Here is a 42693-nt window from a genome sequence, read left to right on the forward strand (position 1 = left end):
GCTTCCGCCAGTGCGGAAGCGCTTGTGGGGCCGTATGAATAAAGCCAACGGACAAGATGGAAAGCCGCAGGCTGCAGGGAAGGATCAAACCGTGCGGCTATTTTTACATTTAGCGCATGCATGGAAGTGATCAGGGCATTGAGTTGTTCTCCCAGCTCCAGCTCCAAATTTGTTCTCCGCGTATTTTTATGCTGTTTGTCATTCATCTTCTTCACCTAACCTTTGTAATGTGCAGCTAAGTAGTTGACATATATCAATTAAATGAATATAGTTGATTTATGTCAATTATATAAGGATGTCCGACACAAGTCAAAGCTGAAGGCTAGGTTATAGGAAGGAGCAGACAAATGACGACAATACCGATTATTGTAATAACGGGAGCCACAAGTGGTCTGGGGCAGCTAGTTGCGATTGAAATGGCCAAGCGTGGGGGCCATCTTGTTTTGACAGCCAGAAGCAGAGAACGGGCTGAAGCCGCCATGAAAATAATAAATAAACAAATGCCTTCCGCTTCAGTAGATTTTTTTTACGGAGATTTGTCCTTGATGAAGGATGTCAAACGAATGGGGCAGGAGATATCAGCTGCATACCCGAGAATAGACGTGCTGGTGAACAATGCAGGAGTGCATGCGTTCGAGCAGCGGATAACGACCGAAGGGTTCCCTGAGATGATCGCCGTGAACTATTTAGCACCTTGGCTGTTGACGCACACTCTATACCGTTCATTATGTAATGCGGGAAATGCCAGAGTTGTCAATGTGGCTTCCGAGGCTTCACGGAATCATGGGGAATTCAAAATTCCTGAGGATTTAACGGATGTTTCTCCTTTTACCGCTAGAGGTTCATCTGCAATTTATGGCAAAACGAAGCTGCTAAATATTATGTTTAACGGTGAACTGGCACGCCAATGGGAAGGAACGGGGATAGTCGTAAATGCGCTCAATCCCGGGTTTAACGTTACAGGGCTTGGACGTGAGCTGTGGTTTGCATCCATGCTTGAGAGAGTATTGAAGTTACTGCATATTGGTGATCCGCGGCGAGGGGCTGACATCATTAGCCGATTAATCGCTGATCCGGAGTTTCAGAGCGTGACAGGGGGATACTTTAATGTCGGGTCCGGAAATCCTATCGTGCCTGTGCATCCCGGTGGAGATATGTCGATGCAAAATAAATTGTGGGATGCGACCAAGGAGTTACTGCAGCAACGGGGATTTCTTGAACCAGTGAATTAACTTGAGGCTCCTCTTAAGCAATAACAGTGAAGATCATCAAGGCTTGGCAGAATACAGTTCACGATGATTGTGTTTATATCTTGGTATCTACTAAATTCCACTATTTTACTAGAATATTTGTCCAAGCCTCCCTTGTCCAACTGCATAGAATACAGTATCTCAAACAAAGGGAGGCAACAATACGATGGCAAAAAAAATGCGTGTCAAAAACTATAGTGAAATTGTGAGAAAGGCTCCTAAGAAAGTGAAGGCCAAAGGCAGAGTTAAAATCAAGTGTTTTGGCAGCACTCCTTACTACAATAATAATAATAATAGCTTCTATAGTCCTGCTCCACAGCAGTATGGTTCTTCTCGTCCTTTTGCAGGCCCGTCGTTTCAACAACGCTTGTATGCGTGGGCCCTCGCAAGCATACCTGTAACCGTTAATCTGGGCAGCACCTCTTTTCAAGGGCGTATCATCAGTGTTGATGGCAATGGATTTGAAGCTTCAGTAGTCACACCACTTTCCTCAGGCCTTACAGCAGGATCTATCGTTTATGTTAACTTCGCTCAGGTTAGCGCAGTGTCTGCCTCTTAATACGATATATCAAAAACCAGGAAAGCTCGTTTCTTGAGCTTCCCTGGTTTTTTACATATCATTTCATATTGTATTCCCTCGATTTTTCCAGTAAAATTTATTGATGTAATTCTGCATTGCGTTAATGTGTATAGTATCATGGAGAGAAAAGAGGAAGCGGTTTGGAAACAGAGCAATTAAAAAGAGGATTGAAGCCCAGGCACATTGAACTGATTGCACTTGGGGGCACCATTGGGGTCGGGCTGTTCATGGGATCGGCCAGCACGATCAAGTGGGCGGGCCCATCTGTATTACTGGCGTATCTGCTTGCTGGTATCATCATTTTTTTCATTATGCGCATCATGGGAGAAATGCTGATTGTGGAGCCGGTGGCGGGTTCTTTTGCTACCTTTGCCCATAAATATATCAGTCCGCTCGCCGGTTTTGTTACGGCTTGGAGCTACTGGTTCCTGTGGGTGACGGTCGGCATGGCCGAGGTTACGGCCATTGGCATCTATGTGGGCTACTGGTTCCCGGATATTCCGCAGTGGATCCCGGCGCTGGCAGGTGTCCTGATCATCGCTGCAGCCAACCTGGCGGCGGTGAGATTTTACGGGGAGTTTGAATTCTGGTTTTCAATTATTAAAATTGCGGCCATTGTGTTCATGATTGTGATCGGGACAGGCATGATCTTTTTTGGGCTGGGTAATGGAGGACAGCCGTTCGGGTTGTCCAACCTGTACAGCCATGGCGGCTTTTTCCCTGGTGGGCTCAAAGGATTTCTGTTTGCGCTTTGCATTGTAACAGGAGCTTACCAGGGGGTAGAGATGGTCGGCATTACCGCAGGAGAGGCGGAAAATCCGAAGTTCACCCTGCGCAAAGCGATCAAAAATATCGTATGGCGCATTCTGATCTTCTATGTAGGCGCGATCTTCGTCATTGTCACGCTGTTTCCATGGAATGAAGTGGGCGAGACAGGCAGCCCGTTCGTATTGACCTTTGCCAAGGTCGGGATCGTGGCGGCCGCGGGCATCATTAATTTTGTCGTGCTTACGGCGGCCATGTCGGGCTGCAACAGTGGCATCTACAGTGCGGGGCGAATGCTGTATACGCTGGCCCGGAACGGACAGGCGCCCGCGTTTTTCGGCAAATTGTCCAAGGGAGGCGTGCCGCGCAACAGCATTGTCACGACGATTTCGCTGCTGCTGATCGGGGTGGCTTTGAATTATCTGATGCCGGAGTCCAAGCTGTTCCTGTACATTTACAGCGCAAGCGTGCTGCCTGGCATGATGCCGTGGTTTGCGCTGGCGATCAGCCAGTTCCGCTTCAGACAGCGCTGGAGCAAGGAGATGGCGGAGCATAACTTTAAATCCAAATGGTTTCCGGTCAGCAACATCCTGATTATCTTGTTCCTGCTGTTTGTCATTGCCGGCATGTGGTTCAATCCGGACACCCGGACCTCCCTGATCGTCGGGGCTGCCTTTATTGCCCTTGTTGTGATTGGTTATATCGTCTTCGGAATCGGCAAGCGTCAGCGTATTGATGAGCTGGAGTAATTCATAGTATTGGAAGGGGACTTCCCAAAAGTCATTAGATATGACTCAGGGACTGTCCCCTTTTTGTATAGCCGTTAGCACTAAGCCCAATGGCCCGATTTTACATGCATTAAACAATTTGTAAGACACAAGAGAGGGGGAGGTACACAGGATGCATAATTATAATAAGGTGGTATGGAAAGATAAAACAGGGAAGGATGGTTCGGATGGCAGCACCCACTTTTCTGGAGACTGGTCATATGCCGGAGGGTTTTCCTATTCATGTTATTCATACAGGCGAGGAATTTAACTTTGCTGCACACTGGCATGAAGAGGTTGAAATGGTGTTTGTACACGGTAAAAGGGGGCGTATCGGCGTTTACAACCAGGTTTACGAGCTGGAGCAGGGAGACGGGCTTATCATCAGGCCAGGGGATGTGCATTATTTTCTGCCTGGAACGGGGAAGTTGACCATTATCCTGTTTCGGATGGAACTGATATCCGGCAGCTTTATTGCGGAAAATGACCTGCTGCATACGAAAAAGCTGTTTAATAAAACTGCGGTCATACCAGCATGCCTAAGCAGGGAAAGGGAATTGGTCCGCTGTGTCGATGCGCTTGTTGCTGAGGCAAAGATCCGGGAAACCGGATACAGGTGGGCTATGGTTGCAAGATTGTATGATCTGATCGTGTGTCTGCTGAGAGCGAAAGCGCCTCGTGATGAAGAACCAATTGACGGCTGGCAGATTACGCCTTCCAAAAAGTTTGAGTTTATCGAAGCCGTGTGCAGCTATCTTGAGGAGCATTATGCGGAGAATATTAAGCTGGAGCAGATCGCAGAGCATATCAAATTCAGCAAATTTTATATTTGCAAGCTGTTCAAGGAAATCAAGGGAGTTACATTAATGGAGTACCTTAATCATTTTCGGATCATTAAATCGGAGTGGGCGCTGTTGTTCAGCGAGTCCTCCATACTCGACATTGCCGTAAACCACGGATTCAACAACATGAACTCCTATAACCGTCTTTTTAAAAAATATAATGGCTGCACACCCACCGAATTTCGAAAGAAGCATAAGACGATGAGCGCAAAATTTGAAGAATGAATAACAATATATGTGGAGAAAGCCCACCTCCAAATCAATATAATCGAATAAAATGAAAGCGTTTTCCAACAAGGAGGGGCTTATGAAGAAGTTTAAGCTGAACTATTCTCCGCTTGCGCTGCTTTTATGTTTGGCTATCGTATTATCCGGTTGTCAGCCTCAAGCCATGGCCGATGATGCAGACAACGAGATTACCGTCTGGAGTTTTACTGATGAGGCCGGTTATGCCATTGAGAAGTTTGAGCAAAAATATCCGGATATCAAGGTGAATTTCGTGAATATTCCGGGCAATTTTTATATCACCAAATTAAAATCCGCCCTGCAGACCCGTTCCAAAGCGCCTGACGTGTTCATGATCGAGAACGCGAACATCAGGGAAATGATCGATGTTCCTTATTTGCAGAATCTGTCAGAGGCCCCGTACAATGCGGACGATTTGCTGCCTGAGCAATATCCGTTTGTGCAGGGGAATGAGAAGGACAGCGAGGGCAATGTAAAAGCCATCGGTTATCAGGCCACCCCGGGCGCCATTTATTACCGGCGCGATCTGGCCAAACAGTATTTGGGGACCGATGATCCTGAAAAGGTCAGCGCCCAAATTGACACCTGGGACAAAATATTTGAGATCGGCGAACGTGTGCAGCAGGAAAGCGGGAATAAGGTCCATGCACTGGCCAACTGGAATGCGATTTTGAATTCATATGACGGAATTCCGTGGGTGAAGGACGGCAAATTTGTGATGAACGAGAAATATTTGCAGGTGCTCGACCTCGTACGGGAAGCAAGGCAGCGGAAGGTGCTGGCCGAATTTGAGGATGGCAGCGCAGGTGTGGCCGCTTCCATGCAAAATGGCGGAGTGATGTTCTATCCCGGCGCCACCTGGGCACTTCAGTATACGTTCAAGGCGAATGCGCCGGATACGGCAGGGTTATGGGGACTGGCCCAGGGTCCGACCGGTTTCAGCGCGGGAGGAACCTATATTGCGATGTACAGCAACAGTGACAAAAAGGATCTCGCCTGGAAGTTCATCAAGTTCTATAACTTTGACCATGAATTTCTGTCCGAGCTGGCCAGGGAGCAGGATTACTTTACAAGCAATATGGTTGTCAATGACCAGCTGGCGCAGACGGTAACGTCGGATTACCTGGGAGGCCAGAAGCATTTCGAATTTTTCTCGGAAGCAGCCAGGAAGGTCCCCGTATACGAAAGGACCAAATACGACACGATCATTAATAACGATATATTCAAAATTGTGCTCCAGCTGTATCTCAACAACGACATCCAGACGAAAGAAGAAGCCGTAGAGAGGATCAAGCGTGACGTGAAATTGAGGTTTCCCGAGCTAGAGGTCGAGTAAACGGTAATTCGAATCCGATGACGGGGGTACAAATCCATGTTTGCCAAATCCATACGCAAAGACCATTACGGTTATTACTTTATTGCTCCTTTTTTCATCATCTTTCTCATATTTGGACTCTATCCGATCCTGTATTCCCTTTATATCAGCTTCACCAACTGGGATGGAATCACTTCGCCCCAATTTGTCGGTATCGGCAACTATGTCGCAGTTCTGCAGGACCCCCTGTTTTACAAGACCCTGTTTAACACGCTGTTCATCTGGGGCATTTCCGTTGTTCCGCAGCTTACGGTATCGCTCGTGCTTGCATTTATCCTTAATGACAAGCTCCTGAAGGGCAGGAACTTCTTTAGAGCGGTTTATTTCTTTCCCAACATCGTCACGGCGGCTTCTCTCGGCTTGCTGGTCAGTCTCATTTTTGACTGGCAGTCGGGAGGCTTGAATCATTTTCTCGTACAGTCAGGCCTGATCCATGAACCTATCAATTGGAAAAATGATCCCTGGTTCATGCGGCTTATTGTGTCAGCCATTCTGTTTTTTCAATATTTCGGCTACTCCATGGTTATCTATCTGGCAGGTCTGCAAGGCATCGACCCGGCTCTGCAGGAAGCGGCTGCCATCGATGGTGCGCAGAAAAAGCATATTTTCCTGCACATCATCATTCCCATGCTGCGCCCCATCATCCTGTTTCAGATTATTACCTCCATCATTGGCGGCATTCAGATCTTCGATCAGCCGTTCACTCTGACGAACGGATCGGGAGGGCCGGACCGGGCGGCGATGACAAGCATTATGTATCTGTACAATGTCGCTTTCCAAAGCACGAGATTCGGTTACGGGGCGGCGATTGCATTTTGTCTGTTCATCATCATTATTTTGTTATCCGTCGTGTCTTTTGTCATGACGAACCGGAAGAGCAGATCATAAGGGAGGGGGCAATGTATGCAAACGGCTAAAACATTGGAGCAAAGTCTGGCTTATTCCCGTAAAGCCAGCACAAAAGGGCTGACGGCCGGTAAAGTGATCATATATTTTTTTCTTGTCCTGCTTGCCATCCTGTGTATCATCCCGTTTTATTTAATGATCATTTACGCCACCCATAACAATGCCACGATCGCATCAACATTCACTTTTCTTCCCGGACAGTTTCTCATTGAAAACTATGCCAATATGGCCTCCAAAATCAACATCTGGCGCGGCTTTGCCAACAGCCTGTTTATTGCCGGCGCTTCGACCGTGCTGTCTCTGTATGTCGGCGCGCTGACGGCTTACGGGTTCGCCAAGTATAAATTCAAGGGACGGAACTGGCTGTTCCTGTTCCTCCTTGCGACCATGATGGTGCCGGGGCAGCTGGCCCTCATCGGGATGTATCGGCTCTTCAGCACACTGGGCCTGCTTGACAGCTATGCGGCGCTTATTTTGCCGGCTGCGGCACATGCATTTAATGTCTTTTTTATCAAACAATTTATCGACAGCAGCGTGCCGGACGAAATTGTTGAATCTGCCAGGGTGGACAGCGCAGGGGAGTTCAGAACCTTCAATTACATTGTGCTGCCCATTCTGGGACCGGCCATTGCCGCTCTGGGCATATTTACGTTTATCGGCTCCTGGAACAACTTCCTTACACCGCTGGTACTGTTCTTTTCGCTGGAGAAATACCCGCTCCCCGTGCTGGTCGCGCTTGTTCAAGGATATTACGGGATGGACTATGGCCTGCTCTATTTGGGAGTTGCAATCTCCATCGTGCCGATCATTGTTGTGTTTGCGGTCTTCTCCAGGCAGATTATCGGCAGCGTGGCCTTGGGGGCGGTTAAGGGGTAGCGCACTTTGGCTGTTCTGAGGCGGTCCTGGGGTGCTACTAAGGTGCTCCTGAGGTGCTCCAAGAACAAAGCATTCCTACAATCGCTGTTATCCCCCAATTTCTGTTCATATTTTTAGCGGATGAAATTGGGGGATAAAGGCGAACGCTCCGCTTTTCCGGAATTGCTTCGTCCTTTCCGCTGCTGCGTGCAATCCCCAATTGTGAAATCCGTGCGTACCCCTTACTTTGTTGATTAATAAGAAGAAATCGCCATGCTGCTGCGATTTCTTGTTTGAAAAAGGTGAGGGCGTGGGTGAATTTCCTCTGTTCTTTGCATAAACGAAACAGATTTCAATGAACGAACGTATTGAACAATGTTGAATAAGTGCAAAGTAACATATGACGAGATCGGGGAGGAAATGAAATGGCGGCGCATGAGATTGACTATACGATTATGGGCGAAGAAATGCAGTGTGTGGAGATTCAACTGGATCCAGGTGAAAGTGTCGTGGCCGAGGCGGGCAGCTTCATGATGATGGATCAGGAAATCCGCATGGAAACTGTGTTCGGGGACGGCAGCTCCAGTCAGGGCAGTGGATTGATGGGCAAGCTAATGGGGGCAGGCCGGCGGGTGCTTACCGGGGAAAGCCTGTTCATGACCATATTCACGCATACGGGCGGTTCCGGGCGGCGCTCCGTCACCTTTGCCTCACCTTATCCGGGGAAGATCATTCCGATCGATCTGGTTCAATACGGCGGTAAAATCATCTGCCAGAAGGATTCCTTTCTCTGTGCGGCCAAAGGCGTCTCAGTGGGTATTGAATTCCAGCGGAAGCTGGGAGCGGGCTTCTTCGGTGGTGAAGGGTTTATTATGCAGAAGCTGGAGGGCGACGGTCTTGCTTTTGTACATGCAGGCGGTTATGTGATGGAGAAGACGCTGCAGCCCGGAGAAGTGCTGCGGCTGGATACCGGCTGCCTGGTGGCGATGACTTCCTCTGTGAATTACGATATCGAGATGGTGAAAGGGATCAAGTCGGCGCTCTTTGGCGGCGAGGGGCTGTTCTTCGCCACGCTGCGCGGTCCGGGCAGAGTGTGGGTGCAGTCACTGCCGTTCAGCAGAATGGCGGATCGCATTCTTTCCGCAGCAGGCAGCGGCGGGCGCAAGGAGGAAGGCAGTATCCTCGGAGGCCTGGGCAATTTGCTAGACGGCAGATAAGCTTCATTCAATGCGGGATGCGTAGGTGCGAAGGACAAAGGTCGAGAACAGCGGAATGCTTGCTCCTGTTCTTAGGCTTTTGACCAGATTGGAATTTTTTATGGATATCGACGATTGTATCTTGTGATTTCGTATTATCAGGTCAGCCAGAAACTTCTGGTTGGCCTAATTCTGTAGGTGCTTCAAGGCGTGAGGCAGTCGGGAGAATGCTCCTATTTCAGGGCAAAAACATTATTACTTCACTGTTATCTCACCAAATTCCTTAACCTGGCAGGGGCAATAAAGATCACTCAGCCAGGTTATGGCTTTAAGCAGGGGTATGCACGGGGCAGCGGAGAGGACGAAGCAATTCCGGAAAAGCGGAGCGTTCGCCTTTGGCACCAAATTTCTTCCTCTTAAAGAATAGTTCATTGAAATTTGGGGTCAACAGCGATTGTAGGAATGCTTCGTTCTCGGAGCGCCTCAGAACATACGAAAGGAGGACTTATGTCATTAGGCATTGCTGCCCACTTTTGTGTGTGAAAAATTCATGATCTGACGCCAAGTTCTTGAAGTTTATCATAGCTTCCTCACATTGGAAACGCTATAATTACATATAATTACACGTACCAATGGAGGATCGCAATGAAAAAAGGGGTTATGTTTTACAAAATTTTTATTCCGATTCTGGTTTTGGGCATTGGACTCGTCGCCAGCTTTGAAATATATATTTACTACCATACCATGAATTCCGTTGTTGACCGGTTGGCGGACAGCAAAGAGAGCTACATCAGACAAATCAAAAATAACCTGGAGCAAAAAATCCAAACGATTGAATACGCTTTCAGCACATACAGCACAACCCAATCCTTCAACGAGGTGGTCGAAAACCCCATCACCGAGAAGGATTTTGTCGCCTACCGGAACATCAATACACAGCTCAACTACATCGCTTCGATGGGTATGGAAGGAACGACCTATACGCTGATCAGCCTGAAGCAGAAATGGCAGCTATCGGACGGCAGTCTCTCTCATCTTACACAAGAGGATCTGGACCGTTTATATGATACATACATCAACAATCAGAAGCAGGGCCTATTCTGGCTCAAGACGGATACTGGCATTCGTTTTGTAAATACGCTGCCTGCTTTCTCCACGAAGAAGCAGGCGATCGCATTGTCGGATATTTCTTTGGAGACGCTTGACCGCATGATCAAGACCGGGGACCATCCAGCCGTCTTTATTGCCAACAGGCAGGGCGATCTGATGTATGAAACCGATCCGGGAGCAAACTCGTTAACGGCTGATCAGCTGCGTACGATCTCCAGCACAGCTGCCGCGCAGAAGGACGCGGGGATGCTTTCTCTGGCCCGTTCCAAGGAGGCGCCGTTAAAGGTGCTTTACGCCAAATCCGCTTACAACAATTGGACCTATATCACCCTGCTGGACCAGAAGGAAGTGAACGACGCCTTAAAGATGACCCGTTTCGGTCTCATTACGATGGGGCTGCTGCTGATGCTGTTTATCGCCGCGGTTGCTTATGCGATTTCCGTATATTTTACCAAGCCGATTCTGCGCATCAAACGCAGTCTGCCGGAGGACCCGCAATTTCCGTCCAACAATGAAATCGACTGGATCATTAACTCCATCGATTCGATTATTACGGAGAAGAAAAGCCTTGAAACGCTGGTTCAGTCGGAGCTGCCCCAGCTGGAGACGCAGCTGATCCTCAACCTGTTCCGTAACCGTGTCACCAGGGAGGAGCTGGAGCACAAATTACCGAGATTTGGTTATAACGTGCTGGGCAGCCGGGTGTATGTGACGATGCTTGTCCAGCTCGACAACCTTGGCAAGCGGGAGGCGTCCGACAAGGATGTCCTGCTGCTTGCCGTGAACAAGGTGGTGGAGGAGGTCATTCCGGCGGAACGGAGGCTGCTTCCGATCATCCTGAATGATGACACCCAGGCGACCATTGTGGCCTTTGCGGAAAACAACGAGCAGGAGATTCGGCGGCAGGTGCTGGAATATGCCAGAACGATGATCCGCACAGTGAAGGAGTATTTGCAATGCTCCATCAGCATCGGGATCAGCAAATCGTACGGCAACCTGCTGCAGAGCAAGGAGGCCTGTGAGATGAGCAAGCAGGCTCTGCACCATCGCCTGAATTTGGGCAAGGAGTCGATTATCTTTTATGAAGACATCACCAAGGTCGTCTCCGGTCCGGTGCTGCTGCATTATCCTGTGCAGCTGGAGACGCAGCTGTTTGACGCCATCCGGCTCGGGGATGAGGAGCAGGTGTCCCGTGCGCTGTATCCGCTGCTGGCGGAGCTGATGAAGCATAACAAAAATGCCGTCCATCTGGAGGTCACGCTCGTACGGCTCGTGAACAACCTCATTCAGCTGGAGCAGGTGCTGGGCATTGATGTGCTGATGACCCAGGACAATCACGCCTTGTACCAGCGAGTGCTGAGCATCCGCAATCCCGAAGAGGTGGAGCGCCTGCTTGTGGAGCAGGTGATTTTCCCCATGGTTCGCAGTATGAAGGAGAAGACAAACCAGCAGTTCCGCTCCCTTTCAGAGAAGATTGCCGCTATCGTGCGCGCCGAATACGACCATGAGCTGTCGCTCGAAATGATCGGCGACCGGCTGCATTATAATCCGAACTACCTGAGCAGCATTTTCAAAAAAGAATTCGGCACGACCTTCAGCGACTATCTGATGAATTACCGGCTGGATATGGCGAAGAAGTGGCTGATCGATACGGACATGACGATCAAGGAAATCGCCGAGCGCCTCCAGTATCAGAATCCGCAGAACTTTATCCGCTCCTTCCGCAAGAAGGAGCATGTCACGCCCGGAGCCTACCGGAAAATGAAGCAGGCCAACTGAGGCAATCAGAAACACAAAGAAGAAGCCTTTCGCTTCTGCAGATCCGTGCGGAAGAAAAGACTTCTTTTTCTTTTAAAAATCCTTCATCTAAAAAACCATCATCCTTTAACCGCTCCCAGCAGTGCGCCCTTCGTAAAGTGCTTCTGCACAAAAGGATATGCGATCAGCATCGGAACGGTAGCGATCACGATCACCGCCATTTTGATCGTTTGGGCCGGCGGAATGACATCCACGGAGGTGCTTTCCGCCTGCATGCCGCTGGAGACGATGACGATTTGGCGCAGCAGGATCTGAATCGGCCATTTGTTGGAATCGTTCAAATAAAGAATGGCATTCATATAGGTGTTCCAATACGTAACGGCATAAAACAAGGAAATCGTTGCAATGGACGGCAGCGCCAGAGGCAGCATGATCTTCAGGAACACACCAAAGTCTGTTGCTCCGTCCATCTTGGCCGATTCCTCCAGACTGTCGGGCAGTGCCTGAAAGAAGTTTCGCATAATGATCATGTTAAAGGCGTTGATGGCGACCGGAAGAATCAAGGACCAGTAGGAATCGATCAGGCCGAGGCTTTTCACCACCAGAAAGGTCGGGATCATGCCGCCACTGAACAGCATCGAGAAAACGACAAGAAAGTTGATGACATTTCTGCCGAGCAGATACTTTCTGGACAATCCGTAGGCCATAAATGCAGTAAGTACCATACTTACGAGCGTTCCCACCAGTGTCACGCCGACAGATACGCCAAGGCTTTTAAAAATGGTCGGTGTGGAAAGGATGTACTTGTAAGCATCCAAGGAGAATGTGGTAGGGAACAGAATGAACTTCTTGGCCACCACCTCCTGGGTTGAAGCGAAGGAGCTGGCGATCACATTTACAAAAGGCAGGAGACAGGTAAGGGCGATGAGAATGAGCAGTGTACTGTTTACCGCCGTGAAGATGCGGCCGCCCACAGTGTTTTTCTTTCTGAGTCGTTGTGCCATGCGTTATCCTCCCTGTATTCGTTTACATGTAGACTTTATCAGGAGCCTCCGGTTACGTACATAATCAGCTTGTGAGGTGTTGCCGTACGGACAGCAGAGGGCTTTCGGCAGCGGATAATCATGAGCTGATAAAGTAATCACCAGCTAAGGTAAGAAGTGCGGAAAGCCGCGGTATTACGGCTTTTTGCAAACGCTATCAATTAATGATTATGTACGGAATGCGGGAAAACACATACGCTGGAAGACGTAAACGGAGTGTCTAAAGGAGGTTGCCAAGTGAAGGCTTCAACAGCTACAGCAGTGGATGTGAAAATGGAAAAAAAGAAGAGAGCGGCCAGTCAATTCGTAAGTATCCGAAGAAACAAACTCCTGTATCTGATGGTTTTGCCCGGAGTGCTGTATTTTATCATTTTTAAGTATTTTCCCATGGGCGGCCTGATCATCGCGTTTCAGGATTATCAGCCATTTCTCGGTATTTTGGGCAGCCCGTGGGTCGGATTAAAGCATTTTATCCGGTTATTTACGGAGCCGACCTTTTTTATGCTATTGAGCAATACGCTGATCTTGTTTGCGCTGAATATTGTCATTTTCTTCCCGCTGCCTATTATTCTGTCCCTGATGCTGAATGAGGTGAAAAACCGGTATTTCAAAACGGCTGTGCAAACGGTCATTTATATTCCGCATTTTATGTCCTGGGTCATCATCGTTTCCATTTCCTATGTGTTCCTGACCGTGGACGGGGGTGTACTCAACGAGCTGATCGCCAGTCTGGGGGGTGAGAAAATCAGCTTCCTTACCTCACCGGAATGGCTGCGTCCGGTCTACATCGGGCAGATCATCTGGAAGGAGCTTGGCTGGTCCACCATCATCTATCTGGCGGCCATCACCGTTGTGGATACACAGCTGTATGAGGCGGCCGAGATGGACGGAGCAGGGCGGATACGGAAAATCTGGCATGTGACGCTGCCGGCGATCCGGCCGGTCATCATTACGCTGCTGATCCTGAAGATCGGCAGCACGCTGGACCTCGGCTTTGAGCATATGTACCTGCTGCTGAACTCGCTGAACCGCGAGGTTGCCGAAATTTTTGATACGTATATCTACACGGCGGGCCTTAAGAACGGCCAGTTAAGCTTCAGTACGACGGTAGGCCTGTTCAAGGGTGTCGTAGGTTTGATCCTGGTCGTCTTGTCCAACAAGCTCGCGAAAAAATTCGGGGAAGATGGCGTTTATTAATCAGGATGGGAAGGATGCGCGATGATCCAGTTTGTGGAAACTCTGAATCAATGGTGTATGCGCCTGCTGCGACTGGTGTATTTGAATCTGCTGTGGACACTGGCTGTCGTCCTGGGCCTTGGCATATTCGGTCTCGGCCCTGCGACCGCCGCCATGCTGAGCATCCAGCGGCAGTGGATTCGCGGCAATGAGGATGCGGCCATATTCCCCGCTTTTGTCCGATACTTCCGGGAGAATTTCAAGGAGGGGGTGCTGCTGGGGATCATCTACGGTCTTGCCGGATATGTGCTGTATGTTGATCTCCTGTATGTCTCCTCCTGGTATGTGCGGGTAGTCGTGCTGCTCGGCGTATTTCTGTACATGATTTCGCTTGCCTATATTTTCCCGCTGCTCGTCCATTACGATTGGAAGGGCATCGGATTCAAAATCCGGATGTCGTTTGTAATCGGATTCTCCCACCTGCAGTATACGCTTGTGCTGTTTGTGGCGATCGTCGTATCCGGGGGACTTATTTTGCGGTTTTATCCAGGAATTCTTACCTTTGCCGGAGCCAGCCTGATGGGCTATCTCGTGATGTGGATGACCCATCAGGTATTCACCCGGATGGAACGGGCGGCTGCGGCGGAGGAGGAAGATATAGCAGTATCCGTCTCACCAAAAATATAAAAAGGGGCAGTGAAGATGAAGGGAAAAGGTAAAAAAACGGCGGTTTTGTTCCTATGCTGCGCATTGCTGCTGACAGCCTGCGGCGGCGGTAAAAGCACGGGGGAGGGAACCGGGACTTATGATGAAAACGCAAAAGCAACCGTCACCTGGCTCAATATTTTGCACACGGCTTCTCCACCAACGGATACCGTATTGAACAAGATTGAAGAGAAAACAAACACAGACATTCAATTTTCCTGGATTCCGGACGCCTCGAAGGAGGAACGGATCAATACGGCCTTGGCTTCCAATTCCCTGGCGGACATCGTTACCCTGACGATTCTTGATAACTCCTCCGTCCGGAATGCGCTGAAATCCGGCATGTTCTGGGAGGTAGGCCCATATCTCGATGAATTCCCGAATCTGGCGAAGATATCTGAGGATACCCGTAAATCGGCATCCATTGGCGGCAAGCTGTACGGGGTTCCTTTCCAGAAGGATCTTGCCCGCAACGGGATTACCATCCGCAAGGACTGGCTGGATAAGCTCGGCCTGGAGCTGCCGAAAACGACGGATGACCTGATGGACATCGCGAAGGCTTTTACCGAACAGGATCCTGATGGTAACGGTGTAGCCGACACGACCGGCTTTGTGGACCGCAATGATCTGATCTACGGTGCCTTCAAGACGCTGGGCTCGTATTTTGGTGTGCCAAACAACTGGAAGGTCAGCGAGGATGGCAAAATGATACCGGAGTTTGAGACCCAGGAATACATCGATACGATGGATTTTATGAAGAAGCTATTTGACAATGGTTACATTAACAAGGATTTTGCCGTCACGGCCAAAACGGATCAGCAGCAAAAGTTTGCCCAAGGGAAAGCGGGTATTTATGTCGGAGCTTTATTTGACAGCAAAAACCTGCTGAATATGGCGAAGGGTGTGCAGGACAACATGGAGTTGGAAGTTGTCAACAATATTACTTCCACTGGCAATGAAAGCGACCTCGCGATCTGGGCGGCGAACAACGGCATCGGAGGACTCATTGCGTTCCCGAGATCGGAAGTGAAGGATGAAGCGGAATTGAAGCGCATCCTTAAATTCATCAATGACCTGATGGACGAGGATGTCTACGCACTGATGACTTACGGCATCGAAGGGACGCATTATACGGTGGATGCAGATAATGCGGCAACGATTACAGATACGGATTTGTGGCAGCAGGAGGTGCAGCCGTTTGCTTCCACCCGTCCCAAGGAGTTCGGCTATGACATCCATGATGCGGACCCGTTAAAGCAGAAATCCGATAAGCTGATCAAGGAAAATGCAAAACATGCCGTATTGAATCCCGCTTATTCGCTGGACTCGGAAACCTTCACCACACAGGGCTCAGAGCTGCAGAAAATCATTACAGATGCCACGTACAAGTATATTCTGGGTGAATCAAGCCTGGAAGATTTCAAGGCGTCGGTACAGACCTGGAGGAATTCCGGCGGAAACCGGATGATTGAAGAATATGAAGCCGCTTATAAGGAAGTGAACCCGTAAAACTATTTAAGTACAGGAGTAGAGCCTATGAAAAAAAAGAGCTTTAAGCGAACGTTAGCTATCAGCATGTCCGTTCTTCTGACCGGCGCTCTGGTTTTAACCGGCTGCGGAGGAGGTGCGGGCGAGAAGGGGGCAGACGCCAATCAAACCTACGACCCGAATTCGACCCTGTCCCTGACCTGGCTGAACATTCTGCACACGGCTTCTCCGCCGACGGATGTCATTCAGAAGAAGATTGAGGAATATACCAATACGAAGATCACCTTTAACTGGGTGCCCGACGCTTCCAAGGAGGAGCGCATCACAACGGCCCTCGCTTCGGGACAGCTGGCGGACATCGTTACCTTGACGCTGCTGGATAACTCGTCTGTCCGCAGTTCCCTGAAATCCGGATTATTCTGGGATGTCAGTCCCTACCTGGACGATTACGAGCACTTGAAGGACATCCCGCAGGAAGTAAGGAAAGCCGCCTCCATTGAAGGCAGGCTGTACGGCGTACCATTCCAGAAGGATTTGGCCCGGGGCGGACTGGTGATCCGCAAGGACTGGCTTGACCGCCTGGGGCTGAAAGTGCCGACGACCCTGGATGAGCTCTACGAGGTAGCCAGGGCTTTTACGGAGGACGATCCTGACGGCAACGGGAAAGACGATACGGTTGGCTTTGGGGACCGTTCCGATCTGAGATACAGCAGCTTTAAAACGATCAGCTCCTATTTTGGCGCTCCCAACGGCTGGAAAGTTGATGAACTGGGCAAGTTCACCCCCGAATTCGATACACCGGAGTATAGGGAAGCGCTGAATTATTCGCGGAAGCTGTATGAGAACGGGTATTTGATCCAGGACTTTGCGGTGACAGCCAAATCGGATCAGCAGCAGCAGTTTGCCCAGGGCAAGACAGGCATTTATACCGGGATGATTGATATCGCGAACCTGAAGAATCTGGCGAAGGGGATTCAGGACGGGATGGAGGTCGTGCCTGTCAACAAAATTTCAAAAGGCGACGGTCAGTATCATATCTGGTCCGAGGGCAATGGTGTCGGAGGGCTACTGGCGTTTCCAAAGTCAGAGGTGAAAACCGAAGCGGAGCTGAAGCGGCTGCTGCAGTTCGTGGACGATTTGATTGATGAAGAAGTGTACATGTATATGACCGGCGGCATTGAAGGCGTTCACTATGAATTCGACGAGAACGGGGCGTTCAAAAAGCTGGATCAGGATAAGTGGCAGGCGGATGTACAGCCATTTTCCAGTTCCAGGCCGAGTGAAGTCACCTACTCCTTGAAGGATGCCGATCCGGATAAAGATTTGGCCAATCAGCTGGTGAAGGAGAATGCGGAATTTGCCGTCCTTGATCCCAGTGTTCCGCTGGATTCGGCAACCGCCAATGAAAAGGGAACAGAGCTCGAAAAAATCATCACAGACGCCACCATCATGTATATCATGGGCCAAATTGATGAAAACGGATTCAAGCAGGCGGTGCAGAACTGGAAGAATGCCGGGGGGAGCCAAATCATCAGCGAATATGAGGCGGCATACAAAAGCTCGAATCCCTGAGAAGCGAAGAATACAATGACATAATCAAACCGGGGAGGGGAAGACATTGAATACACAGTGGGCCGTACGGACGGCTGATTCCATTATGCAGCGCACGCCAAGGCTGTATGAGGCGAGAGGGTATGACAGCAAGTGGTCCTATGATTACGGAGTTGTGCTGAAAGGCTTTGAGGCAATGTGGAAGCAGACGGGAGACCGGAAATATTTCCGGTTCATCCAGGATAACATGGACTATTTCATCCAGGAGGACGGAAGCATCCGCGGTTATCATCTGGAGGAGTATAATATCGATCATATCAACAACGGCAAGCTGTTATTTCCCCTGTACCGCGAGACCGGGCAGGAGAAGTATAAGAAGGCGGCCGCCTTATTAAGGGAACAGCTTGAGTCGCATCCGCGCACCTCGGAAGGGGCATTTTGGCACAAAAAGATTTACCCATACCAGATCTGGCTGGACGGCCTCTATATGGGATCACCGTTTTATCTGGAGTATCTGCTGACCTTTGAGAATGGTGAGGGGCTAGACGATGTCACGAAGCAGTTCATCCTGTGCGAGCGGCATACGAAGGATGAGGCCACAGGCCTGCTGTATCATGCCTGGGATGAAAAGCGTGTGCAGCCATGGTGCAATCCGGACACGGGACACTCCCCCAATTTCTGGGGGCGTTCTCTCGGCTGGTATGTGATGGCGCTGGCGGATGTGCTGGAGCTGCTGCCTGATAGCCATCCGGATTATGATACGCTGTGCCGCATCCTGCGGGATACGCTGACTGCTCTGCGCAAATATCAGGATGCGGCCACAGGTGTCTGGTATCAGGTGGTCGATCAGGCGGAACGTAAGGGCAATTATCTGGAGGCATCCGCTTCAAGCATGATCACGTACGCCATGGCCAAAGGCATTCGGCTGGGCGTGTTGAATCAAAGCTGGCTGGACCCGCTCGACCGCGCATTTCAAGGTGTTATCACCGAATTTGTAACGGAAACGAAGGAAGGGCTGATCAATCTGAATAAGAATTGCCAGGTCGCAGGCCTGGGCGGTGCCGACAAGAGAGACGGGACGTTCGCCTATTATATCAGTGAGCCGATTATAACCAATGACCAGAAAGGGCTGGGGGCCTTCCTGAAGGCGTGCTGCGAATACGAGCAGCTGAAGGACCCGGACGGACAGCAGATAGGAGAGAGCTCCAATGCAGGTGTATAACATAACAGATTATGGAGCGTCCCGGGATACCGGGGCGCTGGCCACCGCGGCCATTGCGGACACAATTGAAGCGGCAAGCCGGGCAGGGGGAGGCACGGTGTATGTGCCTGCGGGAACCTACCGGACCGGCGCCATTTTTCTGAAAAGCAATATCGAGCTGCACTTGAGCCCAGGCGCAGTGCTGTCCTTCAGTACAGAACCCGGAGATTATCCGGTGGTGGAATCCAGGTGGGAGGGGGTGAATCGCCAGGTTCATGCCTCCTGTATCTATGGGGAGAACCTGGAGAACATTTCGCTCACCGGATCGGGCACGTTGGAGGGAAACGGCCAGCCCTGGTGGGAGAAGCAGCGGAACGCGCCGGAGGATTTGCAGTTTCCGCGTCCCAAGCTGATCAGTTTCGATGGCTGCAGGCGGGTAACCCTCAAGGACCTGAACCTGCGCAACTCGCCGTCATGGACGGTGAACCCCATCCGCTGCAGCGATGTTACCATTGACAATCTGTTCATCTATAACCCCGCCGATTCCCCGAATACGGACGGCATTAATCCCGAATCGTGCTGCAATGTGCACATCAGCAACTGCAGTATTGATGTGGGGGATGACTGTATTACGATTAAATCGGGGACGGAAGACAGCGAGCAGCGCATTGCATGTGAAAATATTACGATAACGAACTGCACGATGGTCCACGGACACGGCGGAGTAGTGCTGGGCAGTGAAATGAGCGGCGGCATCCGCAATGTCACGATCAGCAATTGTGTCTTCCAGCAGACGGACCGCGGCATCCGGCTCAAGTCCAGAAGGGGACGGGGCGGCACGATCGAAGATATCCGCGTGACCAATATCGTCATGGATCAGGTTATCTGTCCTTTTATTCTGAACCTGTATTATTTCTGCGGCCCGCGCGGCAAGGACAAATATGTGTGGGACAAAAATCCGTATCCCGTCACGGAGGAAACGCCGTGCTTCAGACGCATTCATTTTGATCATATTTCGGCCCGCAATGTCCATGCTGCGGCTGGCTTCCTGTACGGGCTGGCGGAGCGCTATATTTCCGAAATTACGTTCACCAATATCGATATTTCCATGGCCGAACCGGCCATTCCCGGCCTGCCGGCGATGATGTCTGGCCTGGAAGAGATGCAGAAGCGCGGCTTTTATTTGGGCAATGTGCGGGACATTCTGTTCCAGCAGGTAACCATTGAGAATCATGAAGGGCCTGCCATTTACATTGAAAATGGGGAAGATGTGGAAGTCATCAACTGCCGATCGAAGAATACCGACAAACCGGAAAAGCTGGTGGAACAGGTGACCGTGACGCCGGCATCAACTTTGTGAACGGAGGTGGTGGGCATGGAGAAGGACTTGCTGCTGAGCTTATTGGGCGACCTCCCCCCGGAAACACCGATTTCGTCGGAAGTGCTGAGGCAGGAGGAGCAGGACGGATACAGGCTGGAATCCGTTTTGCTGGATCTTAACGGGCTGGAGCGGGTGCCCGCCTCAATTGCTTTTCCCTTAACAGGTGAGGGGCCTTATCCGCTGGTCGTGTTCAATCATTCCCATGGAGGAAATTATGCCAGCGGACGCAATGAGCTGATCCGCAGCAGCCCGTATCTGCAGCAGCCGTCATTCGCCTCGGTGCTGACGGGGATGGGATACGCGGTGTGCTGCATCGACATGTGGGGCTTCAATGAACGGGGCGGCAAAGCCGAAAGCGAGCTGGTGAAGGAAATGCTGTGGAACGGCCGGGTCATGTGGGGCATGATGCTTTATGATAACCGCCGGTTGCTCGACTATATGTGTACTCGCAAGGAGATTGATGCTGCACGGATCGCGACCATCGGCATGTCGATGGGCGGCTTGATGGCATGGTGGCTGGGGGCGCTCGATGAACGGATTGGGGTCGTCATCGACATTTGCGGACAGGTGGATGCCCACACGCTTATTGCCAAAAGAGGCTTGGACCATCACGGCTTTTATTCGTATGTTCCCGGGCTGCTGAAGCATTTCACCACATTGGATATTCAGAAAAGGATTGTCCCCCGTCCGCGCATGAGCTTGACGGGCAGGAATGACAGGCTGTGCCCCATCGAAGGGGTCGAGCACCTGGCTGAAGGGCTGGCGGCAGCATACCGTGAAGCGGGCAAGCCGGAGCATTGGCAGCCTGTGATCACTTCGGGAGGGCATATGGAGACGTTGGAAATGAGGACGGCTTGGCAGCGCTTTTTGGCCAGCCATCTATAGTTGGGGGATCATTGCTAGGGGGGAAATGCACGCATGATGCTGGTAGGAAAAGAACCCTTTTGTGATTTCGACACCATTCAGGCTGCCATTGATGCCTTGGAACGGAGAGATCCGCAGCAGCCGGCGACCCTGTATATTTTGCCAGGGGTTTATAAGGAGACAGTCCGCATTTACCGTTCATGGCTGCGTATGGTGGGGATCGGGCAGGTGGAGATCAACATGAACCGGTATGCCAAAGAGCTTGACGAGCATGGTGATGAAATCGGAACGTTCGCAACGCCCACTCTGTTTCTGGGAGGACGCCGACTGGTGCTGGAGAATTTGACTGTCTCCAATACAGCCGGGCAGGGGGAGGAGATTGGGCAAGCGGTGGCCGTATACGCGCATTGCGATGAAACGGTGTTCCGTAACTGCACCTTCAAGGGACATCAGGACACCCTGTTCACCGGGCCGCTGCCGCCCAAACCGCGGGAGCGGGCGAGCTTTGGAGGCATTCCGCTGCGCGAGCACCACGAACAGTACCGGCAGTTGTACCAGCATTGTTATATCGAGGGGACGGTTGACTTTATTTTTGGCGGGGCCACCGCTTTTTTCGAGACCTGCGAAATCCGCAGCCTGCGGCATACAGGTGGTCACCCGGGATATATCGCCGCCGCTTCTACGCCGCAAGGGCAGCAGTATGGCTATGTGTTCAAAAACTGCTTCCTGACCGCCGAGCCGGGAGTTTCATCCGTGTTTCTCGGGCGTCCGTGGCGGGAATATGCGAAAACCGTGTATGCCGGCTGCCGGATGGGCGGGCATATTCATCCTGAAGGCTGGGATAACTGGGGCAATCCCGCGAACGAGGAAACGGTTGATTACCGTGAATACAGCGCCCGGGATGCGGCCGCGCTGCGCACGATTCGTGTGCCTTGGGCGGGCTGCCTGGCTGCTGGGGAGGAGGCGTGGACCAAGCGTAAGGTCTTTGCCGGAACGGACTTTTGGCAGGATGGAGGGAATAGCCCGTGACGCTGCGAAAATGGGAGATCGGCATATGCTGGTTCGCTTCTGTACTGACGGCCATATTTGCAGGCGGATTTTCCATGGTGATTTGGCAGATGCCCATCGGCACCTTTGAAACGACGCTTTTCCCGCTGCTGCGGGAGAGTAACGGCAGTCTGTTGCTGCAGGAAAGCTATGAGGGAATGCGTACATTGGGGGCCTGGTTCGGCATCACGGTCATGGCTGTGCTGATCCTGGCGATTCTGGCCGGATTGTGCGGAGCCAGAAGCAGCCGCCTTATGGTGGCTGCTGTCTGTTATGTGCTCGCAGGACTATGCCTGCTTCTCGGCACCCAATACCTTGGCTTCCCGCTTTCATTTTGTTATTTTGTAGCCGCTGTTTTATGTATGATACGGAACAGACGACTGATTGCGGCGGACAATGAAAAGGAGAACCCTGAAACCTTATGAACAAGATGATCGAGAATCCGATTTTGCGAGGCTTTAATCCCGATCCGTGCATCGTGCGGGCCGGGGAAATGTACTATATCGTCGTCTCGTCCTTTGAATGGCTGCCCGGTGTGCGTGTGTATCAATCCCGGGATCTGGTGAATTGGGATCATTGCACCGATATTTTGACAGACCAGATCGATCTGCGGGGCAACCCGAAGAACTGCAGCATCTGGGCCCCCCAGCTAAGCTATCATGGTGAGCTTTTCTATCTCGTATATACGGACGTGAAGAGCACCCGGCGTCCTTTCAAGGATGCCCACAATTTCCTGATCACCGCCCCTTCGATTGATGGTCCATGGTCGGAGCCTGTATATCTGAACAGCAGCGGCTTCGATCCTTCATTGTTCCATGATGAGGACGGCCGTAAATGGCTGCTTAACGCCCTGTGGGATTATCGAATCAAGGAACCCAATAAATCGAGCGGCATTGTTATGCAGGAATATGATAGCGTGCAGCAGCGTTTAATCGGTGAGCCGCTCAAAATTTTTGATGGGACATGGTTAAAGAAAACGGAAGCACCCCACATTTACAAGCAGAACGGTTACTACTACCTGATTACAGCAGAGGGCGGAACAGGCTCCGGTCATGCGGTCACCGTGGCAAGATCGCGGGAGCTGTCCGGCCCCTACGAGGTGGATCCCCGCAATCCGATGCTGACTTCGCGGGACAATCCTGAGCTGGAGCTGCAGTGTGCGGGACATGGAAGCCTTGTGCAGACTCCGGGCGGAGAATGGTACATGGCGCATCTATGCACCCGGCCCATGGAAGGAAAGTACGCGATTCTGGGACGGGAGACCGCACTGCAGCAGGTCTTTTGGGACAGCGACGGCTGGCTGCGCCTGACGGCAGGCGGCAATACGCCGCAGCTGCACGTCCCGCTGCCTGAAGGGGGAAACCCGGACGAGGATGCGCAGCGACAGAACCGGGATTTCTCGGATGAATTTGATGGTACGCAACTAAAAAAAGGCTGGAATACATTGCGCATATTAGTGGATGAAAGCTGGTGCTCGCTGGCCGCTCGCCCAGGTTATCTCAGAGTGACCGCCGGTGAGTCGGTGCAAAGCCTTTTCCGGCATCGCTTGCTTGCCATCCGCCAGACGGATAAACGGTTTCGGGCGGAAACGGTGCTGGAGTATGATTCCCGGAGCTATTTGCAAATGGCCGGACTGCTGCTCTATTTGAATGATGAGAATTATCTGTATGCCTGTGTCAGCCGGGATGAAACGTTGGGAAAGGTGCTCCGGATGATGAAATGCGAAGGGGATCAATTTACGCTGCTGCCAGAAGCAGTGGCCATTGACGAGCATGTGCCCGTTCATTTGGCTGTGGAGGCGAATGAGACGGATGCGCAGTTTTACTACCGGATTGGGGCGAATGCCGATTCCAATGCATGGAAGCCTCTTCTTGAGCAGCAGCGGATCAGCTTCCTGTCCGGGGGCTTCACGGGCAATTTCATCGGCATTGGCGCTCACGATATGCAGCAGTTTGCAGGCAGCCATGCTGATTTTGCCAGCTTCCGTTATTATGGAAAGGATGAATAGATACCAACCTTTTTATTCAACAGCTGGCAGGAAAAGAGCGGCCGGGCAACCGGGCAAAGACGGTACTTTGTACCGTCTAATTTTTTTGTGCTGTCTTATACAATTTCAGTCCGATTTGATGAAGTGATCGATAATAATTCTGGCAGATTCTTGTGCATGTAGGGCGGGCTTAGGATCGGTTTGTAACATCGCCGTTGTAATAGCTCCTTCAACTAGCAAAAATAAACCATTAGCTAATGCTTCCGGATCTGATACATTACATTGATCAATAAGAGAAGCGATATAATGGCGCAAAAATAACTTGTAATGATGGGCCGCCTCATAGTAAGGATGGGAATGATCGGTAAACTCTGATGCCGTCTTAATGAATGCACATCCATTGAACTCCGGTTCCTCGAACCACTCGCCTAATACGTCGAAAACCGCTAATAATTTATCCTTTGGGTTTTTTCCTTGTTTATTAACAGACTCCTCGAACCATGTTCTCCATTCATCATCCTGCCTCATTAGATAAGCAAGTACAAGATCATCCTTGGATTGAAAATGATTGTAAAGTGTCATCTTGGCAACATTTGATTCCGAAACGACCTGGTCAACGCCGGTTGCTCGAATTCCTTGTTTATTAAACAAGTCGGAAGCGACTTTAAGAATATGTTCTTTTTTACTTTTATTAGCCATATGATCCCCTCTTTTTCGAAAGAAACTAAAAGGTATACAGACCTGTCTAGTTATTATAAAGCGCTGTAAAACGATAAGCAAATTAAAAAAATATTTAAAAAGGTTGAAACTATACAGACCTGTATGTATAATTTAAGTCGCCAGAGCAGTTAACCTGCTGAATCGCAAATAAAATGAAGAGGTGAGTCTCATGAGCGTAAAACACAGTTTTGCCCAAGTTAACGGTTTGAATATTTTTTATCGGGAAGCAGGAAGCAGGGTGAATCCAACAATTCTCTTATTGCATGGATTCCCGTCGTCGTCACACATGTACAGAAATCTTATTGTTCAACTTGAAGATCGTTACCATATCGTCGCGCCGGACTATCCGGGCTTTGGTAACAGCGATCAGCCCTTAATTTCGGAGTTTACTTATACGTTCGACAACCTTGCAAGTCTGATTAACGAATTTGTGGAACAATTGAACCTGGACAAATACAGCATTTATGTTCATGACTATGGTGCTCCGGTCGGTTTCCGTTTGGCCAGTATGCATCCGGAACGAGTTCAAGCGATCATTTCGCAAAATGGAAATGCTTATGAAGAAGGGCTAGAGCCAGCCTGGGAGCCGATCCGTGCCTTATGGAAAGATCCAGCCGACAGTGCAATCCGTGAGAATGTACTTAATCTGCTTACACTGGAATTCACGAAATATCAGTACGTAAACGGAACCCGTAATCCTGAGATGATCAGCCCTGATGCCTGGAATATGGATCAAATCGCCCTTGACCGGCCAGGGAATAACGACATCCAGTTGGCACTCTATTATGATTATCAGAACAATTTGAAGCAATATCCAATCTGGCATGATTACTTTAAGACATACCAGCCACCGATGCTGGTTGCATGGGGGAAAAATGACATCTTCTTTGGTCCGGCAGGAGCGCTTGCTTACCAAAAGCATTTAGATGATGTAGAGATCCATCTGTTAAATACGGGTCACTTTCCACTTGAAGAAGAACTGGAGCTCAGTGCAACCCTGATTCGAAATTTTCTGGCAAAACGGTTAACTCATTAAATTAATTATACAGACCTGTCTGTTTATTGGCTGCGATGATTATACAAGGTGCTCCATTCATATGGGGCACTTTTTTTACATGAATAAAGAATAAAGTATATAGAAAATCATTCTTTTGAATCCTAACATTGTAAGATAACCCACAATCATGGTTGATCCAGTTCACTAATTTGTAAAATAACCCGTTCGATCTGAGTATTTCTGAAGTTTTTTGAAGGAAAGTGATTGTTTTTTGGCGAAAATATGATACGATATGTTCAGTTGGAGGAGTGACCATGCTGACAGAGGAAAGATATAAGTTAATTTTAGAGCGCTTACAAGTTAACGGTGTTGTAAAATTGCAGCAGCTGGTTGAGGAGCTTGGCGCTTCGGAATCGACGATCCGCCGTGATCTGATCGATCTTGAAAGCCGTCAGCTGCTCAAGCGTGTGCATGGAGGAGCGGCCCTGCTTAACCAGAAAAGCCAGGAGCCGGGGATGGATGAGAAAACGTTCAAAAACGTTCAACAAAAAAACGTCATCGGTCATCTGGCAGCACGGGAAATACGTGACGGGGAATGCATTTATCTGGATGCGGGTACAACTACATTAGCGATGATTCCTCATATCGAGGCCAAGGACGTAACCGTGGTGACGAATGGATTGTCCCATGTCGAAGCACTGGTGAGCAAACAGATTCGCAGCTATTTGCTGGGCGGAATGATGAAGATGCATACGAAAGCCGTCATCGGCAGCATTGCTCTCCAGAATCTGGACAATTTCCGGTTTGATAAATGCTTCATCGGCACGAACGGGGTGGATGCCGAAATGGGCTACACCACGCCCGATCCGGAGGAGGCGTTAATCAAACGGCGTGCGCACGATCTGTCAAGCAAAACTTATGTGCTGGCGGATTCCAGCAAGATCGGCGAGGTGACTTTTGCCAAACTTTTTGAGCTGAGGGCAGGTGTGCTGATAACGGAATTCGTGCCGGAGCGCTGGCGCCGGGCGATTGCCCAGAAAACTAAAATAATAGAGGGATAACCATGATATATACTGTGACGCTTAACCCTTCCATCGATTACATCGTAGAAGTTGAAGACGTAAAGCTGGGCGGCCTGAACCGGATGAGAAGGGATTTGAAGCTGCCCGGAGGCAAAGGCATTAACGTATCGCGCGTGCTGAAGCAGCTGGGCGCGGAGAATACGGCGATTGGCTTTCTCGGCGGTTTCACCGGACGTTTTATCGACGATAAGCTGCGCGAGGATTCCATTCGAACCGATTTTGTAACGGTCCGGGGCGACACTCGCATCAACATCAAGCTTAAACACGGGGACGAGACAGAGATTAACGGACTTGGACCGGATATCAGTCCGGAGGAAGCCGACGGGCTGCTGCACAAGCTGTCTGCGCTGCACGAGGATGACATCGTCATCCTGTCCGGAAGCATACCGCCTTCGCTGGGCGGGGATTTTTACGAGCGGCTGATCGGCGCATGTCGGCAAGCGGGTGCGGAATTTGTGATTGATACGACAGGCGAAGCCTTGATGAAAGCGCTTGTTCACAAGCCGCTGCTCGTCAAACCGAATCATCATGAACTGGCGGAGCTGTTCGGCGTCGAGCTTCACACACGTGAGGAGATCGCCGCCTATGGTCGCAAGCTGCTGGAGGCAGGCGCCAAGAATGTGCTGATTTCCATGGCTGGTGAAGGGGCGTTGCTTATTACAGCGGATAAGGTATATCACGCAACCGCACCAAAGGGGACGGTGAAGAATTCTGTCGGAGCAGGCGATTCCATGATCGCGGGTTTCGTCGGGACCTATGTGCTGAACAGCGATCCGCTGGAGGCTTTCCGCACAGGAGTCGCTTCCGGCAGTGCGACGGCTTTTTCCGACGATCTGGCCGTCCGTTCGCTGATCGAGCAGCTGCTGCCGCAGGTAAAGATTTCAGAGTGTTAAGAATTGGGGAGGCAGACAAGGCTGCGGCCTTGCTGCCGGTCCAGGTGTTGAACCAACTCAAGGGGAGTGCGAAAACATGAGAATTACAGATCTGATGATTAAAGAAACGATGATCATGGATATGCAGGCGACGACCAAGGAAGCCGCCATCGACGAATTGATCGCGAGCCTGGCCGCCAGCGGCCGGATCAACGATCCGGTCCTGTTCAAAGAAATGATCCTGAAGCGCGAAGGGGAATCGAGCACAGGAATCGGCAACGGCATTGCCATGCCGCATGCCAAAACGAAAGCAGTCAACGAACCGACCGTAGTATTCGGAAAGAGCAGCAAAGGTGTGGAATACGAATCCCTGGACGGTCAGTCTGCGAAAATATTTTTTATGATTGCTGCTCCGGAAGGAGCAGGCAATACACATCTTCGAACCTTGGCAGCTCTATCCAGGCTGTTAATTGATAGCGATTTCATCGACAAGCTGATGAATACACGAACTCCGGATGAAGTAGCGGCTCTGTTCGATGCCCGGCAATCGGAAGAGGCGGAGAAAGAAAGCGGAGCAAAGAAAGCTTCTTCTCAGCCGACACCTGCGGATGTGACAAAAGCAGCTTCGGAATCCGAGGACTTCGTCGTTGCGGTAACCGCGTGTCCAACAGGCATCGCTCATACGTTTATGGCAGAGGACGCGCTATTGAAGAAGGCAGCGGAGATGGGCGTGCAAATCCGGGTTGAGACCAACGGCTCGGAGGGTGCGCAAAACGTGCTGACTCCGGATGAAATCCGGCGTGCAAAAGGCGTCATTGTCGCGGCGGATAAGAAGGTGGACATGGACCGCTTTGACGGCAAGCCTGTGCTGCAAAGACCCGTCAGCGACGGTATCCGTAAGCCGCAGGAGCTGATTTCGAAAGCGTTAAAAGGAGAAGCACCAATCTACCGCAGCGAGGGCGGAAGCACCGCGGGCGGCAAAAACGAGGAAAAAGGCAGCCTAGGCAGCAAAATATATAAAGACCTGATGAACGGGATTTCCCACATGCTTCCTTTCGTCGTGGGCGGCGGGATTTTGCTGGCAATCTCCTTCCTGATCGAGCAGGTTGCGGGTGCGGACAGTCCGCTGTTCCAGCTGCTGCAGACGATTGGCGGCGGTGACGGGGCCTTCCACTTCCTGATTCCCGTTCTGGCCGGCTTTATCGCGATCAGCATTGGAGACCGTCCGGCACTGATGCCGGGTATGGTCGGCGGCCTCATGGCCGTGAACTCCAATGCCGGTTTCCTTGGCGGTCTGGCAGCAGGTTTCCTGGCAGGTTATGTGGTCATCTGGCTGCGTAAAGCGCTGTCCGGTCTGCCGAAATCACTGGAAGGCTTGAAGCCGATCCTGCTGTATCCAGTACTCGGCCTGCTGATCGCAGGTACGATCATGTTTTACATTTTCGACCCGATTTTCGGTTCAATCAACACCTGGCTGGTAGGAGCCTTGAACAATCTGGGTACAGGCAACGCTGTTCTGCTCGGTCTTGTTCTCGGCGGTATGATGTCCATCGATATGGGCGGACCATTCAATAAAGCGGCTTATGCGTTTGCCATCGGCGTATTTACGTCCAGCGGCAATACGAACGGCATGATGATGGCGGCTGTTATGGCAGGGGGCATGGTGCCTCCGCTGGCGATCGCCCTGGCTACAACGTTCTTCAAGAACAAGTTTACGCAGCAAGAGCAAAAATCCGGTCTGACCAACTATGTGCTTGGCCTGTCCTTCATTACAGAAGGTGCGATTCCGTTTGCGGCGGCTGATCCGCTGCGCGTGCTCACCTCCTGTATCCTGGGCTCCGCGATTGCCGGAGGCCTGACACAGCTCTGGGGCATTAACATCCCGGCTCCGCACGGCGGCATTTTCGTAGCAGCACTTGCCAACCATGCTCTGCTCTTCCTGCTGGCTGTTGCAATTGGCGCAGTGGTCTCCGCGTTCGTCCTGGGACTGTGGAAAAAGAGAATTGAAGCATAATAAGACGCTGTATAAGTAAAAGCTTCCCCTTCACGCTAATGTGGAGGGGAAGCTTGTTTTTGTTCTGCAGATGCTCGCAGACACGGTCTATGACTTTTTTCCGTCTTGATCCGCAGTATATTTTACAACAGGCCATTTTACCTTGCGCAGGGCATTCAGCAGTTCTTCCTCCGCATTCAGATTGGACTTGACCAGTTCACGCGGGGTAAGGGCCATCCATTGGTTCAGCGATATATCCTCGAACCGGTCGCTTTTGAACATTTCCAGGAACCACAACGTTTCAGTCCCGGTATTTTGAATATAGTGGCCAAAGGCAAAGGGAACATAACCGACATCCCCTGCTCTGTAATCGAAGGTGCGGGCTGTACCGTTGGGAGCAAAAACCGTCATCCTTCCTTCACCGGTCAGGTAGTACTGCCACTCGTCCTGATTGGGATGCCAGTGAAGCTCTCTCATGGCGCCTGGTTTGATTTCAACCAGGGCGGCCGCAACGGTTTTGGACACAGGGAAATTTCTGGAGTCCGCAATGCGCACACTTCCCCCGGGAGTTCGCAGCGGAGGTTGTGCCAGCAGATGATGGGTGAAGCTTTGCGGAACCGTACCGTACGGGGATTGAATTTGCTCGGTTTCGATCGGGCCGGGTACTTCATCCTGATAAATATATACCTGGTGTGAGGGCCGGGTATCAAACACTTGCGGAGGAACGCCAAAATTGGCCGACAGCACGTCACTTGGCGTATGCGCAAACCAATCGGAGATCGATAATGTATGCAAGTCGGAGAAATTCCCGTCATCGAACACAAGCAGAAACTCGCATCCTGATTCCAGACCTTGAATGGAGTGCGGCAGACCTGGCGGGAAATACCAGAGATCGCCTGCATGAACGTCGGCTATAAAATTTCTGCCGTTCTGATCGACCGAAGTGATTCGGGCACTCCCCAGGATCATATAAGCCCATTCCGCCTGCTGATGCCAATGCAGCTCGCGCACCCCTCCCGGTGTCAGATACATATTTACACCCGCCAGCGTTGTGGCGACAGGCAGCTCACGGGCCGTGACCTCTCTGGACCACCCCCCATGGTTGAGTTTCATACTTGTGTCGGAAAACGAAAATTTCAGATTGGGCAGCAGGCCGCTGTCTGTGGAGGGAGGGACAAGCATATCGGGATTTTGTCTGTCCCGCAGAATATCCCGCGGGCCATAATCAGGACCGCCTGCCCCATCATCCCGAATCGGCTGCGGCACATTATAATGCTTTCCATCGCGCTGATGCTCGTTCCCCATGTATTTCAAGCTCCTTTCGTATGCAAAATGCAAGATTAGTCGGAGAACCCAATTCTTCAGAACAGCATATGAAGAGGCTTATCTATTTATGTGGCAAAGAGGCTTGATAGGGAAAGGGCGAAGGTAAAGTATAGTTCTGGAAAGCGTGTTACGGGTAGCATTGCGATGTTTTACCCGCAGGGCATTATGATTAGGCTTGAGGAAACGGTGTTTGCAGTATAACGAAAAATAACAAAATAGTTTCGGGCGAAACATTTTTGTGTTATTGTTGTTTTGTGCAAAACAAAAATGAAGGGATGAAATGCATGAAAAAAATAAACCCGTCCACGCTGGATCAAAGGTTCAGTCACCTAATCTCGCAAGTAGTGATTACACCACCGGCGAGTCTGGCTTTTATCTCCGGGCAGGTGGCACTTAACCGGGAAGGGGAGCTGGTCGGCCTGAATGATTACAGGCAGCAGGCTCTGCAGGTGTTCAAAAATATCAATTTGGCGCTGGAGGCGGCCGGGGCCGGACCTGAGCATGTGGTGCAAATGAAAATACATGTGGTCAATCACCGTGAAGAGCTGGTGGAGGTTATTTTCCAGGCAGGTTTTGAAGTATTTGGCGAGGAATGGCCGCTGACGGCCAGCACGCTTTTGGGAGTTCAGGCGCTTGGCATGCCGGATTGGCTGATTGAAGTGGATTGCATTGCGGCAATGATTAATTGATGTTGGAGAGCCATTTTGATTGCCTGATTGTTTTGTAGGAAACAATATGTATAATAAGGAGGATGAAACCAACCGGAGGAGTTTTCTATTCATGAAGGGAACCGATGTAACCAAAGAATGGATTTTTGAGCTGTTCATCAGACTGATCAGCCAGCAGGAAGCAAAGGATAGCATTATGACCTCACGGCTTGAGGAAGAAAAGGAAAAGGTGGAGAAGGAGCTCGGCTTACGTCTGAATCTCAACCTGTCGGACGTTCATATGATTGCCTGCATAGGGGATCATGAACCGATCAACGTCACTACGCTGTCCGAGAAACTGAATTTAACGAAGGGGTCGATTACCCGGATCAGCAGCAAGCTGCTTGAGCAGAGTTTGATTAGAAGAGAGCAGCTCAATGACAACAAGAAAGAGGTTTTCTTCCGTCTGACCCCGCGGGGAGAGCAGCTCCATCTTATCCATGACAAGCTTCACAAGGAAGTGGAACAGCGCTTTAAAAAAATGCTTGACAAGTACACGCCTGAACAGCTGGCTTTCGCCAAGGTGCTGCTGCAGGATCTGCTTGAATGGGAGTACTGAAGGAAAACAGCGCACGAGCCAATCACAAGGCCTGTGCGCTGTTTTTTAGGTTGAAATCTCTCCCGAAAGTGCGGCTTGATCCTGCTTCCTGTAAATAAACCGCAAGACCTGTGCATAGCTGGAGGCGAGAATTTGCTGGAACAGGGACCCGAGAATGACGGGAAGCACAACGGCAGGCGCAAAATAGGTCATGGCCAGCACCGTCCCTGCGCTGATGTTGCGCATGCCGCAATTAAAGGTCATCGCCACGGTGATGCCGCGGTCCCATTTGCAGAGCCGGGCTGCCAGCAGTCCAAAGAGATATCCTGAAGCGGCCACCAGCAAAATGACCAATGCAATCTGAACCAGCTTCCAGTCGAAATCCATCATATAAGGCGCGACCACCGAGCCGTTGATGGAGATGACGGCAACCAGCCCGATTTTACTGAACGGTGCAAGCAGGGGGCCAAGCCCAGTCTTGATCCGTCCTTTCGTCAAGTGGTTCAGGACCATGCCCAGCAGTGACGGGAGAACGACCATCCACAGCAGCCCTCTCATCATGCCGAGTGTATCGATCTGCACGTCGGCTCCGACCGAAATCTTCAGGGTGTAAGGCACGATAAACGGAGACAGGAACGTATCAATCAGGATGAGCGACAGGGTCACGGCAATATTGCCCTTGAACATGGATACCCACATAAAGCTTATGATTCCAGTGGGGATGGTAAAAGCAAGCAGAATGCCCGTAATCGTATACATATCCGCAGGAAAGAAAAGCGAACCCGCGGCCCAGCCGACCAAGGGCATCCATACATGAAGCAGCAGCAGGGATGCGAGCAGGGGCAGCGGACGCGCCAGCACTCTTTTCAGATCGCCAAAGCTGGAGCCCAGACTGCCGGCAAACGTCATAAAAGCGAATATCCACGGAACAAGTCCGGTATAAGGGCTCAGCCAGCGTGCCAGCAGGATGCCAAGCACGAGACTGCCCGGCGCGATCAGCGGAGTCCATTTTTCCATCACGGCGTTGATGCGGATCATATGAGTTCTTATCAAGGAATCGTCTCTCCAATCTGCTTTGAAAACGTGAGCGTTCGTACAACAATATTAATGGTATAATACACCTAATTAATAGAAGAATGATCATTCCGCCCAAATTTTTTAAAAAAAAGACACATGCAGAGGTGACAGAAGCAGATGGATGAGACGAAAAAATCTGTTCAAGCTATCAGCCAAAAGGTGGAGCAAGCCGTCAGGGAAGGCGTGCCCTATCATGTGGCCTTTGATGAATCTTTCATGACCGCCTACACCAATGCGCCATCCTTTACCCGGTTTCTGGAAGACAGCGGTCTTGGGGTCCGGACAGAGGACGAATGGGACCTGCTGGAACCGTCCGTACTGGACAAGTATGTCCGTGCCAGCACCTCATTTGCCACCTGGGAGGAGATGCAGAAAAAGGCCGGTGAAGTGTACCTGATGAAGCTGCTGGATTTACATAAACCGGACAGCCCCGGGGATGGAGAATAAATTATGAAGGTTAGTCACTATCCGGCTCTATGAATGAACTGATTCGTTGGTGGCCGCACGGTAGGCCTTCGGCGAGACACCAGCCAGCTGTTTGAATTTTCTGGAGAAATAGGCCAGCTCCATGCCCGTATGCTCCGCGATGTCGCTAATGCTCTTATCTGAGAAGGAAAGCAGACGCCTGGCTTCTTCCATCCTTTTTTCCAGCACATATCTCATGGGTGTCACGCCCATGTATTTTTTGAAGTAGGCGATAAAATAATTGGGATGCAGATGCATGATCTCCGCAAGCTGCTCCACCTCCAGCTGCTCATGCAGATGGCTGTTGATATACTGCAGCACACCGGCGAGATTGCTGTGCTCCGCCGGCAGGACGAATTCATGGATGAAGTCGGTATGCCCCTCCTCTTCGAAGCAGCAGGCCAGGATGGAGAGGACAGAGGCCTTCATTCTCAGCACAGAGTACACGCTGGGCCGGTTGAATTGTGTGATCGTATCGGCGAACAGGGAGCGAACGGCCGCAGGATCGGAAACCTCGGTGATGAAGAGCCGATTCGCGGCATGAAACAACGGCCATTCCCCGATGCGGGCGTCAAAATGGATAAAATAGCGGTCATACGGATTATGAACGGATGTCTCGGTGATCTGGCGGGTAAAGGCGGGCATCAGCATGACCTGATTGGCTCTGGGATAGTAGGGAACATCGTTAATCAGCACTTTGCCTTCGCCGCCGGCGATAAAGTAGAGCCTGTTGAATGCGGGTTTTTCTTCTGAACGGTTCCAGCCGGCATAAGTGCTGCGCTGCTGGGCATGGGTCACACTGACCGTCAGGCCGTCAAGCAGACTGCTGTAGAACGGGTTCGAGGCATCCATTGCCATCACACCTCCTGAGTCACGGCGAGTATATAAAGCAAGCTTGCTAAGACTTAACACGTTGTTTTGGTAGCGCTATCATTCATTATAGCAGATTTACCGGATTCATCTTAGTATCGTACAAAAACTTCTTAGTTGCGGTCATGTTCCCGGCTTAGTCCTCAGGCTACACTCAAGAAGTGCGGCGCAACGGATATTGGTTATGGAAGGGGAGGCTGAAACGAAAATGGAAAAGGTGCGATTTGGCATCATCGGCATCGGCAATATGGGAACTTCGCATGCCGTCAGTTTGAGTCATCATATACAAGGGGCGGAGCTGACCGCAGTGTGCGATGTGAACCCTGATCGTCTTCTCTGGGCGGAGCAGCACTTGCCTGATTCTGTACGCAGGTTCAACGATGTGGATGACTTTTTGGCTTCAGGAGCCATGGATGCGGTATTCATCGCCACGCCGCATTATGATCACCCGCCGCTTGCGGTGCAAGCTTTCCGGCATGGCTATCATGTGCTTGTGGAGAAGCCTGCCGGCGTGTACACAAAAGCGGTGCGTGAAATGAACGAGGCCGCGGCCGCCTCGGACAAAGTGTTCGGCATCATGTACAACCAGCGCACCAATCCGCTGTATCAGAAGCTGCGGGATTTGGTCCAGTCGGGGGAGCTTGGCGAGGTGCGCAGGATGAACTGGATTATTACGAATTGGTACCGCTCCCAAAGCTATTATGACTCCGGTGGCTGGAGAGCGACCTGGGCCGGGGAAGGGGGCGGTGTGCTTCTGAATCAGGACCCCCATCAGCTCGATTTGTGGCAATGGACGACAGGTTTGATGCCGGTGCGGATCAGAGCCTTCTGTCAATTTGGCAAATACCGCAATATTGAAGTGGAAGACGATGTGACGGCTTATGCGGAATATGAAAATGGAGCCACTGGCGTTTTTATTACAACAACCGGTGAAGCGCCGGGCACGAACCGCTTCGAGGTGACGGGGGATCGCGGCAAAATCGTGGCCGAGGACGGCAAGCTGACGTTCTGGAGGCTGCGGACCCCGGAACCTGAATTTAACGCGAGCTATCGGGGGGGATTCGGCAGTCCGGAGTGCTGGAAATGTGAAATTCCATTGAGCGGCGGGGAAGGAACGCAGCACAGGGGCATTCTGCAAAATTTCACCAATGCGATTCTTCATGGGGAAAAGCTGCTTGCACCGGGTGAGGAGGGTATTCTCGGACTGACATTATCCAACGCCATGCATCTGTCTACCTGGGTTGACGATTGGGTCAGTCTTCCTCTGGATGAGCAGCTGTACGCGGATATGCTGGATGAGCGAATCCGCAGTTCCTCCTTCCGTAAAGACGGGGGAGCCGGTGTTGTTTTGGATGTGTCAGGTTCACATTAGGCGCACGAATCAGGGGATAAATCCATGTCTCTATCAAAAGGAGTGACGAATTATGAAGCTATCCGTATTTACGGTAGCCACACCTGAACTTACGCCGGAGCAGCTGGCAGACGCCGCCAAGGCAGCAGGGCTCAACGGGGTGGAATGGAGGTACCGGGAGGTTCCCCCGGATGCGGCGGACGAGCAGCCCTCGTATTGGCGCAATAACCGCTGCTCTATCGATCCGCGGCTTTCTGGAGAGGAATTGCTGAAGCTTAGGGAAATCACGGTATCCAGGGGGCTCAAGGTGGCGGGATTGATGCCTTATCTGCAGGTGGGAGATCTGGAAGCGGCGGAGCAGGCCTTTTATGCGGCAAGTCAATTAGGAGCAGAACTGATTCGTGTCGGTGTCGCTGGATATGACGGAACCACACCTTACCCCGGGTTATATGATAAGACGGTGAAGTATCTGAAGGAGGTCGAAGTGCTGGCCAAGCGTTATGGCATCAAAGGGCTGGTAGAAACCCATCACAGAACGATCGCGCCGAGCGCATCCCTGGCTTACCGCCTTGTCAGCGGCTGCAACCCCGATTATATCGGAGTCCTCTACGATCCGGGCAACATGGTGTACGAAGGGTATGAACCGTTCCAATTGGGCATGGAGCTGCTGGGCCCTTATCTGGCGCATGTTCATATCAAGAACGCGGCCTGGAAGCAGGAAGGGCGGAGAGCAGACGGGACTGCGCGCTGGTCGGCGGGCTGGTCCCCGCTGGAAGAAGGGATGATCGATTATACAGAAGTGCTGCAAGCTCTGAAAGCCATCCGCTATGAAGGTTATCTCGGTATTGAAGATTTTAGCGGACAATATGATTCACGGCAGCTTCTGAAAGCATTTGCCGATTTTGTGCGGGAGAGGATGTGAGCGTATGGCTGAAAGCAGACAGGATGGCATGAATTATGCGCCGCAGGGGAAACCTGCTCCGGTCGTTCGCCCCGGTGAATTTGTGATCGCGGCGGCGGCGCTGGATCATGGTCATATTTACGGCATGGTCAATGGTTTGACGGAAGCGGGCGCGACCCTGAAATGGGTATATGACCCCGATCCCGTGAAGGTAAGCCAATTCAGGGAAAAGTTCCCGGAGGCCAGATGGGCGGCAAGCCTTGAGGAAGTGCTGGCTGATCCCGAGGTTCGCCTGGTGGCCGCCGCGGCCGTGCCGTCCGAGCGATGTGCGCTTGGTTTGCAGGTTATGGACGCGGGCAAGGACTATTTTACCGACAAGGCTCCGTTCACTTCGCTGCAGCAGCTTGAAAGCGCGCGCCGGAAAGCGGCGGCAACGGGCAGAAAATATGCCGTCTATTACAGCGAAAGAATTCATGTGGAAGCCGCCGTATTCGCCGGGCAGCTTGTGCAGCAGGGGGCGATTGGGCGTGTGCTGCAGGTGACCGGTTTTGGCCCGCACCGTCTGAATGCCGCTGCCCGGCCGGAGTGGTTTTTCCGCAAGCAAAATTACGGCGGCATTCTCTGCGATATCGGAAGCCATCAAATCGAGCAGTTTCTCTATTTTACAGGCAACCGGGACGCCAAAGTGCTGCACAGTAAAGTGGCCAACTACAATCATCCGCAATATCCCGAGCTGGAGGATTACGGGGATGCGACACTGCTTGGAGATAATGGCAGCACCCACTACTTCCGGGTGGACTGGTTCACACCGGACGGCCTGGGGACGTGGGGAGACGGAAGGACCTTTATCCTCGGCACGGAAGGAACCATCGAGCTGCGCAAATATATTGATGTCGCCAGAAGCCCGCAGGGCAATCATGTATTTCTGGTCAATGGGGATGGGGAGCAGCACTTTGAAGTCAGCGGCAAAGTAGGCTATCCCTACTTTGGCGAGCTGATTCTGGACTGCTTGCACCGTACGGAGAATGCCATGACGCAGGAGCATGCGTTCAAGGCGGCGGAGCTGTGCCTTCAGGCACAGGAGATGGCGCTGCGGGTTGCGGCAGAACAGGAGGTATGACATGAAGCAGCTGGGTGCGGCCATTATCGGCTGCGGCAGCATTTATCCGCTGCATGCCCAGTCGGTCAGCGAGATGGAGGATGTGTCGCTGCGGCTGCTGGTGGACCGGGACCGGAAGAAGGCGGAAGCCGCCGCAGCGGAATATGGGGCCGAGGCAGCAGATGATTACCGTGATATTTTGACGCGGGAGGACATCGGTGTGGTTCATCTGTGCACTCCGCATCACGAACATGCCGGATTGGCTGTCGAGCTGCTGGCGGCCGGGAAGCATGTCGTGACAGAAAAGCCGATCGCCGAAAGTATCGAAGCAGGGGAACGGATGGTGCAAGCCGCTGCCGGCAGTACGGCACAGCTAGGTGTGGTGCTGCAGAACAGATATAACGACTCCTCGCAAACGATCCGCAGAATCATTGACTCTGGCGAGCTGGGCCGGTTAATTGGCATGAAGGGCATCGTGACCTGGCACCGGGATGAAGCCTATTATGCAAGGAGCGATTGGAGAGGGCAATGGGCGACAGAAGGCGGCGGCGTGCTGATCAATCAGGCCATCCATACGCTGGATCTGCTGCAGTGGTTTGGTGGACTGGTGGAATCCGTTAGGGGCAGCATTACGACGGACGTGCTGGAAGGCGTAATTGAAGTGGAGGATACAGCCCACGCTCACTTCCGGTTCACCAGCGGAGCGACAGCGGTTTTGTATGCCACGAACGCTTATGCGGTGAATTCACCGGTGGAGCTGGAGATCGTATTCGAACAAGGCACCCTTTATCAGCGAAGGGATTGTCTGTACCTGTATAGAGGCGGGAAGGAGACGCTGCTGTGTGAGCCGCCGCTCGCCATCACCGGCGCCAAAAGCTATTGGGGAACCAGTCACAGGCTGATGATCCGCGATTTTTATACACATATTCGGGAAGGAAAGAAATTTTGGCTGGACGGTGCCGAGGGTATCCAATCGCTCAGACTGGTGAAGCAAATTTATGAATCCTCCCGTTCCGCCCGCGTTTAAAAGGGTGCGAAACAGCGAAAGCAGGTGTTTCTTCCTGATGTGGAAGGGATGCACCTGCTTTTCTGCTTAATTAAACTTATAAAAAAGTTCTTGCTTTCTGGCTTGCTTGGGTGTATATTATTAATTACGTGATTCATAGTTTTTCTTTTGATTATGCGGTCGTGGCGGAATTGGCAGACGCGCACGGTTCAGGTTCTAGTGCGGATGTCAAGGATTTGCCCTCAAAAGCCTTGGTGTTATGCTGTTTTTCGTAAGTAGTGGTTTCAAGTTCTCTCCTGTAGTTCTCTCCTTTTTCTAAGGAGTGATCGGAGAGGTAAAAATGCGGTCGTGGCGGAATTGGCAGACGCGCACGGTTCAGGTCCGTGTGGGCTAACCCCCCGTGGAGGTTCGAGTCCTCTCGACCGCACCAATTTAACAATGAACGAGCTCTTGAGTTTCCTGTTGCGGAGATTCGGGAGCTTTTTGCATACTCGGAATTTGCAAGGTATCGCACATCACTTGAGCCGAAGAAAGCTTTGAGCTGTATTCAAGATGAACATAAATGTTGGCGGTCGTGGAATAATGGCTATGCCCTAACCAAGCCTGAATTTCCTTTAAGCTGACACCGTTAGCAAGGAGTAAGCTGGCACAACTGTGTCGAAGATCGTGAAACCGAATCCTTCGTAAATTATGCTTTTTCAGGACGAGCGGAAAATGTTGAGTAATGTAACCCGGCTTAATTCGCTCTCCCAGCTTATTGACGTAAATATAGTCCTGATATTGGTTGCTGTAAGAGTCCTTGTACAACGTTCGATTTGCTTGTTGCTCTTTCAGCAGCCGCAAAAGCAGCTCTAGGAAGACGGGGACGAGCGGCAAAGTACGATAACTCGATTTGTTTTTGGCTCGGTCTTTTTCCACAATGATTTGTTTGCCCTCATACGACACAGGGACAACCGTGTGCTTAATGGTAATGGTCTGATGCTGAAAGTTGATGGCGTCCCATTTGAGCCCGACAATTTCACTTCGCCGTAGCCCGTAAAAAGCTGCCAAAATGACAGCCAACTCAACCGGATCGCCTTTCACGACTTCGAACAAATCGTTTAGTTCATCACTTGTGTAGTAGCTCCCAATAAATTGGTTCTTCTTGAGCCGCTTCACTTTGTCTGCGGAGTTCGAAGGTACCATGTCCATTTCAAAAGCATGTTGCAGCGCCTGTCGAATGTTGGCATGATAATGCAGTACGGTGTTGGTGGTCAGCCCAAATTCTTTCAAGACATACTGATAAAAATCGTGAAGGTGTTTGGGCTGCAGCTCTTTCAAATAAACCCCTTTTTCCCGGAAGTATGGGACAATTTTGGTGTTAACGGCAAAACTATAAGCTGAGTGGGTAGTGATCTCAACCTGATATTTCATCATTTCGAGCCATTCCAACATAAAGTCGGCGAATAAAATGTCGTCCTCTTCCAATTCTTTACTTTCTGTGTCATCCGTCTGCCTGTTTTTTTCTTCAGCAACCACCTCTTCTTCATTTTCCAAATTGGTTTCTGAGGGGGGAACGAAATTCTTGCGCGCCTCCAGCAACATGGTTTCCGCTTTTTTCTTGTTGCCTTTTACCGGAAGTTTGGTGGGAATCCATTTGCTTTTTCGTTTTCCGCCATCTTTGTAGTTCAGAACGATATAAAAAAGACCTTTTTTTTCCTGTAGGTGGCCTGCTACCATAAAAATGTCCCTCCTTGGTTAGCAACCCGATCTCCTACCATTGACACTGTTAATATACCATAGTACAACGGGTGATTCAATGCACTAAAGCGTCACAGTGAGTGGTGGGAGAATCGGTCATTATGCTGTGGAGGTAGGAGATAATATTGGCTTTGGGGATTTTATAAGATCTGCCGAATCTGAAATGATTGATTTTGTTTTCTTGAAGGAGTTTATAAGCCGATTTGGTGCTGATGCCACCGAGCATCTCGCATAGTTGCGGGACATTGACGACATCGGGGTAATCTTGAAACATCAGTTTTAATAGTTCAGGCGGGCACATTATCCAAAATCTCCTCTCTTAAATTATATTTTTATGTAGGAAGAAGGAGAAATAAGAGTAACAGAGAAATTGTGAAAATGGAAAAGATGATGAATACCTGTTTCAAGCTGCAGGTGGCAAACCTGCATCATAACTTCGGTTCTCCGAAGCTCCCCCTCATCCGAGCGGGCTACCCCCTATACCGTGACGTTGGCCGGGCAGAAGTATCATTATCCCTCTTGCCGGTGATCGCGATTCAACCCGCCACAGGTTGATTTCAGCCGGTAGTTGGTCGCTCGTGTGGGAACAGTCATGGCGCTACCACTTCGTCGCTTCCGCCGATAACGGAGGCCGAGGAATGTACTTGAAATAGGTAGTATGAACTTGTCAAGGAACATGAGTTAAATTTAGAGAAGTAAATACGGAAGATCAAAAATGATCTTCTACATTTTAAATGGGGTTTCATGTCAAAAAGGCAACCAAAGCAGTTCAAATGGTTGATTAAAAGTGGGGTTTCTTCCGTGCTGGATGAATGCATTTTAAAAACACCGGCCAGTGATACTAGCGATACCCTTCAGGAACTGAGGGCACAATATTGCATCTTAGGATGATTAAGGAGAGTGGTGTTACTGACGACAGAAAGGGCCGCCCTCATTCGCAAGGGTGGCTATCATAAGAGGTTACTGATTAATGTTCATTAGGGTGCAAAGTCGACTCTTTTGGCAGCAAAGTCAAAGTGGTTCGGCTACAAGCTCCATCTTACCGATGACATCGCAAGCGAGATACCCAAGGCGCCCTCGGTGATACCGGCTCATGTGAACGGGTGATATGGCTTCTGCTTAAATAGAACAAAAAGCTGATTCTACGTAAGTGAAGTTCTTTGTGCTGAATGTCGGTAATAATCAACTAAGCAACTTTAAGGCATAAGGGTTCTTTTCAGCTTCACATTATAAATAAGGTTGATTGACTTTTATTTCACGAAAGCTTACCTGCAGGAGAATGCTTAATGTAAAAAAATAAGCGCCGATTACGTATACGGCGCTTATTTGTATTTTAATGATAATACCGGTTAAGATCGAAGCGACGAACTGCAAGAATGAACTCCAGCATTAATTGTTGCCTGCAATCTTCATTAAGTCTCCCATTTTGTCTCGAGTACTTATTAATTAGCGGCTCGTAACGATGTATCAGTTCGGCCTCAGCCTGTGTATCGCCGTTTTGAGCGAGTTGAATCAGATCAATAACCTCACGCATAAACATACCCTCCTTTGATAAATGTTTTCATCACAAAAAAGAAGGAGGAGCACGTATGCGACAGAAAAAATTATGATTGGATCTCCAGGTGATTTTTAAGCTTCACCAGTACGTTTGATTTTGATTTAGTAATTGCTTGTCTCGTTACACCAATAAATTGAGCTATTTCCTTGTCTGTTTTGTCTTGAAAAAATTTCAGATATAGAACTCTTTTTTCTGAGAAGCTTAAAGTCTCAATGGCTTGAGAGAGTACTGCAAAATCTTCAAAAGTTATTGTAGTGCTTGTCCTAATGTTAATGGCGATTTTTGGCTCACATTCATC

General features: G+C 50.7%; 40 protein-coding genes and 1 tRNA gene (1 of these 41 only partly in view). 31 read left to right on the forward strand and 10 right to left on the reverse strand.

The window, feature by feature from the left end; genetic code table 11:
* Nucleotides 1–206 carry the 5' end (the start) of a MarR family winged helix-turn-helix transcriptional regulator gene (locus ACE5KN_RS23740; protein WP_375527746.1) on the reverse strand. The gene continues 256 nt to the left of window position 1, outside the view, so only the first 206 of its 462 coding nucleotides appear in the window; it begins with the start codon at nucleotides 204–206; its stop codon lies beyond the left edge, outside the window.
* Between the two features lie 141 nt (nucleotides 207–347).
* On the opposite strand from ACE5KN_RS23740, the gene ACE5KN_RS23745 reads away from it, so the two are divergent.
* The 9 genes from ACE5KN_RS23745 (at nucleotide 348) to ACE5KN_RS23785 (ending at nucleotide 11671) form a co-directional block, all read left to right on the forward strand.
* Nucleotides 348–1232 carry an SDR family NAD(P)-dependent oxidoreductase gene (locus ACE5KN_RS23745; RefSeq protein WP_375527747.1) on the forward strand — a complete coding sequence of 295 codons (885 nt, stop codon included), beginning with the start codon at nucleotides 348–350 and terminating at the stop codon, nucleotides 1230–1232.
* Between the two features lie 184 nt (nucleotides 1233–1416).
* On the forward strand, nucleotides 1417–1809 hold the full coding sequence (locus ACE5KN_RS23750; protein ID WP_375527748.1) for a hypothetical protein: 393 nt from the start codon (nucleotides 1417–1419) through the stop codon (nucleotides 1807–1809).
* A gap of 161 nt (nucleotides 1810–1970) precedes the next feature.
* Nucleotides 1971–3344 carry an amino acid permease gene (locus ACE5KN_RS23755; RefSeq protein ID WP_375527749.1) on the forward strand — a complete coding sequence of 458 codons (1374 nt, stop codon included), beginning with the start codon at nucleotides 1971–1973 and terminating at the stop codon, nucleotides 3342–3344.
* A 206-nt stretch (nucleotides 3345–3550) separates the two neighbouring features.
* Nucleotides 3551–4429 carry an AraC family transcriptional regulator gene (locus ACE5KN_RS23760; protein ID WP_375527750.1) on the forward strand — a complete coding sequence of 293 codons (879 nt, stop codon included), beginning with the start codon at nucleotides 3551–3553 and terminating at the stop codon, nucleotides 4427–4429.
* 82 nt (nucleotides 4430–4511) lie between these two features.
* Complete coding sequence (locus tag ACE5KN_RS23765; protein ID WP_375527751.1) at nucleotides 4512–5786, forward strand: ABC transporter substrate-binding protein; 1275 nt, start codon at nucleotides 4512–4514, stop codon at nucleotides 5784–5786.
* A 36-nt stretch (nucleotides 5787–5822) separates the two neighbouring features.
* Nucleotides 5823–6713: a carbohydrate ABC transporter permease gene (locus tag ACE5KN_RS23770; RefSeq protein WP_375527752.1), complete on the forward strand. Its 891-nt coding sequence runs from the start codon at nucleotides 5823–5825 to the stop codon at nucleotides 6711–6713.
* 15 nt (nucleotides 6714–6728) lie between these two features.
* Nucleotides 6729–7607: a carbohydrate ABC transporter permease gene (locus tag ACE5KN_RS23775; protein ID WP_375527753.1), complete on the forward strand. Its 879-nt coding sequence runs from the start codon at nucleotides 6729–6731 to the stop codon at nucleotides 7605–7607.
* Between the two features lie 404 nt (nucleotides 7608–8011).
* Nucleotides 8012–8803 (forward strand): TIGR00266 family protein, encoded by a 792-nt coding sequence (locus ACE5KN_RS23780; RefSeq protein WP_375527754.1) that lies wholly within the window; start codon nucleotides 8012–8014, stop codon nucleotides 8801–8803.
* Between the two features lie 624 nt (nucleotides 8804–9427).
* Nucleotides 9428–11671: a helix-turn-helix transcriptional regulator gene (locus ACE5KN_RS23785; RefSeq protein ID WP_375527755.1), complete on the forward strand. Its 2244-nt coding sequence runs from the start codon at nucleotides 9428–9430 to the stop codon at nucleotides 11669–11671.
* 98 nt (nucleotides 11672–11769) lie between these two features.
* Here ACE5KN_RS23785 and ACE5KN_RS23790 read toward each other — a convergent pair whose 3' ends face one another.
* Nucleotides 11770–12654: a carbohydrate ABC transporter permease gene (locus ACE5KN_RS23790; RefSeq protein ID WP_375527756.1), complete on the reverse strand. Its 885-nt coding sequence runs from the start codon at nucleotides 12652–12654 to the stop codon at nucleotides 11770–11772.
* Between the two features lie 312 nt (nucleotides 12655–12966).
* On the opposite strand from ACE5KN_RS23790, the gene ACE5KN_RS23795 reads away from it, so the two are divergent.
* From ACE5KN_RS23795 to ACE5KN_RS23840, 10 genes are read left to right on the forward strand one after another with little or no spacing between them, the layout of a single operon-like run.
* Nucleotides 12967–13890: an ABC transporter permease gene (locus ACE5KN_RS23795; RefSeq protein WP_375527785.1), complete on the forward strand. Its 924-nt coding sequence runs from the start codon at nucleotides 12967–12969 to the stop codon at nucleotides 13888–13890.
* A gap of 21 nt (nucleotides 13891–13911) precedes the next feature.
* Entirely contained in the window at nucleotides 13912–14556 is a 645-nt protein-coding gene (locus ACE5KN_RS23800) for a YesL family protein (protein WP_375527757.1), read from the forward strand.
* A gap of 15 nt (nucleotides 14557–14571) precedes the next feature.
* Nucleotides 14572–16083 carry an extracellular solute-binding protein gene (locus ACE5KN_RS23805; protein WP_375527758.1) on the forward strand — a complete coding sequence of 504 codons (1512 nt, stop codon included), beginning with the start codon at nucleotides 14572–14574 and terminating at the stop codon, nucleotides 16081–16083.
* A 27-nt stretch (nucleotides 16084–16110) separates the two neighbouring features.
* On the forward strand, nucleotides 16111–17634 hold the full coding sequence (locus tag ACE5KN_RS23810; protein WP_375527759.1) for an extracellular solute-binding protein: 1524 nt from the start codon (nucleotides 16111–16113) through the stop codon (nucleotides 17632–17634).
* 46 nt (nucleotides 17635–17680) lie between these two features.
* Nucleotides 17681–18835: a glycoside hydrolase family 88/105 protein gene (locus ACE5KN_RS23815; RefSeq protein WP_375527760.1), complete on the forward strand. Its 1155-nt coding sequence runs from the start codon at nucleotides 17681–17683 to the stop codon at nucleotides 18833–18835.
* Nucleotides 18822–20174 (forward strand): glycoside hydrolase family 28 protein, encoded by a 1353-nt coding sequence (locus ACE5KN_RS23820; RefSeq protein WP_375527761.1) that lies wholly within the window; start codon nucleotides 18822–18824, stop codon nucleotides 20172–20174. The genes ACE5KN_RS23815 and ACE5KN_RS23820 overlap by 14 nt, the downstream gene beginning before the upstream one ends.
* Before the next feature lie 15 nt (nucleotides 20175–20189).
* Nucleotides 20190–21080 carry a dienelactone hydrolase family protein gene (locus tag ACE5KN_RS23825; RefSeq protein WP_375527762.1) on the forward strand — a complete coding sequence of 297 codons (891 nt, stop codon included), beginning with the start codon at nucleotides 20190–20192 and terminating at the stop codon, nucleotides 21078–21080.
* 36 nt (nucleotides 21081–21116) lie between these two features.
* Nucleotides 21117–22088: a pectinesterase family protein gene (locus ACE5KN_RS23830; protein WP_375527786.1), complete on the forward strand. Its 972-nt coding sequence runs from the start codon at nucleotides 21117–21119 to the stop codon at nucleotides 22086–22088.
* A complete protein-coding gene (locus ACE5KN_RS23835) occupies nucleotides 22085–22531 on the forward strand; it encodes a hypothetical protein (protein WP_375527763.1) in 447 nt (148 codons plus the stop codon). Before ACE5KN_RS23830 ends, ACE5KN_RS23835 begins: the two co-directional genes overlap by 4 nt.
* Nucleotides 22532–22536: 5 nt before the next feature.
* On the forward strand, nucleotides 22537–24114 hold the full coding sequence (locus ACE5KN_RS23840) for a glycoside hydrolase family 43 protein (RefSeq protein ID WP_375527787.1): 1578 nt from the start codon (nucleotides 22537–22539) through the stop codon (nucleotides 24112–24114).
* Nucleotides 24115–24219: 105 nt separating this feature from the next.
* On the opposite strand, the gene ACE5KN_RS23845 is transcribed toward ACE5KN_RS23840, so the two are convergent.
* A complete protein-coding gene (locus ACE5KN_RS23845) occupies nucleotides 24220–24792 on the reverse strand; it encodes a TetR/AcrR family transcriptional regulator (RefSeq protein ID WP_375527764.1) in 573 nt (190 codons plus the stop codon).
* A gap of 190 nt (nucleotides 24793–24982) precedes the next feature.
* Between ACE5KN_RS23845 and ACE5KN_RS23850 the strand changes: the two genes are divergently transcribed.
* The 4 genes from ACE5KN_RS23850 (at nucleotide 24983) to ACE5KN_RS23865 (ending at nucleotide 29778) form a co-directional block, all read left to right on the forward strand.
* Nucleotides 24983–25849 carry an alpha/beta fold hydrolase gene (locus ACE5KN_RS23850; RefSeq protein WP_375527765.1) on the forward strand — a complete coding sequence of 289 codons (867 nt, stop codon included), beginning with the start codon at nucleotides 24983–24985 and terminating at the stop codon, nucleotides 25847–25849.
* A 275-nt stretch (nucleotides 25850–26124) separates the two neighbouring features.
* On the forward strand, nucleotides 26125–26871 hold the full coding sequence (locus ACE5KN_RS23855; RefSeq protein WP_375527766.1) for a DeoR/GlpR family DNA-binding transcription regulator: 747 nt from the start codon (nucleotides 26125–26127) through the stop codon (nucleotides 26869–26871).
* 2 nt (nucleotides 26872–26873) lie between these two features.
* Nucleotides 26874–27785: a 1-phosphofructokinase gene (gene pfkB / locus ACE5KN_RS23860; protein WP_375527767.1), complete on the forward strand. Its 912-nt coding sequence runs from the start codon at nucleotides 26874–26876 to the stop codon at nucleotides 27783–27785.
* 76 nt (nucleotides 27786–27861) lie between these two features.
* The gene (locus tag ACE5KN_RS23865; protein ID WP_375527768.1) at nucleotides 27862–29778 is read left to right on the forward strand and encodes a PTS fructose transporter subunit IIABC; all 1917 of its coding nucleotides are present in this window, start codon (nucleotides 27862–27864) and stop codon (nucleotides 29776–29778) included.
* Between the two features lie 87 nt (nucleotides 29779–29865).
* Here the strand turns inward: ACE5KN_RS23865 and ACE5KN_RS23870 are convergent, their stop codons facing one another.
* Nucleotides 29866–31062 carry an oxalate decarboxylase family bicupin gene (locus ACE5KN_RS23870; RefSeq protein WP_375527769.1) on the reverse strand — a complete coding sequence of 399 codons (1197 nt, stop codon included), beginning with the start codon at nucleotides 31060–31062 and terminating at the stop codon, nucleotides 29866–29868.
* Nucleotides 31063–31367: 305 nt separating this feature from the next.
* Between ACE5KN_RS23870 and ACE5KN_RS23875 the strand changes: the two genes are divergently transcribed.
* Both ACE5KN_RS23875 and ACE5KN_RS23880 read left to right on the forward strand, forming a co-directional pair.
* On the forward strand, nucleotides 31368–31772 hold the full coding sequence (locus ACE5KN_RS23875; protein WP_375527770.1) for a RidA family protein: 405 nt from the start codon (nucleotides 31368–31370) through the stop codon (nucleotides 31770–31772).
* A 91-nt stretch (nucleotides 31773–31863) separates the two neighbouring features.
* On the forward strand, nucleotides 31864–32349 hold the full coding sequence (locus ACE5KN_RS23880) for a MarR family transcriptional regulator (RefSeq protein ID WP_375527771.1): 486 nt from the start codon (nucleotides 31864–31866) through the stop codon (nucleotides 32347–32349).
* 45 nt (nucleotides 32350–32394) lie between these two features.
* Here ACE5KN_RS23880 and ACE5KN_RS23885 read toward each other — a convergent pair whose 3' ends face one another.
* Entirely contained in the window at nucleotides 32395–33381 is a 987-nt protein-coding gene (locus ACE5KN_RS23885; RefSeq protein ID WP_375527772.1) for a bile acid:sodium symporter family protein, read from the reverse strand.
* Between the two features lie 141 nt (nucleotides 33382–33522).
* On the opposite strand from ACE5KN_RS23885, the gene ACE5KN_RS23890 reads away from it, so the two are divergent.
* Nucleotides 33523–33852, forward strand: a complete 330-nt coding sequence (locus ACE5KN_RS23890; protein ID WP_375527773.1) for a hypothetical protein — start codon at nucleotides 33523–33525, stop codon at nucleotides 33850–33852.
* A gap of 27 nt (nucleotides 33853–33879) precedes the next feature.
* Here ACE5KN_RS23890 and ACE5KN_RS23895 read toward each other — a convergent pair whose 3' ends face one another.
* Entirely contained in the window at nucleotides 33880–34722 is an 843-nt protein-coding gene (locus ACE5KN_RS23895; protein ID WP_375527774.1) for a helix-turn-helix transcriptional regulator, read from the reverse strand.
* A 226-nt stretch (nucleotides 34723–34948) separates the two neighbouring features.
* On the opposite strand from ACE5KN_RS23895, the gene ACE5KN_RS23900 reads away from it, so the two are divergent.
* From ACE5KN_RS23900 to ACE5KN_RS23920, 5 genes are all read left to right on the forward strand, one after another.
* Nucleotides 34949–36112 carry a Gfo/Idh/MocA family protein gene (locus ACE5KN_RS23900; RefSeq protein WP_375527775.1) on the forward strand — a complete coding sequence of 388 codons (1164 nt, stop codon included), beginning with the start codon at nucleotides 34949–34951 and terminating at the stop codon, nucleotides 36110–36112.
* A 52-nt stretch (nucleotides 36113–36164) separates the two neighbouring features.
* Nucleotides 36165–37013, forward strand: a complete 849-nt coding sequence (locus tag ACE5KN_RS23905) for a sugar phosphate isomerase/epimerase family protein (protein ID WP_375527776.1) — start codon at nucleotides 36165–36167, stop codon at nucleotides 37011–37013.
* 4 nt (nucleotides 37014–37017) lie between these two features.
* The gene (locus tag ACE5KN_RS23910) at nucleotides 37018–38112 is read left to right on the forward strand and encodes a Gfo/Idh/MocA family protein (RefSeq protein WP_375527777.1); all 1095 of its coding nucleotides are present in this window, start codon (nucleotides 37018–37020) and stop codon (nucleotides 38110–38112) included.
* A 1-nt stretch (nucleotide 38113) separates the two neighbouring features.
* Complete coding sequence (locus tag ACE5KN_RS23915; protein WP_375527778.1) at nucleotides 38114–39118, forward strand: Gfo/Idh/MocA family protein; 1005 nt, start codon at nucleotides 38114–38116, stop codon at nucleotides 39116–39118.
* A 321-nt stretch (nucleotides 39119–39439) separates the two neighbouring features.
* Nucleotides 39440–39527: transfer RNA gene (locus ACE5KN_RS23920), tRNA-Leu, on the forward strand.
* Nucleotides 39528–39529: 2 nt separating this feature from the next.
* On the opposite strand, the gene ACE5KN_RS23925 is transcribed toward ACE5KN_RS23920, so the two are convergent.
* From ACE5KN_RS23925 to ACE5KN_RS23940, 4 genes are all read right to left on the reverse strand, one after another.
* Entirely contained in the window at nucleotides 39530–40816 is a 1287-nt protein-coding gene (locus tag ACE5KN_RS23925; RefSeq protein WP_375527779.1) for a site-specific integrase, read from the reverse strand.
* A gap of 76 nt (nucleotides 40817–40892) precedes the next feature.
* Nucleotides 40893–41138, reverse strand: coding sequence for a helix-turn-helix domain-containing protein (locus ACE5KN_RS23930; RefSeq protein ID WP_375527780.1), 246 nt, complete (start codon nucleotides 41136–41138; stop codon nucleotides 40893–40895).
* Between the two features lie 1032 nt (nucleotides 41139–42170).
* Nucleotides 42171–42371 (reverse strand): helix-turn-helix domain-containing protein, encoded by a 201-nt coding sequence (locus ACE5KN_RS23935; protein WP_375533168.1) that lies wholly within the window; start codon nucleotides 42369–42371, stop codon nucleotides 42171–42173.
* A gap of 70 nt (nucleotides 42372–42441) precedes the next feature.
* Nucleotides 42442–42693 (reverse strand): sigma factor-like helix-turn-helix DNA-binding protein (locus ACE5KN_RS23940; RefSeq protein WP_375533169.1); only part of this gene is annotated, 252 nt, incomplete at its 5' end.

This window comes from Paenibacillus terreus (assembly GCF_042138595.1).
GTDB classification, from domain to species: Bacteria; Bacillota; Bacilli; order Paenibacillales; family Paenibacillaceae; genus Paenibacillus; species Paenibacillus terreus.

Excerpts from the sequence above, each read along its gene's own strand:
- ACE5KN_RS23845 (WP_375527764.1), bottom strand. The coding sequence starts at position 24,792 with ATGGCTAATAAAAGTAAAAAAGAACATATTCTTAAAGTCGCTTCCGAC.
- ACE5KN_RS23765 (WP_375527751.1), top strand. The coding sequence starts at position 4,512 with ATGAAGAAGTTTAAGCTGAACTATTCTCCGCTTGCGCTGCTTTTATGT.
- ACE5KN_RS23790 (WP_375527756.1), bottom strand. The coding sequence starts at position 12,654 with ATGGCACAACGACTCAGAAAGAAAAACACTGTGGGCGGCCGCATCTTC.
- ACE5KN_RS23925 (WP_375527779.1), bottom strand. The coding sequence starts at position 40,816 with ATGGTAGCAGGCCACCTACAGGAAAAAAAAGGTCTTTTTTATATCGTT.
- pfkB (WP_375527767.1), top strand. The coding sequence starts at position 26,874 with ATGATATATACTGTGACGCTTAACCCTTCCATCGATTACATCGTAGAA.
- ACE5KN_RS23785 (WP_375527755.1), top strand. The coding sequence starts at position 9,428 with ATGAAAAAAGGGGTTATGTTTTACAAAATTTTTATTCCGATTCTGGTT.
- ACE5KN_RS23825 (WP_375527762.1), top strand. The coding sequence starts at position 20,190 with ATGGAGAAGGACTTGCTGCTGAGCTTATTGGGCGACCTCCCCCCGGAA.
- ACE5KN_RS23775 (WP_375527753.1), top strand. The coding sequence starts at position 6,729 with ATGCAAACGGCTAAAACATTGGAGCAAAGTCTGGCTTATTCCCGTAAA.
- ACE5KN_RS23760 (WP_375527750.1), top strand. The coding sequence starts at position 3,551 with ATGGCAGCACCCACTTTTCTGGAGACTGGTCATATGCCGGAGGGTTTT.
- ACE5KN_RS23930 (WP_375527780.1), bottom strand. The coding sequence starts at position 41,138 with ATGTGCCCGCCTGAACTATTAAAACTGATGTTTCAAGATTACCCCGAT.
- ACE5KN_RS23830 (WP_375527786.1), top strand. The coding sequence starts at position 21,117 with ATGCTGGTAGGAAAAGAACCCTTTTGTGATTTCGACACCATTCAGGCT.
- ACE5KN_RS23910 (WP_375527777.1), top strand. The coding sequence starts at position 37,018 with ATGGCTGAAAGCAGACAGGATGGCATGAATTATGCGCCGCAGGGGAAA.
- ACE5KN_RS23780 (WP_375527754.1), top strand. The coding sequence starts at position 8,012 with ATGGCGGCGCATGAGATTGACTATACGATTATGGGCGAAGAAATGCAG.
- ACE5KN_RS23855 (WP_375527766.1), top strand. The coding sequence starts at position 26,125 with ATGCTGACAGAGGAAAGATATAAGTTAATTTTAGAGCGCTTACAAGTT.
- ACE5KN_RS23805 (WP_375527758.1), top strand. The coding sequence starts at position 14,572 with ATGAAGGGAAAAGGTAAAAAAACGGCGGTTTTGTTCCTATGCTGCGCA.
- ACE5KN_RS23905 (WP_375527776.1), top strand. The coding sequence starts at position 36,165 with ATGAAGCTATCCGTATTTACGGTAGCCACACCTGAACTTACGCCGGAG.
- ACE5KN_RS23915 (WP_375527778.1), top strand. The coding sequence starts at position 38,114 with ATGAAGCAGCTGGGTGCGGCCATTATCGGCTGCGGCAGCATTTATCCG.
- ACE5KN_RS23880 (WP_375527771.1), top strand. The coding sequence starts at position 31,864 with ATGAAGGGAACCGATGTAACCAAAGAATGGATTTTTGAGCTGTTCATC.
- ACE5KN_RS23820 (WP_375527761.1), top strand. The coding sequence starts at position 18,822 with ATGCAGGTGTATAACATAACAGATTATGGAGCGTCCCGGGATACCGGG.
- ACE5KN_RS23810 (WP_375527759.1), top strand. The coding sequence starts at position 16,111 with ATGAAAAAAAAGAGCTTTAAGCGAACGTTAGCTATCAGCATGTCCGTT.
- ACE5KN_RS23770 (WP_375527752.1), top strand. The coding sequence starts at position 5,823 with ATGTTTGCCAAATCCATACGCAAAGACCATTACGGTTATTACTTTATT.
- ACE5KN_RS23795 (WP_375527785.1), top strand. The coding sequence starts at position 12,967 with ATGGAAAAAAAGAAGAGAGCGGCCAGTCAATTCGTAAGTATCCGAAGA.
- ACE5KN_RS23865 (WP_375527768.1), top strand. The coding sequence starts at position 27,862 with ATGAGAATTACAGATCTGATGATTAAAGAAACGATGATCATGGATATG.
- ACE5KN_RS23800 (WP_375527757.1), top strand. The coding sequence starts at position 13,912 with ATGATCCAGTTTGTGGAAACTCTGAATCAATGGTGTATGCGCCTGCTG.
- ACE5KN_RS23750 (WP_375527748.1), top strand. The coding sequence starts at position 1,417 with ATGGCAAAAAAAATGCGTGTCAAAAACTATAGTGAAATTGTGAGAAAG.
- ACE5KN_RS23870 (WP_375527769.1), bottom strand. The coding sequence starts at position 31,062 with ATGGGGAACGAGCATCAGCGCGATGGAAAGCATTATAATGTGCCGCAG.
- ACE5KN_RS23850 (WP_375527765.1), top strand. The coding sequence starts at position 24,983 with ATGAGCGTAAAACACAGTTTTGCCCAAGTTAACGGTTTGAATATTTTT.
- ACE5KN_RS23935 (WP_375533168.1), bottom strand. The coding sequence starts at position 42,371 with ATGCGTGAGGTTATTGATCTGATTCAACTCGCTCAAAACGGCGATACA.
- ACE5KN_RS23875 (WP_375527770.1), top strand. The coding sequence starts at position 31,368 with ATGAAAAAAATAAACCCGTCCACGCTGGATCAAAGGTTCAGTCACCTA.
- ACE5KN_RS23900 (WP_375527775.1), top strand. The coding sequence starts at position 34,949 with ATGGAAAAGGTGCGATTTGGCATCATCGGCATCGGCAATATGGGAACT.
- ACE5KN_RS23890 (WP_375527773.1), top strand. The coding sequence starts at position 33,523 with ATGGATGAGACGAAAAAATCTGTTCAAGCTATCAGCCAAAAGGTGGAG.
- ACE5KN_RS23745 (WP_375527747.1), top strand. The coding sequence starts at position 348 with ATGACGACAATACCGATTATTGTAATAACGGGAGCCACAAGTGGTCTG.
- ACE5KN_RS23895 (WP_375527774.1), bottom strand. The coding sequence starts at position 34,722 with ATGGATGCCTCGAACCCGTTCTACAGCAGTCTGCTTGACGGCCTGACG.
- ACE5KN_RS23840 (WP_375527787.1), top strand. The coding sequence starts at position 22,537 with ATGATCGAGAATCCGATTTTGCGAGGCTTTAATCCCGATCCGTGCATC.